The sequence below is a fragment of the Kitasatospora sp. NPDC002551 genome, assembly GCF_040296005.1.
Taxonomy (GTDB): Bacteria; Actinomycetota; Actinomycetes; order Streptomycetales; family Streptomycetaceae; genus Kitasatospora.
The window spans coordinates 19,186-74,110 of sequence record NZ_JBEOWI010000043.1; the positions used below are offsets into that span (position 1 = coordinate 19,186).

The 54,925-nt window shown below is 74.5% G+C and carries 60 protein-coding genes and 1 pseudogene; 33 read left to right on the plus strand and 28 right to left on the minus strand.

The annotated features are described in order from the left end of the window. Positions 1-194: 194 nt before the first annotated feature. The 3 genes from ABT093_RS29385 to ABT093_RS29395 all read left to right on the plus strand — a co-directional run bounded on the left by ABT093_RS29385 (position 195) and on the right by ABT093_RS29395 (position 2,143). The gene (locus tag ABT093_RS29385) at positions 195-743 is read left to right on the plus strand and encodes a hypothetical protein (RefSeq protein ID WP_350569588.1); all 549 of its coding nucleotides are present in this window, start codon (positions 195-197) and stop codon (positions 741-743) included. Next, a complete protein-coding gene (locus ABT093_RS29390; RefSeq protein WP_350569590.1) occupies positions 740-1,501 on the plus strand; it encodes an MOSC N-terminal beta barrel domain-containing protein in 762 nt (253 codons plus the stop codon). Before ABT093_RS29385 ends, ABT093_RS29390 begins: the two co-directional genes overlap by 4 nt. Positions 1,502-1,621: 120 nt before the next feature. After that, positions 1,622-2,143, plus strand: coding sequence for a hypothetical protein (locus ABT093_RS29395; RefSeq protein ID WP_350569591.1), 522 nt, complete (start codon positions 1,622-1,624; stop codon positions 2,141-2,143). Here the strand turns inward: ABT093_RS29395 and cobC are convergent. Together cobC and ABT093_RS29405 are read right to left on the minus strand one after the other, a co-directional pair. After that, positions 2,086-3,213 (minus strand): Rv2231c family histidinol phosphate aminotransferase CobC, encoded by a 1,128-nt coding sequence (cobC, locus tag ABT093_RS29400; RefSeq protein ID WP_350569593.1) that lies wholly within the window; start codon positions 3,211-3,213, stop codon positions 2,086-2,088. The genes ABT093_RS29395 and cobC overlap by 58 nt on opposite strands. Beyond that, a complete protein-coding gene (locus ABT093_RS29405) occupies positions 3,210-3,686 on the minus strand; it encodes a cobalamin biosynthesis protein (RefSeq protein ID WP_350569594.1) in 477 nt (158 codons plus the stop codon). Before ABT093_RS29405 ends, cobC begins: the two co-directional genes overlap by 4 nt. 500 nt (positions 3,687-4,186) lie before the next feature. On the opposite strand from ABT093_RS29405, the gene ABT093_RS29410 reads away from it, so the two are divergent. The 8 genes from ABT093_RS29410 (at position 4,187) to ABT093_RS29445 (ending at position 15,169) form a co-directional block, all read left to right on the plus strand. Then, a complete protein-coding gene (locus tag ABT093_RS29410) occupies positions 4,187-5,098 on the plus strand; it encodes an alkaline phosphatase family protein (protein WP_350569596.1) in 912 nt (303 codons plus the stop codon). A 5-nt stretch (positions 5,099-5,103) separates the two neighbouring features. After that, positions 5,104-6,459: an MFS transporter gene (locus ABT093_RS29415; RefSeq protein WP_350569597.1), complete on the plus strand. Its 1,356-nt coding sequence runs from the start codon at positions 5,104-5,106 to the stop codon at positions 6,457-6,459. Further along, a complete protein-coding gene (locus ABT093_RS29420) occupies positions 6,456-7,493 on the plus strand; it encodes a TolB family protein (RefSeq protein ID WP_350569600.1) in 1,038 nt (345 codons plus the stop codon). The genes ABT093_RS29415 and ABT093_RS29420 overlap by 4 nt, the downstream gene beginning before the upstream one ends. A 174-nt stretch (positions 7,494-7,667) precedes the next feature. Next, positions 7,668-8,516, plus strand: a complete 849-nt coding sequence (locus ABT093_RS29425) for a hypothetical protein (protein ID WP_350569602.1) — start codon at positions 7,668-7,670, stop codon at positions 8,514-8,516. A gap of 69 nt (positions 8,517-8,585) precedes the next feature. Next, a complete protein-coding gene (locus ABT093_RS29430; RefSeq protein ID WP_350569604.1) occupies positions 8,586-9,467 on the plus strand; it encodes a hypothetical protein in 882 nt (293 codons plus the stop codon). Between the two features lie 98 nt (positions 9,468-9,565). Continuing rightward, positions 9,566-10,084 (plus strand): hypothetical protein, encoded by a 519-nt coding sequence (locus ABT093_RS29435; protein ID WP_350569605.1) that lies wholly within the window; start codon positions 9,566-9,568, stop codon positions 10,082-10,084. A 148-nt stretch (positions 10,085-10,232) separates the two neighbouring features. Further along, complete coding sequence (locus tag ABT093_RS29440; protein WP_350569606.1) at positions 10,233-11,081, plus strand: hypothetical protein; 849 nt, start codon at positions 10,233-10,235, stop codon at positions 11,079-11,081. Beyond that, entirely contained in the window at positions 11,078-15,169 is a 4,092-nt protein-coding gene (locus ABT093_RS29445) for a WD40 repeat domain-containing protein (RefSeq protein ID WP_350569608.1), read from the plus strand. Before ABT093_RS29440 ends, ABT093_RS29445 begins: the two co-directional genes overlap by 4 nt. On the opposite strand, the gene ABT093_RS29450 is transcribed toward ABT093_RS29445, so the two are convergent. Both ABT093_RS29450 and ABT093_RS29455 read right to left on the minus strand, forming a co-directional pair. Next, positions 15,148-15,780 (minus strand): TOPRIM nucleotidyl transferase/hydrolase domain-containing protein, encoded by a 633-nt coding sequence (locus ABT093_RS29450; RefSeq protein WP_350569609.1) that lies wholly within the window; start codon positions 15,778-15,780, stop codon positions 15,148-15,150. The genes ABT093_RS29445 and ABT093_RS29450 overlap by 22 nt on opposite strands. 55 nt (positions 15,781-15,835) lie before the next feature. Next, positions 15,836-16,240 carry a hypothetical protein gene (locus ABT093_RS29455; protein ID WP_350569611.1) on the minus strand — a complete coding sequence of 135 codons (405 nt, stop codon included), beginning with the start codon at positions 16,238-16,240 and terminating at the stop codon, positions 15,836-15,838. A gap of 84 nt (positions 16,241-16,324) precedes the next feature. On the opposite strand from ABT093_RS29455, the gene ABT093_RS29460 reads away from it, so the two are divergent. Next, entirely contained in the window at positions 16,325-16,708 is a 384-nt protein-coding gene (locus ABT093_RS29460) for a hypothetical protein (RefSeq protein ID WP_350569612.1), read from the plus strand. On the opposite strand, the gene ABT093_RS29465 is transcribed toward ABT093_RS29460, so the two are convergent. Beyond that, complete coding sequence (locus ABT093_RS29465; RefSeq protein WP_350569614.1) at positions 16,709-18,130, minus strand: amidase; 1,422 nt, start codon at positions 18,128-18,130, stop codon at positions 16,709-16,711. It abuts the gene before it with no gap. 99 nt (positions 18,131-18,229) lie between these two features. Between ABT093_RS29465 and ABT093_RS29470 the strand changes: the two genes are divergently transcribed. Next, complete coding sequence (locus ABT093_RS29470; RefSeq protein ID WP_350569615.1) at positions 18,230-18,865, plus strand: TetR/AcrR family transcriptional regulator; 636 nt, start codon at positions 18,230-18,232, stop codon at positions 18,863-18,865. Positions 18,866-19,197: 332 nt separating this feature from the next. After that, positions 19,198-19,725 carry a hypothetical protein gene (locus ABT093_RS29475; protein ID WP_350569616.1) on the plus strand — a complete coding sequence of 176 codons (528 nt, stop codon included), beginning with the start codon at positions 19,198-19,200 and terminating at the stop codon, positions 19,723-19,725. Here the strand turns inward: ABT093_RS29475 and ABT093_RS29480 are convergent. Beyond that, on the minus strand, positions 19,719-20,627 hold the full coding sequence (locus ABT093_RS29480) for a LysR family transcriptional regulator (RefSeq protein WP_350569617.1): 909 nt from the start codon (positions 20,625-20,627) through the stop codon (positions 19,719-19,721). The genes ABT093_RS29475 and ABT093_RS29480 overlap by 7 nt on opposite strands. A gap of 137 nt (positions 20,628-20,764) precedes the next feature. On the opposite strand from ABT093_RS29480, the gene ABT093_RS29485 reads away from it, so the two are divergent. Continuing rightward, positions 20,765-21,502: a flavodoxin family protein gene (locus tag ABT093_RS29485; protein WP_350569618.1), complete on the plus strand. Its 738-nt coding sequence runs from the start codon at positions 20,765-20,767 to the stop codon at positions 21,500-21,502. 19 nt (positions 21,503-21,521) lie between these two features. Here the strand turns inward: ABT093_RS29485 and ABT093_RS29490 are convergent, their stop codons facing one another. The 4 genes from ABT093_RS29490 to ABT093_RS29505 are packed head-to-tail and all read right to left on the minus strand — an operon-like array spanning position 21,522 to position 24,684. Continuing rightward, on the minus strand, positions 21,522-22,646 hold the full coding sequence (locus ABT093_RS29490) for a hypothetical protein (protein ID WP_350569620.1): 1,125 nt from the start codon (positions 22,644-22,646) through the stop codon (positions 21,522-21,524). Positions 22,647-22,702: 56 nt separating this feature from the next. Then, entirely contained in the window at positions 22,703-23,749 is a 1,047-nt protein-coding gene (locus tag ABT093_RS29495) for a protein kinase family protein (protein WP_350569622.1), read from the minus strand. Continuing rightward, positions 23,742-24,302 carry a hypothetical protein gene (locus tag ABT093_RS29500; protein ID WP_350569624.1) on the minus strand — a complete coding sequence of 187 codons (561 nt, stop codon included), beginning with the start codon at positions 24,300-24,302 and terminating at the stop codon, positions 23,742-23,744. Before ABT093_RS29500 ends, ABT093_RS29495 begins: the two co-directional genes overlap by 8 nt. A gap of 13 nt (positions 24,303-24,315) precedes the next feature. Next, complete coding sequence (locus tag ABT093_RS29505) at positions 24,316-24,684, minus strand: hypothetical protein (RefSeq protein ID WP_350569625.1); 369 nt, start codon at positions 24,682-24,684, stop codon at positions 24,316-24,318. 81 nt (positions 24,685-24,765) lie between these two features. Between ABT093_RS29505 and ABT093_RS29510 the strand changes: the two genes are divergently transcribed. After that, positions 24,766-25,407 carry a DUF6461 domain-containing protein gene (locus tag ABT093_RS29510; protein WP_350569626.1) on the plus strand — a complete coding sequence of 214 codons (642 nt, stop codon included), beginning with the start codon at positions 24,766-24,768 and terminating at the stop codon, positions 25,405-25,407. Here ABT093_RS29510 and ABT093_RS29515 read toward each other — a convergent pair. The 5 genes from ABT093_RS29515 to ABT093_RS29535 all read right to left on the minus strand — a co-directional run bounded on the left by ABT093_RS29515 (position 25,404) and on the right by ABT093_RS29535 (position 28,004). Continuing rightward, entirely contained in the window at positions 25,404-26,153 is a 750-nt protein-coding gene (locus ABT093_RS29515) for an NUDIX domain-containing protein (RefSeq protein ID WP_350569628.1), read from the minus strand. The genes ABT093_RS29510 and ABT093_RS29515 overlap by 4 nt on opposite strands. A 32-nt stretch (positions 26,154-26,185) precedes the next feature. Next, complete coding sequence (locus ABT093_RS29520; protein ID WP_350569630.1) at positions 26,186-26,326, minus strand: hypothetical protein; 141 nt, start codon at positions 26,324-26,326, stop codon at positions 26,186-26,188. 193 nt (positions 26,327-26,519) lie between these two features. Next, positions 26,520-26,795 (minus strand): DUF397 domain-containing protein, encoded by a 276-nt coding sequence (locus ABT093_RS29525; RefSeq protein WP_350569631.1) that lies wholly within the window; start codon positions 26,793-26,795, stop codon positions 26,520-26,522. 140 nt (positions 26,796-26,935) lie between these two features. Then, positions 26,936-27,148 (minus strand): DUF397 domain-containing protein, encoded by a 213-nt coding sequence (locus ABT093_RS29530; protein ID WP_350569632.1) that lies wholly within the window; start codon positions 27,146-27,148, stop codon positions 26,936-26,938. A 10-nt stretch (positions 27,149-27,158) separates the two neighbouring features. Beyond that, a complete protein-coding gene (locus tag ABT093_RS29535; RefSeq protein ID WP_350569634.1) occupies positions 27,159-28,004 on the minus strand; it encodes a helix-turn-helix domain-containing protein in 846 nt (281 codons plus the stop codon). A 104-nt stretch (positions 28,005-28,108) separates the two neighbouring features. Between ABT093_RS29535 and ABT093_RS29540 the strand changes: the two genes are divergently transcribed. From ABT093_RS29540 to ABT093_RS29550, 3 genes are all read left to right on the plus strand, one after another. Then, the gene (locus ABT093_RS29540) at positions 28,109-28,363 is read left to right on the plus strand and encodes a hypothetical protein (RefSeq protein ID WP_350569636.1); all 255 of its coding nucleotides are present in this window, start codon (positions 28,109-28,111) and stop codon (positions 28,361-28,363) included. Continuing rightward, positions 28,360-29,049 (plus strand): NUDIX domain-containing protein, encoded by a 690-nt coding sequence (locus ABT093_RS29545; RefSeq protein WP_350569638.1) that lies wholly within the window; start codon positions 28,360-28,362, stop codon positions 29,047-29,049. Before ABT093_RS29540 ends, ABT093_RS29545 begins: the two co-directional genes overlap by 4 nt. Before the next feature lie 135 nt (positions 29,050-29,184). Further along, complete coding sequence (locus ABT093_RS29550; protein ID WP_350569639.1) at positions 29,185-29,439, plus strand: hypothetical protein; 255 nt, start codon at positions 29,185-29,187, stop codon at positions 29,437-29,439. Between the two features lie 146 nt (positions 29,440-29,585). Here ABT093_RS29550 and ABT093_RS29555 read toward each other — a convergent pair whose 3' ends face one another. The 4 genes and pseudogenes from ABT093_RS29555 to ABT093_RS29570 all read right to left on the minus strand — a co-directional run bounded on the left by ABT093_RS29555 (position 29,586) and on the right by ABT093_RS29570 (position 32,939). Beyond that, positions 29,586-30,251 (minus strand): nitroreductase, encoded by a 666-nt coding sequence (locus ABT093_RS29555; protein ID WP_350569641.1) that lies wholly within the window; start codon positions 30,249-30,251, stop codon positions 29,586-29,588. Between the two features lie 464 nt (positions 30,252-30,715). Beyond that, a complete protein-coding gene (locus ABT093_RS29560) occupies positions 30,716-31,207 on the minus strand; it encodes a serine hydrolase (protein WP_350569642.1) in 492 nt (163 codons plus the stop codon). Between the two features lie 25 nt (positions 31,208-31,232). Next, positions 31,233-31,853, minus strand: a pseudogene (locus tag ABT093_RS29565) (serine hydrolase domain-containing protein); the annotation flags it as partial. 72 nt (positions 31,854-31,925) lie between these two features. Then, on the minus strand, positions 31,926-32,939 hold the full coding sequence (locus ABT093_RS29570) for a S41 family peptidase (protein WP_350569643.1): 1,014 nt from the start codon (positions 32,937-32,939) through the stop codon (positions 31,926-31,928). A gap of 92 nt (positions 32,940-33,031) precedes the next feature. Between ABT093_RS29570 and ABT093_RS29575 the strand changes: the two genes are divergently transcribed. After that, the gene (locus tag ABT093_RS29575) at positions 33,032-33,604 is read left to right on the plus strand and encodes an ArsR/SmtB family transcription factor (RefSeq protein WP_350569645.1); all 573 of its coding nucleotides are present in this window, start codon (positions 33,032-33,034) and stop codon (positions 33,602-33,604) included. Positions 33,605-33,614: 10 nt separating this feature from the next. Here the strand turns inward: ABT093_RS29575 and sigJ are convergent, their stop codons facing one another. Continuing rightward, positions 33,615-34,559 (minus strand): RNA polymerase sigma factor SigJ, encoded by a 945-nt coding sequence (sigJ, locus tag ABT093_RS29580; protein ID WP_350569647.1) that lies wholly within the window; start codon positions 34,557-34,559, stop codon positions 33,615-33,617. 110 nt (positions 34,560-34,669) lie between these two features. Between sigJ and ABT093_RS29585 the strand changes: the two genes are divergently transcribed. Beyond that, positions 34,670-35,080, plus strand: coding sequence for a hypothetical protein (locus ABT093_RS29585; RefSeq protein WP_350569649.1), 411 nt, complete (start codon positions 34,670-34,672; stop codon positions 35,078-35,080). 33 nt (positions 35,081-35,113) lie between these two features. Here ABT093_RS29585 and ABT093_RS29590 read toward each other — a convergent pair whose 3' ends face one another. Further along, the gene (locus ABT093_RS29590) at positions 35,114-35,941 is read right to left on the minus strand and encodes an SDR family oxidoreductase (RefSeq protein WP_350569651.1); all 828 of its coding nucleotides are present in this window, start codon (positions 35,939-35,941) and stop codon (positions 35,114-35,116) included. Between the two features lie 83 nt (positions 35,942-36,024). On the opposite strand from ABT093_RS29590, the gene ABT093_RS29595 reads away from it, so the two are divergent. From ABT093_RS29595 to ABT093_RS29605, 3 genes are all read left to right on the plus strand, one after another. Next, complete coding sequence (locus ABT093_RS29595) at positions 36,025-36,699, plus strand: TetR/AcrR family transcriptional regulator (RefSeq protein ID WP_350569653.1); 675 nt, start codon at positions 36,025-36,027, stop codon at positions 36,697-36,699. Positions 36,700-36,786: 87 nt separating this feature from the next. After that, positions 36,787-38,364 carry a serine protease gene (locus ABT093_RS29600; RefSeq protein ID WP_350569655.1) on the plus strand — a complete coding sequence of 526 codons (1,578 nt, stop codon included), beginning with the start codon at positions 36,787-36,789 and terminating at the stop codon, positions 38,362-38,364. Between the two features lie 199 nt (positions 38,365-38,563). Continuing rightward, positions 38,564-38,971, plus strand: a complete 408-nt coding sequence (locus ABT093_RS29605) for a hypothetical protein (RefSeq protein WP_350569657.1) — start codon at positions 38,564-38,566, stop codon at positions 38,969-38,971. A gap of 22 nt (positions 38,972-38,993) precedes the next feature. Here ABT093_RS29605 and ABT093_RS29610 read toward each other — a convergent pair whose 3' ends face one another. Then, the gene (locus ABT093_RS29610) at positions 38,994-39,812 is read right to left on the minus strand and encodes an arylamine N-acetyltransferase family protein (RefSeq protein ID WP_350569659.1); all 819 of its coding nucleotides are present in this window, start codon (positions 39,810-39,812) and stop codon (positions 38,994-38,996) included. Positions 39,813-40,102: 290 nt separating this feature from the next. Between ABT093_RS29610 and ABT093_RS29615 the strand changes: the two genes are divergently transcribed. The 8 genes from ABT093_RS29615 to ABT093_RS29650 all read left to right on the plus strand — a co-directional run bounded on the left by ABT093_RS29615 (position 40,103) and on the right by ABT093_RS29650 (position 47,627). Next, positions 40,103-40,249 (plus strand): hypothetical protein, encoded by a 147-nt coding sequence (locus ABT093_RS29615; RefSeq protein WP_350569661.1) that lies wholly within the window; start codon positions 40,103-40,105, stop codon positions 40,247-40,249. Positions 40,250-40,433: 184 nt separating this feature from the next. Then, positions 40,434-40,970, plus strand: a complete 537-nt coding sequence (locus ABT093_RS29620; protein ID WP_350569663.1) for a hypothetical protein — start codon at positions 40,434-40,436, stop codon at positions 40,968-40,970. Positions 40,971-41,037: 67 nt separating this feature from the next. Continuing rightward, positions 41,038-41,718, plus strand: coding sequence for a class F sortase (locus tag ABT093_RS29625; protein WP_502884343.1), 681 nt, complete (start codon positions 41,038-41,040; stop codon positions 41,716-41,718). A 119-nt stretch (positions 41,719-41,837) separates the two neighbouring features. Further along, complete coding sequence (locus ABT093_RS29630) at positions 41,838-42,737, plus strand: hypothetical protein (RefSeq protein WP_350569666.1); 900 nt, start codon at positions 41,838-41,840, stop codon at positions 42,735-42,737. Then, the gene (gene cseB, locus ABT093_RS29635) at positions 42,734-43,507 is read left to right on the plus strand and encodes a two-component system response regulator CseB (RefSeq protein ID WP_350569668.1); all 774 of its coding nucleotides are present in this window, start codon (positions 42,734-42,736) and stop codon (positions 43,505-43,507) included. The genes ABT093_RS29630 and cseB overlap by 4 nt, the downstream gene beginning before the upstream one ends. Further along, positions 43,504-44,751, plus strand: coding sequence for a sensor histidine kinase (locus ABT093_RS29640; RefSeq protein WP_350569670.1), 1,248 nt, complete (start codon positions 43,504-43,506; stop codon positions 44,749-44,751). Before cseB ends, ABT093_RS29640 begins: the two co-directional genes overlap by 4 nt. 310 nt (positions 44,752-45,061) lie before the next feature. Further along, positions 45,062-46,411: a hypothetical protein gene (locus ABT093_RS29645; RefSeq protein ID WP_350569671.1), complete on the plus strand. Its 1,350-nt coding sequence runs from the start codon at positions 45,062-45,064 to the stop codon at positions 46,409-46,411. Positions 46,412-46,538: 127 nt separating this feature from the next. After that, the gene (locus ABT093_RS29650; RefSeq protein WP_350569672.1) at positions 46,539-47,627 is read left to right on the plus strand and encodes a hypothetical protein; all 1,089 of its coding nucleotides are present in this window, start codon (positions 46,539-46,541) and stop codon (positions 47,625-47,627) included. 79 nt (positions 47,628-47,706) lie between these two features. Here ABT093_RS29650 and ABT093_RS29655 read toward each other — a convergent pair whose 3' ends face one another. Continuing rightward, the gene (locus ABT093_RS29655) at positions 47,707-48,330 is read right to left on the minus strand and encodes an acyl-CoA-like ligand-binding transcription factor (RefSeq protein WP_350569673.1); all 624 of its coding nucleotides are present in this window, start codon (positions 48,328-48,330) and stop codon (positions 47,707-47,709) included. An 80-nt stretch (positions 48,331-48,410) separates the two neighbouring features. On the opposite strand from ABT093_RS29655, the gene ABT093_RS29660 reads away from it, so the two are divergent. Beyond that, on the plus strand, positions 48,411-49,391 hold the full coding sequence (locus ABT093_RS29660) for an oxidoreductase (protein WP_350569674.1): 981 nt from the start codon (positions 48,411-48,413) through the stop codon (positions 49,389-49,391). A 72-nt stretch (positions 49,392-49,463) separates the two neighbouring features. Here ABT093_RS29660 and ABT093_RS29665 read toward each other — a convergent pair whose 3' ends face one another. The 5 genes from ABT093_RS29665 to ABT093_RS29685 form a co-directional block, all read right to left on the minus strand. Next, the gene (locus ABT093_RS29665) at positions 49,464-50,132 is read right to left on the minus strand and encodes a chloramphenicol phosphotransferase CPT family protein (RefSeq protein ID WP_350569676.1); all 669 of its coding nucleotides are present in this window, start codon (positions 50,130-50,132) and stop codon (positions 49,464-49,466) included. A 40-nt stretch (positions 50,133-50,172) separates the two neighbouring features. Next, entirely contained in the window at positions 50,173-51,645 is a 1,473-nt protein-coding gene (locus ABT093_RS29670) for a M6 family metalloprotease domain-containing protein (protein ID WP_350569678.1), read from the minus strand. Positions 51,646-51,884: 239 nt separating this feature from the next. Continuing rightward, positions 51,885-53,264, minus strand: a complete 1,380-nt coding sequence (locus ABT093_RS29675) for a cobyrinic acid a,c-diamide synthase CobB (protein ID WP_350569680.1) — start codon at positions 53,262-53,264, stop codon at positions 51,885-51,887. Positions 53,265-53,268: 4 nt separating this feature from the next. Next, positions 53,269-53,874, minus strand: coding sequence for a cob(I)yrinic acid a,c-diamide adenosyltransferase (gene cobO, locus ABT093_RS29680; RefSeq protein ID WP_350569682.1), 606 nt, complete (start codon positions 53,872-53,874; stop codon positions 53,269-53,271). Between the two features lie 6 nt (positions 53,875-53,880). Further along, a partial coding sequence (locus tag ABT093_RS29685) for a vWA domain-containing protein (protein ID WP_350569683.1) occupies positions 53,881-54,925 on the minus strand: 1,045 nt, incomplete at its 5' end.

Sequence of the window (54,925 nt, forward strand, 5' to 3'; positions counted from 1 at the left end):
GTCCCGCCCTCGTGCGTGCTCTTTGTGACCGTCTTCAAATTCTTGTTCGGCGCCCCCTCGCCCCCCCCCCCCCCCCCCACGACCGTACGACGCGATCGTTCACGGCCCGGTGCGGGAAATATCCCGATCCTGTCGCAGACCGCGCCGCCGAGAAGGGATGGTCAACGCCCCTGCCGCGCGGGACGATCGGCCCCATGACTGCCCTCCCGTTGCTCCTTCTCGACGTCGACGGCCCGCTGAACCCGTTCGCCGCCGAGCCGCAGGAACAGCCCGCCGGCTACCGGACGCACCACGTCCGCCCCGACTCCTGGCTGGCCCGGTTCCCCGGCCGGCCGGTCGGGGAGATCGAGCCGATCCGGCTCTGGATCAACCCCGACCACGGACCCCGACTCCTCGACCTGCCCTTCGAACTGGTCTGGGCGACGGCCTGGAAGGGCGAGGCCAACACCTGGATAGCCCCGCTCGTCGGCCTGCCCGAACTCCCGTTCATCGCCTGGCCGCAGATGCACCAGGACGACCCGGACGGCCTGCACTGGAAGACCCGCGCGCTGCTCGACTGGGCGGACGGCCGCCCGTTCGTCTGGGTGGACGACGAGCTGGGGCCGCAGGACACCGAGTGGATCGCCGCCCACCACCCCGGCCCGGCGGCCACCTTCCGGATCAACCCCGGGATCGGCCTGCGGGACGAGGACTTCGCCACCCTGCGGGAATGGGCGCGCACCGAGCTGGGGACCGGGGCGTGAGGGTCGGCACGGTCGAGCGGCTGCGGCGCTATCCCGTGAAGTCGATGCTCGGGGAGGAGCTGCGGGCGGCCTCCGTGACGGAGCGGGGGATCGCCGGGGACCGGGCGTACGCGCTGCTGGACGCCGCGACCGGGCGGGTGGTGAGTGCCAAGCGCCCGCGCCTGTGGGCGGGTGTGCTCGGGTTCACCGCCGCGACCGGACCCGGGGGCGGGGTGGTGGTCACCGGGCCGGACGGTGCCGTCGTGGACGAGGGCGGGCTGTCGCGGCGGCTGGGGCGGGAGGTCCGGCTGGTGGACGAGCCGCCGCAGGGCGCGAGCGTCCAACGGTCCGTGCCGGAGGAGGTCCTGGCGCACGGACCGCACGCCGACGTCGGGTTCACCGTCGACGAGCTGGGGTGCGGCGCGCCGCCCGGCACCTTCGTCGACTTCGCGCCGCTCCACCTGCTCACCACGGCCGCCCTCGCCGCGACGGACGGCGCCGCGCCCGAGCGGTACCGCCCGAACGTGCTGGTCCGGACCCCGGACGGCGCCCCCGGCTTCGTCGAGAACGGCTGGGTCGAGGGTGAGCCGGCGATCGGGCCGGAGCTGCGCCCGCACGTCGTCACGGCGACGCCGCGCTGTGCCGTCCCCACCCTCGCGCACGGGCCGGGCTGCCGCGTTCGCCGGCGGCGCTGCGCACGCCCGCGCGGCGCAACCGGCTGGTCCCGCCGCCGGGCATGCCCGCGCTGCCCTGCGTCGGTGTGTACGCCCGGGTGCTGACGCCCGACCGGGTGGCGGTCGGGGACCCGGTGGTGCTGTCCTCCTGAGGTGCGGGGAACCGCCCGCCGGTCCGGACAGTCCCATCGCCACCAGGACGGGACTGGCGAGGAGGCGACCGGGATGGGCAGGGAGCAGGAGCGCGGCGCGGCGGCGGCCGGCGGGTGGCGGACGTGGGCGGCCCGCGTGGCCGTGGTGGCGTCGGCGGGAACGGCGCTGGCCGTGGTGCTGGTGACCTCGGGCGGCGGTGGCGGCCGGACGGACGTCGTCACCGTCCGGGTGACGGCGACGGCCACGGCCACGGCGGCGGGGAGCACCGCCGCCCCACCGCGCCGCGAGGTGACCCCGGACGTGCGGCCGGCCGACCCCGGCCCCGCCGCGGCCGTGGGCGTCGCCTACCCGCTCGACTGGAACACCCACTGCGAGACCAGCCACCTGAGCTTCGCCGGGCGCAGCTGGCGGACCGCGCGGCCGCCGGTCCTGCCGCCCGGCCCGCCCGGCCCGCAGGGCCCCGGCTCGGGACCCCGGGTGCTGCCGGGCTGGGCCACGCTGACCGCCGCGGACCGGCTCCGCTTCGACGCCCCCGGCTACCTCGCCGGTCCGGTGCTGCTCGAACCGGCCGCCCGGCCCGGGATCTGCGAGTAGCCGGCGTCCTGGAGAACCCCGAGCGCGGTCGCCAGGGCGGCCAGGAAGCGGTCCGTGGTGGCCTCGTCCCGGACGGCGACGCGCAGCCAGTCCGCGCCGAGACCGGGGAAGGTGTCGCCCCGCCGGACGGCGAAGCCCAGCTCGCGCAGCCGGGCGCGGACGGCGCCCGCGCCGGGCAGTTCGAGCAGCAGGAAGGACGCCGCCGGCTCGCCGTGCACCCGGACGGCCGGGAACGCGGCCAGACCCTTCAGCAGGTGCTCGCGCCACAGGGCCAGCTCCCGCGCCGCCTGCTCGGCCTCGGCGAGCGCGGCCGGGGCGGAGCAGGCCTCGGCGGCGACCAGCGCCGGGGTGGAGACCGGCCAGAGCGGCTGCGCGGCGGCCAGGGCGGCGATCAGCGGCGCCGGGCCGAGCGCGTAGCCGATCCGCAGGCCGGCCAGCCCCCAGGTCTTGGTGAGGCTGCGCAGCACGACCACCCGGCCGGGCAGGTCCCGGACGGAGGCGAGGGACTGGCTCTCGCCGGGCACGGTGTCCATGAACGCCTCGTCGATCACCAGGGTTCGGCCGGGCCGGGCCAGGGCGGCGACGGCGGCGGCCGGGTGGAGGACGGAGGTGGGGTTGGTGGGGTTGCCGAGCACGACCAGGTCGGCCTCCTCCGGCACCGCGCCCCCGGTCAGCCGGAAGCCCTCCCCGGGGGTGAGCAGGACCCGCCGCACCCGGTGCCCGGCGTCCCGCAGCGCGGCCTCGGGCTCGGTGAACTGCGGGTGCACGACCGCTATGTGACGAGGTGTCAGAGTTCGCGCGAGCAGCACGAAGGCCTCGGCGGCGCCCGAGGTGAGCAGCACCTCCGCGGCCGGCCGGCCGTGCCGTTCGGCGACCGAGGCCCGGGCGGTGGCGCCGTCGGGGTAGGCGGCGAGGTCGGCGAGGGTGGCGGCGAGGCGTTCGCGCAGCCACGGCGGGGGCGTGCCGGTGCGGACGTTGACGGCGAGGTCGACCAGGCCGGCGCCGTCGGCACGCACCTCGGCGTCCCCGTGGTGGCGCAGGTCGGGTTCGGCGGGGGAGTGGGGGGTCACGGCTGCTCTCCTGGGTTCTGCTGGACGTGCGGACGGCGCGGACGGTGCGGGGTGACGGGGACGCGGGCGACGGCCACCGTCGCGGCCGCCGACTTCCGCTTGGGGACGACCAGCTCGGCGCGCCCGCCGCCGACGGCGCCCGCCAGCGCGGCCGCCTCCGCCACGCTGACCGTGCCGACCGCCTCGCCGACGGCGCCGGACGGGTTCGGCACCGGGACGGCGGCCAGCGTCTCGGCCGGGTACTCGACCACCGGCACGCCGAGCGCCGCCGCGGCCGCGCGGACGGCGGGGTGCCCGGCCTTGCCGGCGAGGGTGGCGAGCGCGCCGACGGCGCCGGACGGCAGCCGGGCCGCGGCGAGCGTCCGCCGGATCAGCTCCAGCAGCTCCGCCCCGGTCGCCATGCCGCGCACGCCCACCCCGACGACGAGCCGGTCCGCGCCGGCGCCGCCCCCGCCGTCACCCGAACCGCCCAACGCGCCGGATTCTCCGCGTCGCGAACCGTTTCCGTCCGGTCCTCTCACGCCGCGCTCACGCCCTGCTCACGTCCCGTTCCTCCGCGCCACCCGCCCGACACCTGCGAGGGCCGCCCGCCGGCCGCCGCGGGCCGGAGCCCGTCCGCGGCGGCCGAAACCCGCCGTTCCGGCCGGCCGGAACGCCCAGGTCAGGCCGGTCCCGGGTGCCGGGGGCCGCCGAAATCCCACCACGCCCGTGACGGACGGGTCAATCGTGACGGTTGTGACGTACGTCCGGGGGCGATCCTCGGCCGGCGACCGCTGTTCGCCGTTTCTTCATGTCACCGCCGAGGTCCGCGCCACCGCGCCGCTCCTACTGTTTGCGGCGCTCCGAAACCGCCGGCCCACCGATCGGCGGTCCTCTCCCCACCCGGCAGTTCCCCACCCGGCCGGGCCCCTCCCCGACCCGGCCGCCCCGACGTACGGAGGACACCATGCCCGAAACCCCGGAGACTGTTGACATGAGCGCCACGACCCCCGTCGCCGGGGGCGCCGCCCCGCGCCGCCCCCGCCGCCGCACCCTCACCGCCTCCGCCGCCGGCCTGGCCCTGGTCGCCGGCTCGCTCGGCCTCTGGGCCGCCACCGGCACCACCGCGCAGGCCGCCGCGCTGCCGACCCCGGACCACGTGGTCGTCGTCGTCATGGAGAACCACGCCTACAGCCAGGTGATCGGCAGCTCCGGCGCGCCGTACATCAACAACACGCTGAAGGCCGGCGGCGCCACCCTCACCCAGTCGTTCGGGCTCACCCACCCCAGCGAGCCCAACTACTACCAGCTGTTCTCCGGCTCCAACCAGGGCCGCACCGACGACAGCTGCGTGCCGGTCGGCTCGATCAACAAGCCGAACCTCGCCTCCGAGCTGATCGCCGCCGGCAAGACCTGGGGCAGCTACAACGAGGGCCTGCCGAGCCAGGGTTCGACCGTCTGCTCCAGCGGCAAGTACGCGCAGAAGCACAACCCGTGGTTCGGCTTCGGCAACGTGCCGACCAACACCGCGTTCACCATGACGCAGTTCCCGACGAACTTCGCGAGCCTGCCGAAGGTCTCCTTCGTCGTCCCTGACCTCTGCAACGACATGCACGACTGCTCGGTCTCCACCGGCGACAGCTGGATCCAGAACAAGCTCGGCGCCTACGCCGCCTGGGCCAGGAACAACAACAGCATCCTGGTCGTGACCTTCGACGAGGACAACCGCCTCTCCGGCAACCGCATCCCCACCGTGTTCTACGGCGCCCACGTCACCCCGGGCTCCACCACCGCCACCACCTACAACCACTACAACGTGCTGCGCACGCTGGAGGACCTCGCGGGCCTGACCACCCACGCGGGCAACGCCGCCACCGCCGCCACCATCACCGGCATCTGGAACTGACGCCCGTGTACGTCGCGGACTCCCGCAGCTCCAAGGCCCCCGCCGCCCCGGCCGCCACCCGGCGGGGGCGGCGGGAGGCCGCCGACGGCGCCACCGCCGACCGGGCCGCACGGGCGGCCGTTCCCGGCACCGTGGTGGTCCTGGGCGTGGTCAGCCTGGTCACCGACGTCTCCTCCGAGATGGTCAGCGCCGTCCTGCCGCTCTACCTGCTCACCGGCCTCGGCCTGTCCCCGCTCGGCTTCGGCCTGCTCGACGGCATCCAGAACGGCTTCAGCGCCGTCGTCCGGCTGGCCGGCGGCCACCTCGCCGACCGGCGCGGGCGCGACGGCGCGCCCCGGCACAAGGCCGTCGCCGCCGTCGGCTACGGCCTGTCGGCGCTCTGCAAACCGCTGCTGCTGCTCGTCCACACCGTGCCGCTGATCGGCGCGGTGCTGGCCGCCGACCGCACCGGCAAGGGGCTGCGCACCGCCCCGCGCGACGCGATGATCTCGCTCGCCACCGAACCCGCCCACCGCGGAAGGGCGTTCGGCGTGCACCGGGCGATGGACACGGCCGGCGCGCTGCTCGGACCGCTCACCGCCTTCCTGGTGCTGCGGATGGCCGGCGGGCCGCTGCTCGCCGACGGCGGCCAACAGCAGGGCTACCGCGCGGTGTTCGCGGTCAGCGCGTGCGTCGCGGTGCTCGGCGTGCTCGTCCTGCTGCTGTTCGTGCCGAACCGCCTCCCGGCCGGCGAACCGCCGGAAGGGCAGCCCCGCCCGCGTGACGGGCTCGCCCTGCTGCGCGTCCCCGGGCTGCGCCGGCTCACCGTCTGCGCCGTGCTGCTCGGCCTCACCACCGTCAGCGACTCCTTCCTCTACCTGCTCGTGCAGCGCCGGCTCGGCCTCGCCACCGAGTACTTCCCGCTGCTCCCGCTCGGCACCGCCGGCGCCTTCCTGCTGCTCGCCGTCCCGCTCGGCGCGCTCGCCGACCGGATCGGCCGCCGCCGGCTGTTCCTGGCCGGCCACGGCCTCCTGCTGCTCGCCTACGGGCTGCTGCTCTCCCCGCTGGACGGCCTGCCGGTGGTGGTCTGCGTGCTGGTGCTGCACGGCGCCTTCTACGCCTCCACCGACGGCGTGCTCGCCGCCGCCGCGGCCGACACCGTCCCCGCCGCGCGGCGCGGCGCCGGGCTCGCCCTGGTCGGCACCGGGCAGGCGCTCGCCCGGTTCGCCTGCTCGCTCGCGTTCGGCGCGCTGTGGAGCGCCGTCGGCGCCACCACCGCGCTGACCTGGTCGGCGCTGGCGCTGGCCGGCTGCGTCACCGGGGCGGCGTTCGTGCTGCGCGAGCCCACGTCCCCGACCGCCGACCCCGAGGTGTCCCCGTGACCACCGTCCCCCTCCGCAACCGCACCCGGGTGCTGATCCTGCTGGTCGCCGTCGTGCTGCTCGGCGCGGTCGGCACCGGCGCCGTGCTGTGGGCCGCCGACCGCTCCGCCGAACGCGACCGCGTCCAGGCCGGCGGCCCCGTCGTCACCCCCGGCGAGGTCACCCTCAAGGCCCCCGCCGCCCGGCAGCTGCTCTTCCGCAACATGGCCTGGGGCCCGCACCGCGACGAGGTCGTCACCGTCCCCGTCGGCCACCCCGACGGCCCGCGCACCTCCTCCGGCGTTCAGTGCCTGCGCTTCCACGCCGCCGCCGCCACCGGCATCTGCCTGCAGGCCGACCGGGGCCCGCTCCAGGACACCTACCGGGCCGTCGTCCTCGACGAGCACCTGCGCGAGCTGCGCTCCTTCCCGGCCGCCGGCATCCCCACCCGCTCCCGGGTCTCGCCCTCCGGCCACCTCGCCGCCTGGACCGTCTTCGTCAGCGGCGACTCCTACGCGGGCACCGCCTTCTCCACCCGCACCTCGATCGTCGACGTCCGGGACTGGAACCTCCGGGAGAACCTGGAGGAGTTCGACGTGATCAAGGACGGCAGGCCGTACCGCTCGCCCGACGTCAACATCTGGGGCGTGACCTTCGTCGACGACAACGCCTTCTACGCCACCCTCGCCACCGGCGGCCAGACCCACCTGGTCCGCGGCGACCTCGCCGCCCGCACCCTCACCACGCTCCACCAGAACGTCGAGTGCCCCTCGCTCTCCCCGGACGGCACCCGGGTCGCCTACAAGAAGCGCGTCCCCGGCGCCTCCGAGGACGCCCCCTGGCGGCTGTACGTCCTGGACCTCGCCACCCTGGCCGAGACCGCCACCGCCGAACAGCGCAGCATCGACGACCAGGCCGTCTGGTCCGACGACCGCACCCTGCTGTACGCCATGCCCGGCGACTTCGGCGCCGACCTGTGGACCGTCCCCGCCGACGGCTCCGGCTCCGCGCGGCGGCTGCTCGACGCGGCGGTCGCCCCGGCGTTCCTGGGCTGAGGCCCCGGCGTTCCCTGGCCACTCGGGCCGGGTGGTCCCGGGCGGAACTTCGCGCGTAGGGTCCACGTCGAGCACTATGAGTGGCCGCCCGGCGCCGGGCCGCCACGAGAACTGACCGGGGGAGCAGGAACAGTGAGTCAACGAGGGCCCGACCGCGGGCTGTCGCCGGAACGCGTGCCCGACGACTCGTGGCCGGCGCTGCACGGCAGGCCCGTGCTGCGCCGCACGGTCGCGATCGGCCTGGTGATCTTCGTGTCGGTGCTGGCCGCCCTGGCCGTCCGGGGCGTCAACGCGCTCACGGTCGGCCGCGGCGCCATCGAGACCGACCGCGACCGCGCCGAGCTGCTGGCGGGCCTCCACCCGTCCCAGCACCCGGGGGCCGGCCGCTACTACGTCCCGGTCGGCGCCGTCTACACGCACACCTCGGACGGCCTGGCCGTCGCCTACCTGCACTACCGGCTGGCCGGCGGCCGCGAGGTCGGCATCGGGGACTTCCTGCGCACCTACGACCTGGCCGCCCCCGGGGCCCTCGCCCCGCTGCCGGCCGACCTCGCGGAGGCCCTGGGCGGCGACGAGCCGGCCCAGGCGCGGGAGGTCGGCGTGCCCGACCCCGCGGCCTCGCCGTCGCCGTCGCTTTCGCCGTCGCCGAGCCTGCCGTCGACCCCGTCGACCCCGTCGACCCCGTCACCGACCGCGTCCCCCTCCGCCACCCCCGACGACACGCCCACCGCCACCGTGGAACCCGAGCCGGAGGCCGAGGCGGTCGACGAGGAGCCCACCGAGCACCTCACCCCGGCCACCGAAGCCGACCCCGACCCCACGTCCGACCCCGCGCCCCCGCCGGAGGAAACCCCCTCGCCCTCACCCTCGCCCACCCCGAGCCCCACCCCGACCCCCATCCCCGCCCCCACCGCCGAGCCCACCGTCACCCCCACCCCGCCCCGCGCCCGCCGCATCTACGTCGCCCCCGACCCCGGCGGCCTCCCCGGCGCCGCCGACATCTACGTCCGCGCCACCGGCTGACCGGATCCCCCTGCCCGGCGGGCCAACCCAGGGGCGGGGGTTGTCGGTTGGGCGTGCTGTACTCCCGGCATGACGCTTGACGACAGCACGCCCGCCGTCCGGTCCGGGGCGTGGGAGGCGGTTCTCGCCCAGGGCTTCGGGGAGGTGCTCGGCCGGCCGCTCGCCGAGTACGACGGGAAGGCCCGCTACGGGGCCTACTACAGCGGCAACTTCCTCGCCGAGAGCGAGCTGGAGCGGGACCCGGTGTGGGTGGGCCGGGCCGCGCTCGCGGGGGAGGAGAGGGTCACCACCGCCCACCTGCTGCTCACCCCGCCCGGTGACCTCGACGAGACGGAGCTGGTCTTCGACGCGAGCCGCTCGCTGTTCCACGTCGACCCGCGGGGACTGTCCGGGGAACTCGCGCCCTTCGCCGCCGATCTCGCCACCGCCGTGGAGGAGTCCGAGGGCGGGCCGTGGGACGGGGCGCTGCCGGGGGCGGACCTCGGGCGGATCGCCGGGCGCCACGGCGTCGACCTCGCCTCGCCCGAACTGCCCGGGGGCCTGTGGACCCTCTGGCGGGCCCGGTTGGCCTCCGGGGGCGAGACCCTGCTCGACGCCCTGCTCGCCGCCACCGGCCTGACCGCCGTCACCTCGCCCGAGCTGCTGCCGGCCGGTGTCGGCGACGCCGGGGACGAGCTGGACGAGGAGGCCCACGAGCTGGCCGCCGGCGTGGCCGACCCGGCGCTGCGGGACTTCCTGGTGGCCTTCTGCGACCAGGAGTCGCACGACCTCGCCCTCGTCCCGGTCACCCCGGTCACCCCGGCCGGCGAGGCCGGCGAGGACGGCGAGGACGGCGAGGAGGAGGACGAGGAGGAGTACACCGACGACCCGTCCGAGGGCGGCACCGTGGTCGTCCGCTGGGACGGCGCGGTCGACCAGTACGAGATCGTCGTCCGCCGCCTGGAGGCCTGAGACCCCGGGCCCTCCCGCCCGGGAGGGCCCGGCCGCCACCGGATAGGGTCACTGCGCGAACCGATTCGCGGTGCGCGCGTGGACCCGAAGGAGCTGACGTGGGCGAGGCCGTCTCCCCCGAGACCGGTGCCGACACCGTGGATCCCCGCCGGGGCGCGCAGCTCGCGGCACGCTGGTGGAAGTGGGCGCTGTCCGCCCCGATGGAGCGCAGCCCGGTCGCCGACACCACCGGCGAGTTCGCCGGCTGGCGCCAGCCCTCCGACGTCTGGTTCCTCGCCGGCACCTACGGCGGACGCGTCGTGCGCCGCTGCCCGATCGCCGCCGGGAAGCCGGTCTTCTTCCCGGTCTTCAACACCCAGCGCATCGCCCTCGGCCTCTCCTCCGCCCCCTGGCGCGTCGAGCACTCCCAGGCCGAGGCGACGCTCAACGGCGTCCCGCTCAGGGTGCACGAGTTCGCCTCCCGGCGCTTCCTCGCCACCGGCATCCCGCGCGTCGCCTGGGGCCTGTGGTGCGCCCTCGACCCGCTGACGCCCGGCCAGTACGTGCTCTCCGTCAAGGCCGAGGCCGGCGGCTTCCTGGTCGACACCACCTACCACCTGGACGCCGTCGAGTTCTGACCCGCGCGCCCCTGACGCACCCCGCCCGGTGTCGGGATTCCGCCCCCGGGAGCCGCCGCGGGCTGGTAGGTGTGGAGCCCTCAGGGCCGGTTCCGGCCCTTCACGGCTGGGGGTGGGGGCAGTGGCCCGGGTGGTGTGCGTGCACGGGATGGGACAGCAGGTCCAGGGTGAGGACCGGCTGCGCTCCGTGTGGTGGCCCGCGCTGAGCGACGGACTGCGCCGGGCCGGCGCCCCCGAGGGACTGCTGGCGGAACCGGACGTCGCGATCGGCTTCTACGGCGACCTCTTCCGCCCGCCCGGGCAGTTGCTCGCCGCCGGCGACCCGCCGTACACCGCCCGCGACGTCGACGGCGGCTTCGAACAGGAACTGCTCGCCGCCTGGTGGCGGGAGGCCGCGCAGCGCGACCCCGAGGTGGCGCCGCCCGACGCGGACGACACACTGGTGGCGACGCCCCGGTCCGTGCAGGCCGCGCTGCGGGCGCTGTCCGGCTCCCGCTTCTTCGCGGACGTCGCGCTGCGCCTGGTCGTGGCGGACCTCAAGCAGGTCCGCGCCTACCTGACCGACGAGCCCACCCGCGAGCGGGTGCGCGCCCGGGTCATGGCGCGGATCGGCCCGGACACCCGCGTGGTGGTGGCGCACTCGCTCGGCTCCGTGGTCGCCTACGAGGCGCTCTGCGCCCTGCCCGGCCACGGCGTCCGGGCGCTGGTGACGATCGGCTCGCCGCTGGGCATCCGCAACCTGGTCTTCGACCGCCTCCGCCCCGACCCGGTCTGGACGTGCGGGAAGCCGCTCGGGGAGTGGCCGGGCGGGGACGCCCTGACCTGGACCAACCTGGCCGGCACCGGCGACGTGGTGGCCCTCGTGAAGGACCTGCGCCCGGTCTTCGGCACCCGGGTCCGCTCGGCCCTGCTGTCCAACGGCACGCACGCCCACGACGCCACCTCGTACCTGACCGACGAACTGTGCGGCCGCGCGATCGCCGAGGGCCTGGCGTGAACGACGGGCCGGGCCCGCGCCGGTACCTGATCGCCGCCGTCGTCGCCGACTACCCGAAGAACCGCGACTGGAACCGCCCCGGCCTCGTCCGGGCCCGCGAGAGCGTCGTCGAGCTCTTCACCGGCACGCTCGGCTACCACCACCACGACTCCGTCCCGCTCAACCCCACCAAACTCCAACTGGCCGCCGCCCTGCGCGCGTTCTGCACCTCGCCCGAGCGCCGCGAGGACGACCTGCTGACCGTCTACCTCTCCTGCCACGGCGAGATCCTCGACGACGGCGAGGAACACGTCCTGCTCACCGCCGACACCGACCCCGACGACCTCACCTTCACCGCCCTGCCGACCGCCGAACTCACCCGGGCCATGCTGCGCGGCACCCGGACCCGGCGGGTGATGCTGCTGCTGGACGCCTGCTACGTCGGCCAGGGCGGCAACCAGCTGGCCGCCGCCGCCCTGGAACGCCTCGGCGTCACCTGGGGCCGCAGCACCGGCTCCGGCCTGATCGTCCTCTCCTCCGCCCAGCCGCACCAGCCGGCCGTGGCGGGCCGGTTCCCGCAGCTGCTCACCGACGCCGTCACCGACCTGTCGGTCGCCGGGCACGGCCCCGGCACGCTGTCCGTGAACGCGGTGGTGCAGCACATGAACAACTCCGCGGACCGCCCCGGCCACCAGCGCATCGGGCTCGCCATGGTGGGCCTGGACGGCGAACCGCCCGCGTTCTTCCCCAACCCCCGCCACGACACCCGCCTCAACGAGGTCGACCTCGCCCAGCAGCAGGTCGCCGCCTTCGCCGAACAGGACCGGCGCCGCGAGACCGAGTTCACCTCCCGGCTGCTGGTCCGCGCCATGGGCTACCACAGCCGGGCGGACGCCGCCGCGTGGTGGTTCAGCGGCCGGCACACCGCCCTCGGCGACCTCGCCGCCTGGCTGAAGACCCCGGCCGGCGACGATCCGTCCGCCTGCCGGGTGGTCACCGCCGCCCCCGGCTCCGGCAAGACCGCCGTCCTCGGCCTGGTCGCCGCCCTCGCCCACCCCGAACGCCGCCGCACCGTCCCCTTCGACGCCCTCGGCCTGCCGCCGGACCTCGTGGCCGTCGGCGCCGTCGACGCCGCCGTCTACGCCCAACGCCTCACCGACGCCGACGTGCTGGACGCGCTGTGCGCCGCGGCGCGGATCCGGGCCGACTCCGTCGGCAAGCTCCTCGAAGCCCTGGAAGGCCGCCCCCGCCCGCTCACCGTCCTCGTCGACGCCCTCGACGAGGCCGCCACGCCCGACACCCTCTGCGGCACCGTCCTGCGGCCGCTGATCGAGCACGCCCGCGGCCGCCTGCGCCTGCTGCTGGGCACCCGACCGTACCTGTTGCCCCGCCTCGGCACGGCCGCCGACCAGGTCCTCGACCTCGACAGCCCCCGCTACGCCGACCCCGAGGCGCTCGCCGTCTACGCCGCCCGCAACCTGCTCGAAGCCCACCCCGGCTCGCCCTACCTCCACGACCTCGGCTACCTGCGCCCGGTCGCCGAGGCCGTCGCCGAGGCGGCGGGCCACTCCTTCCTCATCGCCCGCATCACCGCCGGCACCCTCGCCGCCGCCCCCGACATCCCGAACCCCTGGAGCCAGGGCTGGCGCGCCTCGCTGCCCCGCCACGCGGGCGACGCCATGCGCGAGGACCTCCACCGCCGCCTCGGCGACGACGCCCGGCGCGCCACCGACCTGCTGCGCCCCCTGGCGTACGCCCAGGGCCAGGGCCTGCCGTGGGAGGACGTCTGGGCCCCGCTCGCCTCGGCGGTCTCCGGGCGGCGGTACACCGACGAGGACCTGCTGTGGCTGCGCCGCGAGGCGGGGTCGTACGTCGTCGAGGCGACCGAGCACGGCCGCTCCGCGTACCGGCTGTACCACGAGGCGATGGCCGAGCACCTGCGCGACGGCACCGCCCCGGAGGCCGTCCACGCCGCCTACGCCCGCGTCCTGACCGCCCGCGTCCCCTACCGCACCGACGGCACCCGCGACTGGTCCCGCGCCCATCCGTACGCCCTCCACCACCTCGCCCACCACGCCGCCCGGGCGGGCCTGTTGGACGAGGCCCTCGCCGACACCGACTACCTCGTCCACGCCACCCCGGCAGGCCTCGCCCCCCACCTCCACCACGCCCGCGCCGACCCGGCCCGGCTGACGGCGGCGGTCTACCGGACCGGCATCCACCTCCATCGGGAGGCAGCACCGGACGAACGCCGCCGGATCCTGGCCCTCGACGCCGCCAGAGCCGGCGCCGGGGATCTGCACGGAGAACTCGTCAGCCGCATCCCGCCCGGCGAGTGGGCTCCGGTCTGGGCCACCGGCAGCGGATTCGACCCCTCCCTCCGCGGCACCTTCTCCGGCCACGAGGACAGCGTGTTCGCGGTGGCGTGTGCGGTGGTCGACGGGCGTCCGGTGGTGGCCAGCGGCGGCGGGGACGCTTTGGTCCGCCTGTGGGATCTGGCGACCGGCCAGCCGGTGGGCCGTCCTCTCGCCGGTCACGACGGGGCGGTGACCGCGTTGTCCTGCGCACTGATGGACGGCCATCAGGTGGCGGTGAGTGGCGGTATGGACAAGACCGTGCGGGTGTGGGACTTGGCTACCGGTGTGGCGGTTGGGGGTCCTTTCACCGGCTATTCGGGCAGGGTGGGCGCGTTGGCATGCGCCGTGCTCGGTGGCAGGGCGGTGGTGGTCTGCGGCGGTACAGACGGGTCGGTGGTGGCGCTTGATCTGGCTACCGGTGTGGCGGTTGGGGGTCCTTTCACCGGCTGTTCGGGCGAGGTGGGCGCGTTGGCATGCGCCGTGCTCGGTGGCAGGGCGGTGGTGGTCCGCGGTGGCATGGACGGGTCGATCGTGGTTCTTGACCTGGCTACCGGCCAGCTGGTTGGCGGACCTTTCGGCTGCCATGACAATGCGGTGACTGCGCTGTATTGCACAGTAGTTGACGGTATCTCGGTGGTGGTCAGTGGTAGCGCGGACAAGACGGTTCGGATGTGGAACCTGGCTACCGGTCAGCTGATCGGCGGACCGTTCACCGGTCATGACGAGATGGTCGACACGGTGGTGTATGCGGAGCTGGACGGTGGCGCGGTGGTCGTGAGTGGTGGATCGGGAGGTACGGTTCAGGTGTGGGATCCGGCTACCGGCCAGGAGATCGTCCGGCCTCTCATGGGCCACAACAGTCGCGTGACCGCAGTCGTGTGCGTCGAACTTGACGGCGAAGCGATGTTGGTCAGCAGCAGCTGGGACGGGACGGTCAGGGTTTGGGATCTGACCGAGCGCCGGAATCTGGGCCAACCTTTGACCGGTCACACTCACGACGTCGTAGCGGTGGGGTGTGCGGAGGCCGGAGGTCGTCCGGTGGTGATCAGTGGTAGCCGGGGTGGATCGATCAGAGTGCGGGACCTGGCCACGGGGCGACAGCTCGGTCCGCCACGCGCCGGTTCCGGTCGCGATATCAAGTTGGCGTTTGGGGTGGTTGAGGGGCGCCCGGTGGTGGTGGTGAGTGGCGACGACACCGGCATGGTTCGGATGCGGGACCTGGAGACTGGCCGAGAGCTTGGCGAGCCCCTCGTCAGTCATATTGACTCCGCGTCTGCGGTGGCGTGTGGGATGGTCGAGGACCGTCTATCGATGGTGATCGGTGACCTTTCCGGACTTGTGCGGGTGAATGACCTGATCACTGGCCGCAGAATCGGCAAGCCTCTCACGGGTTCCCTCGGTGACGCCGTGGCGGTGGCGCTCGGGGTGGTTGAGGGGCGTCCGGCGGTGGCAAGTGGCGACTACACCGGCATGGTTCGGCTGCGGGACCTGGACACTGGCCGGGCGCTGGGCGAGCCGATCTTCGTTCACGCGGCTGCTGTGATGGGGATGAACTGTGCTCTGGTCGACGGGCGTTCGGTGATGGTGACCGGTGGCCTCGACCACCGGGTGCGGCTGTGGGACCTGGACCGCCGGTCACTCCTCGCCGAGATCGTCATCGAGGGGCCATGCGCCGTATGCTTCACCGCCGACGGCGACCTCGTCGTCAGCTCGAACAACGACGTCGCCCTCTACCGCCGCAGGCCTTCCTGAGCCAGCGCCGCCAGCAGATCGCGCAGCGGCGCCGGCTCGTGCTCCAGCGCCTCCACCAGCAGCTGCCCGTAGCGGATCTTCCGCCCCGACTTCGTCCCCATGAACCGCCGCAGCTGCCGTTCCGCCAGCCCGCCCTGGTGCGCGGGCTGGCGGACGAAGGTCTGCCAGGCCGGGAGCTCCCCCTCCGCCCGGACGATCTCCTCCACCCGTGCCACGCCCAGTGCGCGGATCAGCTCCTCCTCCAGGTCCGCCACGCACACGAAGAAGCCGTCCTCCGGCGCCCCGGCCCGTGCCAACCCGCGCTCGTAGAAGCCGCGTTCGTTCTCGTCGCAGAGCCCGGTCAGCCGCAGCCCCAGCCCGGGCGGTCCGAGCAGGCTCGCGTACCGGGCGACGTTCATCGCCCCGCCCATGGAGACCACGCACACCCCCTCGGCGGCCAGGTCCCGGCCCCGCCGGGCGGCCAGCGCCTCGACGGCGGCGAGGTCGCTCGGCCCCTCCACCAGCACCGCCGTCCGCACTCCGACCTGCCCGGCCGCCTCGCCCGCCGGCCCACCGGGCCCGCCCGCCGCCCACGCGGTGACCGCATCCCGGAACGCTTCCATGTCCGCCATGGGGCCGATTCTGCCCCTGACCGGCCCGGTGGGCCCGCCATTTTCCGCAGACGCGCTACCGCCCGACGGCGAGGGACGCCCGCAGCTCCTCGAACAGCTCGCACAGGTCCGCGTTGCCCACGGGGTCCACCTCCAGCTGCAACTGGCACACGGCGTCGTCCCCGTGGGGAGTGAGGCGCACGGCGAAGGCGTAGCCGTCCTCGACGGGCTCGCCCCGCAGCGTCAGCGGATTGTTGCGACCGGGCGTCACCCGCTCCGCGAAGTCCTCACCCGAAGGCGTGCGCAGCAGAGCGAGCATCCGCGCCGCGAAGTCCGCGACCTCCTCGGTGGTGAGGTACGCGGTGAAGTCGGCCGTCAGGCGGGAGGACCAGTCCGCGGTGACGCGCCAGCTCTCCTCCTCGACCTCGGCCAGTTCGACCCACGCGACATCGTCGCCGAGACGTATTCGCGGTCTTCCCATCGCATCCTCCACAACCCCGACGCCGGAACCGGAAGATCGAACTGTAGCGTCCTCCCTGCAACCGAACGATCATGGGGGGAAACCGTGTTCGAGTACATCCGTGGGCGCAGCCTCGCCGTCAGAGTCGGCCTGGCGGCCGCCGTCGTGGCGATCGCGCCCGTGCTGCTGGACTTCAAGAGCGAGAGCCTGGTCCGCGAGAACGGCCGGATCGTCGCCTACGACTACTTCAGCTTCTCCGCCCTCGTCGCCGCCCTCGCCGGCCTCGCGTACGCCTACCGCCGGTTCCACGCCGCGAAGTTCACCGGCGCGCTGACCGGCACCGTCAAGGCGGCGCTGGCCGCCGTCGTCCTGGTCAGCCTCTTCCAGGGCGTCCGCGGCACGGGCGTCGTCCCGGCGCAGACGGAGTGCCGGGCCGCCTACAGCCTCAACCTCTGCCGCCCGGCCGACGACACCCCGACGGGTCGGTGATCAGGAGCCGGGGCGGGGGTCGATCGGGGTGAACACGCCGAGGCGGTCCTCGACCTCCTGGGCGGCGTCCAGGCACAGGTCCTCCCGGAACGCGCGCCCGACGATCTGCACGCCGGCCGGCAGGCCGTCGGTCACTCCGGTGGGTACGGCGACCCCGGGTACGCCCACGAAGCTGGTCACCGTGCACAGGCGCATGCCCGAGCCGACCCGCTCCCGTCCTGCCCGGTCGCGCGACTCCAGCCCCGGCTCGACGGGCGGCTCGGTGAACGACGGCCCGAGCAGCAGCGGGTACTCGTCGAGGAACTCCGCCCAGGAGCGGCGGATGCCCAGCCACACCCCCATCAGCTTCATGAACTCCGCCGCGGTCACGGGCGGGGTCTTCTCCATCGTCATCTCGATGAAGCGGTCCCCGCCCTCGCCGAGCAGGGTCCGCACCACCGGCCAGGTCGGGGCGAACTCGGTCGCCACGATCCGGTGGTACGCCTCCAGCGCGTCGTCCAGCCGCGGCACGTCCGCCACCTCCCGCACGTCGTACCCGGCGTCCCGCAGTGCTTCGGCCGCGGTCGCGACGGCACCGCGGACCGTGGGGTGGACGCCGTGGCCGCCGGGGTCGGTGACGACCGCGACCTTCACCGGTCCCGGCAGCGGCTCACCCCGGACGGGCACCGGCACGGCCCGCGGGTCCCGCGGGTCGGTCCCGGCCAGGGCCTCGTAGGCCAGCCGCAGGTCGGCGATGCCGCGGGCCAGGGGCCCGTCCTTGACCAGCATCTGCGTGGCCGGTCCCGGGTCGTCCGCGCCGGGAATGCGGTGGTCGGCGGGGAACCGCCCGGTGGTGGGGTTCAGGGCCGCCACGCCGCAGAACGAGGCCGGGACGCGGACGGACCCGCCGGAGTCGTTGCCGAGCCCGAGCGCGGCCATGCCGGTGGCGACGGCCACCGCGTCGCCGCCGCTGGAGCCTCCCGGGGTCCGGCTCCGGTCCCACGGGTTGACGGTGTCGCCGAAGAGCTCGCTGCGGGTGTGCATCCCGGCCAGGATCAGGGTGGGCATGTTGCTGTGCCCGATCGGTATGGCTCCGGCGGCGCGCAGCCGGGCCACCGGGGGCGCGTCGGCCGTCGCCACCAGCTCGCGGAAGCGCGGGAGTCCCATCGTGGTCGGCACGCCTTCGGCGGCGGTGGTCTCCTTGACGGTGAACGTCACCCCGGCCAGCGGCCCCAGCTCCTCGCCTGCGGCCCGGCGCGCATCCGTCCGCGCCGCGGCTTCGCGGGCGCGCTCGGCCATCAGCTGGGTGACCGCGTTGACCCGCGGGTTGACGTCGGCGATGCGGTCCAGGTGGCTGTCGACCAGCTCGACGGCCGAGACGTCTCCGTTCCGGACCGCCTCCGCCTGGGCTGCGGCGGTCATCGTCCATAGGGTGTCGCGCACGATCGTGTCCTCCCCGTTCCTGTCCTGCGCCGGAGTGCTCGTGTCGGAACCATAGCCCAGAACCGATACGCTTGTATCGGAATAAGGAGGAGCCCGACCATGCCCAAGCAGGTGGACTACGAGAGCCGACGCCGGCGGATCGCCGAGGCCGTCTGCCTCCTCGTCGACGACCACGGACCCGAGGGGGTGACCATGCGCGACGTCGCCACCCGCGCGGAGGTCTCCCTGGGCGCCGTCCAGCGGTGCTTCCGCACCAAGGAGGAGATGCTGCTGTTCGCCGTCGAGCACGTCGGCGAGCGCATCACCGAACGGGTCCGGGCCCGCCTGGGCGGCAGCCCGGCCCAGTCGGCCGCGTCCGCCCTGGGGCACGCGGCCACCGAGATCGCCCTGCTCCGCGAAGAGCACCGCGCCGAGGCGCGGGTGTGGCTCGCGTTCGTCGCGCAGGCCGCCGTCAGCGAGCCGCTCGCCGCCCAGCTCAGGACCAGTTACGCGGCTCTCCAGGACCTCCTCGGCCGCCTCATCGCGGAGGCCTGCGAGAGCGGCCGCGCCGGCGGTGACGCCGCGCCGCCCGATCCGCGGCGCGAGGCCCGGGCCCTGCTCGCCCTCACCGACGGCCTGACCAGCCACGTGCTCATCGGACACCTGACCGCCGAGGAGGCCGAGGACGCCCTGCACACGCATCTGGTCCGCCTCTGGGAACGCCTCCGCGCCGCCCCTCCCGGGACGTCCGTCTGACGCCCGTTGCCCCGGTGCCCCGCCCGGAGCCCGGGCGTGACCGCGGGCAATCACGAGCCGGACCCGGACCCGCCGGCGCGGCTGTGGGAGGAACACCTGCGAGCGCCGTTCCCGCGGCACCTGCGCGGCCGCGAGATCGACGGCGAGGGCATGGCGCTGCCGGACGCTTCCCTCGTGGGCTGCGTCCGCGCACCTGTCGGGGCAGGGGGCCCGGTGACGGGCGCCTTCGGGACATCACCGCCATGGTGGCGCGCGTGCTCCGGACCGGTCGCGCGGATCAGGAAGTCGGACCGGCCGACTTCCTGATCCGTCGTTTGGGGAGAATCAGGTCCATGACCATGGGGATCTCCGGTTTCGAGCCACTGTTCCTGGTCGGGCTCGACGCGGTGCGGCAGGCGCACGGGGCACGGCTGGCGGCGCTCGCCGGCAGGCGGCTGACGGGGTTCGCCGTGGTGCGCTTCGCCGAGGACGGGGAGTGGTTCGCCGACTGCCCGGTGGTCCTGGACTTCGACGGCGTCCAGGTGGAGCTCTGCCACAGGAGTCTCGACGAACTCTCGACAGGCTGGGACACGATCGACACCGAGGCCGGCATCGCCGGCTGGGAGTGGGCCGGCTTCACACCGGAGTGGTCCCACGGCGACGACCGCCTCGCGCCCTTCGTCGGCCAGGAACTGCGCGAGGCCGCGCTGCTCGAATGGCGCCCGGCGGGACTCGACCTGGCCGCCGGGACCGTGGCGGTGGAGTTCGTCTTCGAGGGAGGGTGCCTGCGCATCGCCAACGGCCTGGACGAGAACCGCGTCGAGACCGGGTCGGCCCGGCCGGCCTACGTCCGCCACACGGCCGTGCGCGGCGCTCAGTAGCCGCTGACGACCGCGTCCGCCGCCGAGGCGTCCAGCAGCAGGTCGTGCAGGGCCGCGGCGGTCTCCGACGGGCGGGCGGGGGTCAGGACGACCTGGTCCACGGTGGTGGACGGGCCGGTGAGGGGGATGACGTGCAGGCCGGGGGGCTGGTGGTCGAGGGCGGACTCGACGGTGATGCCGATGCCCGTCCCGGCGGCGACGTGGGCGGCGATGGCGTGCACGCTGTCGGCGGTCCTGATGATGCGCAGGTCCGCCCCGCCGAGCTGGAAGGCGGACAGCAGCCGGTCGCAGAGCCCGCTGTTGATCTGGTGCGGCCAGGTGAGCAGGTCGGTGGTGGACAGTTCCGGCGCGCTCAGCTCGCTGCGGTCGGCGAGCGGATGGGCGGCGGGGACGAGCGCCACGAACCGCTCGGTGGACAGCACCCGCGCGCGCACGCCCGCGACGTCGCCGGTCGCCCAGCCGATGCCCAGTCCGATCGTCTCGGCGCGCAGGGCGGTGAGCTGCGCCGTGGTGGGCATGCACTCCGGCACGATGGTGACGTCCGGGAACCGCTCGCGCAGCCGGGGCAGGCAGCGCAGCAGCACCTGCTGGCCGGTGTACTCGGCGTGGCCGACGACGAGGGTGCTGCGGGCCCGCTCCCCGGCGGCGAGGGCACGGCCGCGCTGCTGGAAGTGGCGCAGCTGCGCCAGCGTGGCGTGCGCGTCGGGCAGCAGCGCCTGGCCGAGGTCGGTCAGCGACACCCGCCGGCTGGTGCGGTGGAACAGCCGCCCGCCGAGCGTGCTCTCCAGCCGCCGCACCGCCTCGCTCACCGTCGGCTGCCCCCGGTGCAGCCGCGCGGCGGCCCGGCCGAAGTGGAGTTCCTCCGCGACGGCGACGAACGCCTCGAGTTCGATCCTGTCCACGGGAGCAGGCTAGCGCGATCGATCGGTGTGGCCGATCGCTGCGGGGCGAAGTCCGTCGTTGATGCCCGGCCGTGCACGGGGTGTGATGAACGGGCGGGCAGGAATGCCCGTTCATCGACGGAAAGTAGTGAAGCGACATGGCAGTCAAGGACGTCGACCGCGAGCACGGAGCGCCGGCGGTCACCGTGACGGTGGTCTACCACTCGGTGCACGGGCACACCCGGGTGCTGGCCGAGCACCTCGCCGACGGGGCGCGGGCGGTGCCGGGGGCCGAGGTGCACCTCGTCGAGGTACGGGCGGAGGACGTCAACGCGGGCCGGTGGCGGGACGCGGAGGTGCTGGCGCTGCTGGAGCGCTCGGACGCGATCGTGTTCGGCTGTCCGACGCTGATGGGCAGCGTGTCGGCGGCGTTCAAGGCGTTCATGGAGTCGGCGTTCACGGCGTTCACCACGCAGGCGTGGAAGGACAAGCTGGCCGGCGGGTTCACCATGGCCGCCTCGCAGAGCGGGGACAAGCTGATGGTGCTGCAGCAGCTGGCGGTGTTCGCCGCGCAACTGGGCATGCAGTGGATCGGCGTGGGGGACCTGCCGGGCAACAACTGGAGCGGCGGCTCCCGTGACGACCTGAACCGGCTGGGCTCGTGGCTCGGGCTGATGAGCCAGAGCCACGCTGACCTCGGCCCCGAGCAGGCCGGCTCGCGCGGTGACCTGATCACCGCCCAGCGGTACGGCGAGCGGATCGCCCGGCTGACCCAGCGCTGGGTCAACGGCGTGCCGTACGCCACCTCCCGGATGACCGAGCACGAGGCCCGCGCCCTCTCGGCCTCGCTCCGGGAGGCGGACGGCGCGGACGCCGCCGTGCCGGCCGGGGTCTGAGCTCGGCCCGGGCGGTCTCCTACCCCGCCCGCACGGCCCCCGCCACCGCGACCATCCGGCGCATGACGTGGACCGGGAGCGCCGGGTTCATGGCGGCGTCCTCGGCGGTGAACGGGTCCTGGAGCAGCTCCGCCAGGAGCGGCAGCGGCAGGGCCGGGTGCCGGTGGGCGTGCGGGGCGACGTCCTCGTCCGCGGCCAGGGTGGCGGCGGCGGTGGGGGAGAGCCGGGGGTGCTGGGCGGCGTGCCGGCGGACGGTCCGGTCCGGGTCGTGGGCCAGGCGTTCGACGAGATCGGCGGTGGAGGCCGGGTCGTGGAGGGCGAGCAGGCGCATCCGCGGGCGGGGGTCGTCGGCGAAGCGGAGCAGGCCGTCGAGGGGGAAGTTGGGGTGGTTCAGCGGGCGGCCGGGGAAGGAGAAGCTGCCGTTCCAGCCCTCCTCCCACACGCGGAGCAGCAGTTCGGCGGGGGCGTCGTCGCAGGACTCGGTGAGGAACAGCCGGACGGCGAAGTCCTCGTCGCGGGCGAGCCGTTCGACGACGTCCGGGGGCAGCCGGCGCGCGCGGGCGACGCTGCGGCGGATCCAGAGCCTGGGGGAGGCCGCCAACTGCCGCATGGCGTCGGCGTCGTCGTGCAGGGCGGCGACCCACCACAGGGCGTAGGTCCGGGCGCCCGGCTCGATGTCCGGAACGGTCCCGGCCAGCGCGGCGATCTCCTCCGGCGTCGAGGGCGGCTGCGTCCCGGCGTCGGGAACGCGGTCGACGGCGATGCGCCGTGACCAGCTCGGGCGGCTTGCCAGGGCGGCCGCGTCGGCCGCGAGTTCCTTCGCGAGGACATGGCCGGGCCGTCCGGCGGTGGCGGTGAGCAACCGGTCCCACTGGGCTGGTGTGAGCTGTCCGGACTCGGCGGCCCGGCCCCAGACCTGGCGGTCCGGGTGCACCACGGCCGCGTCCAGGACGGCGGGCGGGATGTCGCCGCCACAGAGGGGGGTGGTGCTTCCGGCGTCGAGGATGGCGAGCAGCAGGTCCACCGGGGCGGCCTCGTTGCAGCAGAGGCTGTCCAGCCACACCTCGGCGAGTTCCTCGCTCGGGCCCGGCGGCGCGAACAACCCGGCCCACACGGCGTCGTCCTGGTGATCGTTCGTCTGCACCGGGGCAGCGTAGCGGCACGCCACCCGTCGGCGGTACGCCACCCGTCGACCGCCCGCTACCCGGTGGCTGCGTCCACCGCCGCGACGCGGTCGAGTGCGGCGGCCGGGTACGGCGTCCGCTTGCTCCCGTGGAGGAGCCGGCGGTGGAAGCCGTCCAGGACGACGGCGGTCCGGGCGTGCCGGTCGACGAGCGCCGCCACCTCCGCCGGGACGCCGTCGGGCCGCCGGCCCGCGAGCCACCGCTCCAGGAAGACGGTCGCCTCCGTCTCGCCCCGGTAGCGGCCCAGGAGGTGGCGGAGCAGGTGGGCGGCCGTGTAGTCGCGGTCGTAGGCGCGGTGCTCGGCGAGGAACCGCCGTTCCTCCGCCGAGAGTTCGAAGTCCGCGCCGAGCGCGAGCCCGAAGTCCGCGAAGTAGACCCGCCGGCCGTCGGTGAGCAGGTTGCGGAAGTGGGCGTCGAAGTGCACGAGCCCCCGGGAGCGCAGGAACGCGGCGCCGCGCGCCACGGACTGCTCCGCCCACCCGTACGGAGCCGCGTCCCGGTGCTCGTGCAGCCAGTCGGCGAGCGTCCGCGGCACGTGCTCCAGGAAGAGCACCACGCTGTGCGCGGACCGGCCGATGGCCTCCAGCCGCTCGCGCACGGCCGGGGAGCCGTCCCAGTGGGCGACGGCGCCCCCGACGCCGCCGAACTCGTCCATGAAGCCCTCGGGCGCGGCGTCGGGCAGGACGCGCCAGTGGTACATCAGCGGGAAGCCCTCGTACGCCCCGCCCAGCACCCAGTGGGTGGTCATGGTGTGGGCGGCCAGCTCCCGCCAGGCGCCGAACCCGGCCGAGCCGATGCCGTACTGGTAGAAGAGCGGCAGGCCGAAGAGGTTCGCGGTGGAGCGGACGTTCTCGGCCCGGGTCTCCAACTCCGTGAGCGGCACCTTCTTGACGAAGACCCGCGTCCCGTCGACGTCCAGTTCGGCGGACGTGCCGCCGACGCCGGTGCCGAGCGGAGCGGCGGTGGCCACGAGCCGCCCGAGCCGCCGGTCGCTGAGCAGGGAGAGGCGGGTGGCCATGGCCCCGTGGGCGGCCAGGCGCGCCGGGTGGTCGGGGTCAGGCATGGAGGGTGACGCCGGGCAGCGGGCTGCCCTCGGCGTCGAACAGCGCGGTGCCGCAGTCGCATTTCTCGTCGGCGAGGGTCTCGGTGGGCGGCAGCTCCCAGACCAGCATGTCCTCGCAGCCCGGGCAGGTCAGGCTGACCAGGTTCTCCTCGGCCCGCGCGCCCCAGGCCCGCACCGGCAGGTCCTCGTGCGTCAGCCCGCTCGGCTCGCCCTCGCCGGCCGGCGCGACCAGCACCTCGTAGGCGTCGGTGCCGCTGTGCCACAGCAGGAGGGTGAAGCCGAGCGGCGCCAGCACGCCGGACAGGTGGTCGAGTTGGCGGACCGGGAGATCACCGCGGCCCGGCGCCGGATCCGCCTCGGCCGCCTGCCGGACGGCGTCGGTGCCGACGCCCGCCGGCTCCGCCCCGAAGGCCCGCACCCGGCCGGCCACGAACGCCGCCAGCTCGCCCGGCTCCTCCTCGCCGGTCCAGTCCATGGTGAACACCACGTCCTCGACCCGGGCGCCCCCGTTCCGCTCGCCGGGGGTCAGGACCAGCTCTTCCAGCTCCGTCATGACGATCACGCTATCAACCGCCGCGACGCAGGGCGGCGTACTCGTCGGTCAGAGCGGCACAGGTGCACCAGTCGCCCGTGCACGGGGTGCCGGCCTCGGAGCCGTACGGACCGAGGCCGACCATCAGCCGGATCACCTCCGCGCGTTCCGGCTCGCCGAGGACCGGGCGCGTTCCGCGGCCCCCGGCGAGGCGCCAGGTGACCGGAAGGGTCTCCAGGTCCAGGCTGACCCGTGCGTCGATGAACAGGGTGTGGAGCGGGTGGTCGGGAAAGCCGTTGAGGCGCAGCACCCACCACTGGCCGTCGACCCGGGCGGCGTGCGGGAAGACGTTCGAGTCCGTGTCGTGCCACGGGACTTCGGCGGGCAGCTCGGGCCGCGTCATGACCGGGGAGGCGCTGCCGGTGTCGACATGGCCCCATTCTGCGCGCTTCCGGTGTCGGCGCGGTAGGGCAGGATCACCGGCATGACGGACGGAATCGCCTGGCTCGCGGAGCCACAGAGCATCGCCTTCGGCGGCTACAGCGTGACGCTGGCCCGAGGGCTCGGGACCGAGGCGCTGGCGGCGCGGATCGCGGCCTCGGTCCAGTGGTCGAAGCGGACCGTGGAGCCGGCCGGGGAACTCACCGGTGAGGGGCTGGTCGAGGCCTTGGAGTCGGAGTTCGGGGACGCCTGGGACGGGATCGGGCTGCGGCTGGGGGTGAGCGGTGGGTGGACCTTCGCGGTGGCGTACGGGGGCTGGTTCGGGGAGTTCCGGAACGATCCGGCGATCTCCGAGGGCGGGGCCGAGGTCTTCCGGCTGGAGTACGAGGAGGAGAACGGCAAGCCGGTGCCGCCGACCTTCCACTACCACCGGGACGGCCGGACGGTGTGCTCGTTCAACCTGCACCTGGACGACTCCTGGGGCAACGGCCGGGTCGAGGGTGACCCGCAAGTCGCGGACGAGGTCAGGGAATCGCTCGGCGCGGAAGGCCTTCCGGACGACGAGCGGGAGCACCGCGAGGTGCACCGGACCACCCTGGGGGTGCTGGAGCGGCACTTCGGTCTGGCACTCCCCAGGGCCCTGGTCCTGGAGGCCCCGCTGCCGGCCGTCCTGCTCGCCGACTAACCGGGCGGCCGCTGCCGGGCGTAGCGGTGGACGACCGGGTCCAGGTAGTCGGCGTGCGGGCCGGGGAGGCCGGGCAGGTCACCGGGGGAGCGGACGAAGGCCAGCTCGACCAGCTCCCGCTCGGGCGGCGCGAGCGCTCCGAAGCGTTCGCGCAGCTCCGGCTCGGGCCGCGGTGGGGCGAGGAAGAGCACGCCGACGCTGCCGTACTGGCCCCGGGTGACCGCCCAGAGCGCCAACTCGCCCGGACCGGCGGCCACTCCGGTCTCCTCGGCGAGCTCCCGGACGGCGTTGCGGCGCAGCGCGGCGAGGTCGAGGCGCTCGCCGTCCGGCGGGGGTTCGACGCCGCCGCCGGGCGGCTGCCACCGGCCGGGGGCGGCGGTGGACGGCGACATCCGGCCGACGAGCACCCGGCCGTCGTCGGTGGGCTGGAGCACGCTCACCGACAGGGAGGCGGTCGGGGCGGTGGAGCTCGTGACACGGCGCAGCGCGTAGTGCCGGTACGTCACGCGGGACCAGTACACGTGGAGCTCCCCGGGGCGCGGCCACGACGTGCCCGCGCACGCCACCACCGGGCCGTCGAAGAGCTTGGGATTGGCCGCGACGGCGTCCTCCCAGGCACGGTCACGGGCCTGTCGCTCCTGCGCCGTGAGGCGCGGGGCGGGTACTTCGACGAGCCGGATCCGGCGGACGCCCAGCACTTCGGCGCGCGGCGGTGGCGGGGGTGTGACGGCGGCTGCTTCGGGCATCCGCCCATGGAAGCAGGTACCGGCCGTCCGGGTCAGCTCGGCGCGACGGGGAACGGGGAAGAGCCGTAGGCCCGTTCGGCGGCCGTCACCACCCGGAGCGGGAACGCGTCGAGCGCGATCGGCGGGGAGGCCGGGAAGCCGGGGCGCAGCGCGGTGTCGGGGAAGAAGACCACCTGGCAGCGGCGGCAGAACCAGGCGGCCTGCCGGACGTGCTGGCGGTGCTGCCAGCAGGCGTTCAGCAGGCCGCGGTTGTCGGCGAAGGCGCGTTCGTGGCGGCGGCCACGCTGAGATCTCGGCCTCCATGGGCATGGTGGCCGATGAGGAAGGCACCTGCTGCTGAGCCGCGCTCCGGTGCGCCGGTCAGGGCTACAGGAGGTCGAACTCGTCGGCCTTGACGGCGGTGAGGAAGGCACGCCAGGCGTCGGTGGGGAAGAGGAGGGCGGGCCCGGCGGGGTCCTTGGAGTCACGGACGGGAACAAGACCGGTGAAGTCGGGGGCGACCTCGATGCAGTTCCCGCCGTTCTGGCTGTGGGTGCTCTTGCGCCACTGGGCGGTGGTGAGGGCCACTTCGACGCAGGAGCCCCCGTTGTTGCTGTAGCTGGACTTCACCCAGTGGGCGCCGCTGAGGTCGGTGGTTGCCATGGGAGACCTTCCCGAGTCGGGGTGGATCCGGATGGTCCTCACGGTAGGTGCGGTCGACAGCCCGGGCGTATCCCAGAACCGGCCGTTCAGCGAGGAGGGCCCTGACCGGTACAGCGGTCAGGGCCCTCGGAAGTCGGCGGTCAGATGGCGCCGAACTCGCCGGCCTGGACGGCGGAGAGGAAGGCACGCCAGGCGTCGGTGGGGAAGACGAGGGCGGGCCCGGCGGGGTCCTTGGAGTCACGGACGGGGACGATGCCGGGGAAGTCGGGGGCGACCTCGACGCAGGTCCCCCCATTGTTGCTGTAGGAGGACTTGAACCAGGCAGCGGTGGACAGGTCTACGGGGCCGTTCATGACGTTCCTTTCACGCCTGACGGATCATCTCCAGTGAGGCGGCTTTCGGCAGCGCTTCCACTGTGAGCTGATGGTAGTCCCTTTCCAAGGATCGGGCGGTTTCGCTCTGCCGAACGAGGAAGCCGCGCATCTGGCACTCGGAGTATGAGAGCACCGAGCGGTCCGCCAAGGTCAGCAACGTGACCACCATGGTGAACGGAAGTTCCTCGGCCAGGCTGTACGGCGCGATCTGGATGGTGACATTGGGCCGGGCCGCCAGCTCCGCCAGGTGTCGGAGCTGGCGGCGCATCACCTCTCGGCCGCCGACCGGACGGTGGAGGCAGCCCTCGTCGAGGACGAAGTGGAGCCACGGAGCCGGGGTCCGGTCCATCAACTTCTGGCGAGTCAGCAGGAAATTGACTCGGTCGTCAGCCTGCTCGGTGGTGATCTTTCCGCGTCGTACAGCGGCGGCGGCGAACGCCGCCGCGTACTCCGGGGTCTGCAGGAGCCCAGGGACGATGCCGAGTTCGAAGTGCCGAATCTCGACGGCCTTGGCCTCCTGGGAGGCGTATTCGGGGAACCCTTCGAGGAGTGAGGTGTTGCTGATGTTCCAGAACATCAGCTCCAGGGTGCCGCCGGTATCAAGCGCATCATCGGACTGGATGGCGAACGGAAGAGTGGGATTCCGCGTCCCTCTTTCGATGCAGGACACCAGGGTGTCGCTGTAGCCGATGATCTTCCCCAGGCCGACCTGGGTGAGCCCCTTCGCCTCGCGTGATCTGCGGAGTTGGACCCCGAAGGCCGCTGCGGGAGATGACGTTGGGTCAAGTGACGTTCGCCGCATGTTCGATCGCCTCTCGTGGGGTGAATCCCACATGGCTGAAGTGTCCAGTACGAACGCTTCCGATCGTAGCTCAGATCCCCCCACCATGGATACGGGTCGTAGTGATCCCAATGCACAGCGCAATCAATGGAGCCCCCATGCCCAGTCGCCCCCGCATGCCCGTTTACGCCCCCACCGTCGGCGAGATCGTCCTCGACCTCGGGCACCGTGACTTCTCCGGAAAGCCGGTCGAGGCCGTCTACATGGACACCCTCGCCGGGCTCGTCTACCTCCGGCCCGAGGGCGGCGGGTGCGAGTGGACCACCAAGCCCGACCACATCCAGGCCCTCGCCGAACCCCGCTTCACCGCCGTCCAGCACCCCGGCCGGCCCCGCGTCGCCGACGTGGCGTGAGCCGCCCCCTCAAGCCGGCCACCGCCCTCCTCGGCGTCCCCATCCTCAGCGCCCTCCCCGCCACCGCCGCCTGCCGGCCCATCCACGACGGGCCTCCCGCACCGCAGTTGCTGATATTCGGGCTGATCCTCACCACCGGCATCTCAGCCGGACTGCCCGCCTGCTTCACCTGGCTCTCGCACAAACAGGAGCACCACGTGCCACGCACCCTCCCCGCCATCCTCACCCACCCGCCCCGCCGCCGCCTCGGCCACCAGACCCTCATCCTCAACCGCGACGGCGCCGTCCTCCTCGTCGCCACCACCTACAGAACCGGCCTCATCCTCCCCGGCGGCAGCGCCGAGGCCAACGAACTCCCCCACCTCGCCGCCCGCCGCCACACCGAGACCGAAACCGGCCTCGCCCTCCCCCTGCGCCACATCCTCGCCACCGACTACGTCGACGCCCGACACCTCCCCGAAGGCATCAACTTCGTCTACTGGGGCGGCCACCTCACCCCCGCCCAGGAAGACATCGTCACCCACCACCAGCCCCCCGCCACCATCACCGCCCTCCACTGGCTCCACCCCCACCAACTCCCCGACGCCATGGCCCCCGACCAGCACCGCCGCACCACCCACGCCCTCACCGCCCTCACCCGCGGCATCCACCTCCCCTTCCTCCTCCGCGGCACCCCCGCCGAATAGTCGGAGGCGGGTGCTCCGGGGCCAGTGTCCTTTCCCCGCCCGGGGCGTTGAGCCGGGCGGGGCGTCGCAAGGGCGCCGTTTCCGACAGCAGCCACCGGGCCGCTCACCGGTCCGGTGGCCGGGAAGGGGAAGACCATGGCCACGTACAACACGGAGATCCACACGGGCGGCGGGGGCTGGCAGGAGGACAAGCCCCTCACGCTCAACATCGCCAGCCGCGGGTCCGTCGTCGGCGACGGCGCCCCCGCCACGGGGACGTCCGTCACCTGGAGCAGCGACGACGCCGGTTCGGCCAGCGTCACCTTCTTCGACGACGGTTCCCGCTTCGAGGGCACGGCCCGCTTCCCGGGCGAGGGCCCCGTCGAGTACCGGGGCACCCTGGCCGATTGATCGGCCGTCCCGACGAGTAGGCCCGAATGAAACGGCCCCTCGCGCACCCGCGCGAGGGGCCGCAGACGCCTCAGGCGTCCCGCCGAGCCCGCCCTGCGGGCGAATTGGCGTGTGGGCCCGGCCTGTCGGTCTCGGCCGTCCGACGGTCACACGCCGATGAAGCTCACCGTCTCCGTCATGTCCGCCCGCCCGGTGCGCAGGCGCGGCACGCCGTCCTTCTCGAAGCCCACGGAGACGCCGCAGAACAGCACGAGTCCGTCATCGGCTCCGACTGCCCGGCCGACCGTCTCCCGGTACACCGTCCACATCACCTGGGGGCAGCTGTGCAGCCCCTCGGCCCGCAACAACAGCATGACCGTCTGCAGGTACATCCCCGCGTCAGCCCACTGGCCGGGCCCCATCGTCCGGTCGAGATAGCAGAACAGGACGGCCGGCGCCCCGAACGCCTCCGCGTTCAGGGCGGCGATCTTTCTGGGCCGGTCCGGGTCGTCGCGCTGGATCCCCAGCGATGCGTACCGCTGGGCGGCGGCAGCGGCAAAGCGGTCCAGATACGGCGAGTCCAGCCCGTCCGGGTACATCGGGTACTCACGCTCGTCGCCCGGGTCCCCCGCCAGGGCCCTGGCTGTCGCGGTCCGCTTGAGCGCCGCCAGGGGTTCACCGGTCACGACGTACAGATGCCACGGCTGGAGGTTCCCGCTGGACGGTGCCCGCGTCGCAGCGGTCAGCACGCGTTCGAGCACCTCCCTGGGCACGGGCTCATCGCTGAACGCCCGCACGGCCCGGCGACTGTCCACGGCCTCGTACACGTCCACGTCTTCTTCGTGTCCTCTCGGTCGATCGGGCCCGTCCACCGTACGCAGCCGTCGGTACCGGGCACCGGGGCCCCGTATCCACGGCACTGACCACCCTGGACGTGGACGAGCCGCGAGCGCAGCAGTCCGGACGCCGACCCGCAGGTCGGCCAACCCCCTTGGAATCAACCATCAAGGCCCCGGGAACGTGACACCCGCCGTCGGGCGACGGCCGTTGACGCCGTCGGCTCCGGAAGCGCGGGGGCGTGCGCGAGAAGTCGGACCCGCCGACTTCTCGCGCACCCTTCGCCGCCGCCGGGGAGTTACTGCTCAACCCCTCGCGCGGCGCTTCGGCCCGGAGGCCGGGCGCCCCGGAAGCTTCACACGGAATTCGATCGCCCACCACCGAAGACCGGCGGGGACGGCCGAACGGCCTGGTCGAGGTGCCCCGATGGGCGCCCGGTCCTGCCCCGCATGCGCGTCGCTCAGCGGCAGAACTCGGCCTCGGCGAGGGGGCGTTCGCCCTCGGCCCAGTCGGCGTTGGTGTTGAACACCGCGGCGTGGCGGCCGTCGCGGGTGGTCAGCGCCGCCGTCTCCGAGCCGTGGATGCCGCCGGTGTGGCCCCAGACGGTGACGCCGCAGCTGAGCTTGACGCTGCCGATGCCCAGGCCGGGGCCGCCGGCGGCGGGGACCATCTCGTCCATCTCGTCCATCTCGTCCATCTCGGCCTGCGGCAGCAGCTTTCCGCGCATCAGGGCGGAGTAGAAGCGGGTCAGGTCGGCGGTGGTGGAGATCATCTCCCCGGCCGCCCCGCCCCAGGACGGGTTGAGCTCGGTGGTCTCCACCGGAGTGGGGGAGCCGCCGAACAGCATGGAGTAGCCGAGCGCGTGCGGCCGGGGGATGCCGGCGGCGGTGCCGGGCAGGCTGGTCGCGGAGAGGCCGAGGGGGGCGGATGATCCGCCGTTCGATCTCCGCACCGTACGGGCGGCCGGTCACCTTGGCGATGACCATCCCGGCCAGGATGTAGTTGGTGTTGGAGTACGCGCGGGACGTCCCCGGCGGGAACACCGGCGGGTGGGAGAGCGCCGTCCGCACCAGGTCCTCGGGCCGGTAGGTGTCGTGGCGGTGGGTCAGGAAGTCGGGGCCGGCCAGCCGCTGGATCATCAACGGGTCGGCGTCGTAGGAGAACAGCCCGCTGGTGTGCGCCAGCAACTGCCGGAGCGTGATCGCCGACCCGTCGTTGCCGTTCCCCCGCACCACGCCGGGCAGCCACTTCTCCACCGTGTCGTCCAGATCGAGCCGCCCCTCGGCCTGGAGTTGGAGCACCACGGTGGCGGTGAAGGTCTTCGTCAGGCTCCCGATCCGGAACTTCTCCCGGGGCGAGCGGGGCTGCCCCGAGGTGTCGGCCACTCCGACCGCCGCCGACCAGGTGCCGCCGCCCTCCAGGACGCCGACTATCGTGCCTGGCAGCTTCTCGGTCCGGACGTACTCCTCCATCGCCGCCCGGGTCGCTCCGTGTCCGCCGCCACCGGCGGCGGCGGCCGATGTCACCGTGCCCACCGTCAGCGCGGCGGCCACCGCCACCGCGCCGAATCCGCGCCGAAGCGCCCCCTGCCGAGCCATGCCGACCTCCGAGGTCCGAATCGCCCGCCTCCCGCAGAGGGATCAACGCCCGGGCCAACCGGGCGAGTTCCGTCAGAGACGACCCTCCGGCGAGGGGGAGCGGTCCTCCGTCGGGCCGTCCAGCACCCGCCGGGCCTCCTCGACCGAGGCCGAAGCCGACGGGGTGTCGCCGCCGAGGCGGGCCACCTCGACCAGCGCGGCGCGGTGGGCCACCTCGTGCGCGACGGCCGGGTCCGTCTCCGTGTCCGGGACCACGCCGGTGCCCTCCCAGTTGCCGCCCGACACCGGGTTGATCGCGCGGGCCGTCGGGATGGTGGCCTCCAGGTGGGGGTGGACGGTGAAGCCCCGGCGGGGGTTGGCGCCGCCGCCGGACGTCTCGCCGATCACCACGGCGCGGCCGCGCTGCTGGAGGTTGTACGCCAGCTCCTCGCCGCCCGAGAAGGTGGCCCTGCCGATCAGCACGTAGAGCGGCTTGCTGCCGCCGAAGCGAGGGCCGGGCGGCAGCGCGGGGCTCCAGAACTGCTGCTCGGAGTCCTCCTCGCGGTCGTAGAGGGTGTTCAGGTGCGTCGGCTCGTCGAAGAGGTGGCCGCAGATGTGGGCGGTCGTGTACGGGTGGCCGCCGACGCACTCGCGCAGATCCAGGAGCAGCGCCTCGGCCGGCGCGACCAGGGTGAGCGCGGCGTCCAGCGAGGCGCCGGTCATGTCGAGCGGGAAGAGGATCGGGGCGAGCTTCAGCAGGGCGACGCCGCCCTCCAGGCGCTCGATCCGGGGGACGCCGCCGAGCGAGAGGTCGGCGGCCCGGGTCAGCTCGGCGAGGAGGGCGCCGTCCTCCTTCTCGGCCGGGATCGCCCTCGGGTGGAACTTCAGCCGCAGGTGGCCGTCGCCGTTGACCGCCTGGAGGTCCTCGGTGACCAGCCGGCCGAGCGTCTCGGCGTCCCCCGCCCGGTGGTAGCGGCCCCGGGCCAGCGCCTCGCCGAGGCCGCCGGCGATCCGCTCGGCGACTTCGGGGAAGACGTAGAGCTCCGTCGTGAGCCGGCTCACCTCGGTGACGATCCCGGTGATCTCGGCCGGCTGCAGCTGTGTCATGTGCCGTCCCCTGCTGGTGGTGATCGGATCAGGTTGGCGACGAGTAGAGCACGCGGCTTGCGAAAGCGTCAAGAAAAGTGGACGCTTTCGGCATGGCGGACGAGACGCAGCACGAGACGCGGGGCCGGACGGAGAACCAGGCCCAGGATCAGGCCCAGGCCCAGACCCAGGACGACGAGCTCACCATCGAGAGTCCACAGCAGTACAAGGCGCTCTCCCACCCGCTGCGCCAACGGCTGCTGCTGGCCCTCGGTGGCCAGGCCGCGTCGGTCAGCCGGCTGGCGGCGGTGCTGGACTGCGGCAAGGGCACGGTGGCCCACCACCTCAAGGTGTTGCAGGACGCCGGCGTCGTCCGCATCGCCGAGACCCGCAAGGTGCGCGGCGGCAGCGAGCACCTCTACCGGCGCACCGCCCGGCGGATCACCGTGGCCGGCGGGGACACCGGGCCGACCGCCGCGCTGCTCGGCGCGGTGGCCGAGGAGTGCGCCAAGGCGCCGCAGGAGCCGCTGATGGTGCTGCGGCACCTGCGGCTGACCGCCGACCAGGCCGCCCGCCTCGGCGAGGCCCTCCAGGCCCTGGTGGTCGAGGCCACCGAGGCCCCGGAGGGCGAGCCGGTGCACGGCGTGCTGGTCGCGCTCTACGAACAGGGCACCGGTCGCGCCTGACCGGCCTCGCCTAACCGGCCGCGCCGCCCGACGCCGTCCAGCGGCCCAGCTTCTCCGGGTTGCGGACGGCCCAGATCCGGGTGATCCGGCCGTCCACGAGGTCCAGGGCCGCCACCGTCGCGGTGACGCCGTCGCGCTGGGCGACCAGGCCGGGCAGGCCGTTGACCGTGCGCTCCAGGAGGGTGAGCCCGGGGGCCTTCTCGGCCATCAGCACCAGGTACCGGGCGATCCGCGCGCCGCCCTCGACCGGGCGGACCGCGGCGCCGACCAGGCCGCCGCCGTCGGCCACCATGGTCGCCGCCGGGTCGAGCAGGCCGACCAGGGCCTCGATGTCCCCGGCCTCCCAGGCCCGCCGGAAGCTCCGCACCACGGCGGCCTGCTCCGCCCGTCCGGCCTGCTGTGCCCGCCCGCCCTGCGGGGCCCGGGCGGCGCGGATCCGCCGCCGGCCGGAGGAGGCCAGCTGGCGGCAGGCCGCGGCCGTCCGGTCGACGATCACGGCGATCTCGGGGAACGGGTAGCGGAAGACGTCGTGCAGGACGAACACCACCCGCTCGGCCGGCGTCATCGACTCCAGGACGACGAGGAAGGCCATGCTCACCGACTCGTCCAGGGTGATCCGGTCGGCCGGGTCGCCGGACCCGGCCGGGCCGCCGCCGGGCCACTCGGCGCGGTCGGGCAGCGGCTCGGGCAGCCACTCGCCGACGTAGCGCTCGCGCCGGACCCGTGCCGAGCCGAGCACGTCCAGGCAGACGCGGCTGACCACCGTCGTCAGCCAGGCGCCGGGGGAGGCGACGGCCTCCCGTCGCGCGGGCGGCATCGCGTACCAGCGGGCGTAGGCCTCCTGCACGGCGTCCTCGGCCTCGGCCGGTGAACCGAGCATCCGGTAGGCGAGGTCGGTCAGGTGGCGCCGCTCGCCGAGGACGCCGTCCGTGCGCCGCTCGTTCCCGGTGTCCATGCCGGCCGCCCCCTGCTCGTCCCACCCGCCTCACACTTCGCGGGCCTGCGTCGTCGAATCAGCGGGACACTACCGATCCACCGCCGCGAGGCAGGAAGAGGGACCGCACCATGGCCATCCCGACGAGTACCGCACCGACCGCCGCCGCCCGCCGCGGCTTCACGTTCTCGCAGGTCGCGGTCGCCCTGCAGACCCTGGCGATCTTCTTCCAGGCGGCCACCGCCGGCCTGCTGCTCTCCACCGCCTACGGGGAGACGCTGCACGGCGTCGGCGCCCGGGTGATGTACGGCGCCTCGATGCTCTACCTGCTCGCCGCCGTCCTGGCCTGGCGTCCGGGCGGCGGCCCGGCCCGCCCGATCCTGTACGCCACCGGGTTCCTCGTGCTCGCCTCGGCCCAGGTGGTCCTGGGCGTCACCCACCACCCCGCGCCGCACGTGCCCCTCGGCGTGCTGATGTTCGGCCTGAGCCTGCTCGACCTCGGCCGCGCGGTCACGGCCGCGCCGGGCCGCGCCGCCCGGTAGGCCCGGGCGGCGCAGCTCCCAGCGCGCCGCGTGTCAGAGCGTCAGCGCGGTGGGCTGGGCGTCCGGCCGCACCGCGGCGTCCGTGCCGCCGTCGACGAACAGGGTGACCCCGGTGGTGAAGCGGGCCTCGGGCCGCAGGAACTGGTGCACCCAGAAGGCGATGTCCTCGGGCCGGCCGAAGACGCCCAGCGGCATGGGGGTGGGGAAGGCGTCGGCGTCCAGGTCCTCGCCCGCGCCGGTGGACCCGAGCATCAGCGGGGTGACCACCGCGCCGGGCGCGATGACGTTGAGCAGCACGCCCTCGCGGGCCCACGCCGGCGTGACGGCCGTCCGGCGCACCCAGCGGGCCAGCGCGAACTTGGAGGTCGCGTAGGCGGAGATGCTCGGCGCCTCCCGCACCGCCCCGGCGGGCAGCGCCGCCTGGGCCGCCCGGGCGTGCTCGCGGGCCGCGTCCTCGTCGCCCGCGAGCAGCAGGCCGACCAGCCGCTCGTCGATCATCGGGACGGTGGTCGAGGAGTTGGAGCCGATCACGACCGCGCGCCCCGCCGCCGAGCGGGCGAGCGCCGGGCGCAGCCCCTCCAGCAGGGCGACCGGGCCGAAGTAGTTGATGGAGGCCACCGCGGCGGCGTCCTTCATCGCGGGGCCGACGCCGGCCACCGCGGCCACGCCGTCCAGGGCCCCGCCGGAGGCGTCCAGGACCCCCTGGACGGCGGCCCGGCGGCCTTCGGCGGTGCCGAGGTCGGCGGTGATGTCGGCGTCGCGGAGGTCGACGCCGATGACGGTGTGGCCGGCCTCCCGGAGGACGGCGGCGCTGGCGGCGCCCATGCCCGAAGCGGAGCCGGTGACGGCGTAGGTACCCATGGTGGAAGCCTCTCGTTCATTCGCCAATCGCGATTCAATCACTGATTGGATGGTAACTCGGTCGCGTGTGGTGCAATGGCGGCATGCCGGATGGAACAGCTCAGGACCAGAACCCGACCCCGGACCCCGCCCCGACCCCGGACCCCGCCTCGACCCGGGACCGGCTGCTCGCGGCCGCCGAGCGGCTCTTCCTCCAGCGCGGCGTGGGCCAGGTCTCGGTCCGGGCGATCAACGCGGAGGCGGGCCTCAACCCCGGCGCGGTGCACTACCACTTCGGCTCCCGGGAGGGCCTGGTCACCGCGCTGCTCGGGCGCGAGCTGTTCCCGCTGTGGCGGGAGCGGCTGGAGGCGGCCACCCACCTGCCCGCGACCGCGGGGCCGGCCCAGGTGCGCGCGCTCGTCACGGCCGTCGCCGGACCGTTCGACGAACTGGTGCGCACCGAGCGCGGCCGGATGCTCTGCCGGCTGCTCGCCCAGACCATGCTCACCGCCGACCGGCCGCTCAGCGGCTCCCCCTGGGCGGGCACCGCCCCGTTCGAGGTCGTGCTCGGCCGGGCGCTGCCCGACCTGACCGTCCGCGAGATCACCGACCGCTGGCGGCTCGCCTTCACCGCGCTGCTGGAGACCTACGGGCGGCCGCTCGCCGCCGAGGTGGACGCCTCCGCCGAACCGTCCTTCCCCGCGTTCTCCACCGTGGTCGCCTTCCTCACCGCCGGCCTGACCGCCGAGCCCGCGGACGCCGGGACCCCGGCCGGCTGACCGGGGAGAGCGCCCCCGGCGTCGCCGTTCCGTCCGGACGTGGCCCGGATCACAGGAACTCCGGGCGCCGAACGGGCAGGTCAGAGCATGACCGCTACTTCCGTACCCCGCCGCACCGCCCTGCGGGCCCTGGCCGTCGCCGTCGCGCTGGTGGCCGGCGTGACGCCCGCCTGGGGCGGCACGGCCCTCGCCGCCGAGCCCGAGACGTACACGCTGACGATCCGGCACCTGGACCGCTCCGGCCAGGCGCCCGCGCACTACCGCACCTCCGTCACCGGCATCTCCGGCGCCGGTGCCGATCTGTCGGTGCAGCCGCACGACCCCTCCGGCGTCACCACCGTGCGGCTGCCCAAGGGCCGGTACCTGCTGGAGAGCGATCTCTACACCGACGACGCGGCGGACGGCGAGGACTGGATCGTCCAGCCGCGCCTGGACCTCGACCACGACACGACCGTCACCGTCGACGCGCGGACCACCGCCCCCTTCGACCTCCGGCCCCCGGACGGCTCCGCGGTCTTCGTGACCAGCGGGATGTTCCTGGAGGTCACGCACCAGGGGGCCACCCGGATGGCCAGCATCGTCAAGGCGACGCCGACCCTGCGGGTGGCCCACCTCGGGCCCGAGTCCGAGGCGGGATCGGTGCGGCAGTGGTTCGACTCCTACTGGAGCACCGCCACCGGCGGCTACGCCCTCGGCCGGACCCACACCGGCTCGCGCGCGCTGAGCGGGCTCACCCACCGCTACACCGCGCAGGAGCTGGGCGCCGTGCGGATCCGCGGCGCGGTCCGCCCGGGCGCCGGGGGGAGCGCGGCCTTCGACATCGCCCCCACCCCCGGACCGTCCGCCGGCTCGACCGTCGGCGGCTCCTTCTCCATGCCGGACCCCGCCACCGCGACCGTCTACGTGACGCCCGAGCGCGGCCCCTGGGACGTCACCTTCGCCGCGTCCGACAACTGGACGAACCGCTACTTCGCCGACGGCATCGCCGTCCCGGCCGGGGCCACCACCACGCACACCTTCGGCAACGCCGTCTTCGCCCCCGCCCTGCCGCCGGGCCGGGGCGTCGAACGCGACGGCGACACGATCACCGCGAGGATCCCGCTGCTCGCCGACGGCGACGGCCACATGTCGGCGGCGCCGTCCTTCGACACCGCCTACACCTCGCTGTACCGCGACGGCGTGCTGGTCGGCGCCCGGTCCGGCGAGGACGCCGCGGCCGGACGCGCCGCCTTCACCGTGCCCCCGGGGCAGGCCTCCTACCGGCTGGCCGCCACGGTGACCCGCAAGGCCGCGAGCGGCGCGACCACCCGGCTGAACGCGTCGTGGACCTTCGCCTCGGCCACGACCACCGGGCCGGCCGCGGTGCCGGTCAGCGTCGTGCGGTTCTCGCCCGAGCTGAGCCCGACCGGCACCGCGCCGGCCGGGAGCGCGATCCGGGTGCCGGTCACCGTGCAGGGCGCCGCCGCCGACGGCCGCGTCCGCTCGCTGACGGTCTCGGCGTCCACCGACGGCGGCGTCTCCTGGGCCGGCCTGCCGGTCGAGGCCGGCGCCGTGACGGTCCGCAACCCGGCGGCGGGGGCAGGCGTCTCGCTGCGGGCGGAGCTGACCGACGCCGACGGCAACACCCTCGACCAGACCGTCCTGGACGCCTACCGCACCGAGTGACCCCCGGGTTCCGCCCCGCCGGAGGCGATCCGGCGGGGCGGGGCGCGGAATCGCGCCACGGAGGGGTCAAATCCAGTACTCCTGACGGGATTTGGGGCCGTCCGGGAGTGGGTGGCGGGCCGGGTGGAAGCATCTGCCATGTGAAGCGTGACATGGCACATCCTCAAAGCCCCTCCTGTCCTCGAAGGAGAGAACTCCGATGAAGCGTTTCGTTGCGGTCCTCGCGGTCGGCGCCGCGCTGTCCGGGCTCGGCGTCGCGGGCGCCACCCAGGCCACCGCCCGGCCCACGGACACGACCACCTGCGGCTACGGCGTCGGCACGTCGGTCTGCCTGACGATCGACGGCCGCCTCGCCTCCGCCACCGGCTGGGTGGGATCGGCCGGCGGGGCCCCGCAGATGGCCGGCTTCGAGCTGGAGCTGCGCACCACCGCCGGCTCCGTCCTGGAGCGCGAGGACCTCGGCGCCGTCGTGGGGGGCGGTGGGATCACGGTCGGTCCGGTGGCGGCCACCGTCCCGTGCGGCGTCGGCATCACCGCCAAGTTCACCACCACCCGGACGGGCCGGCCGACGGTGAGCGCCACGGTCACGGTGCCGGCCGTCTGCTGAGCCCGCGCCCTGGCTCCGGCGGTCAGTCCTCGCGCTGGGCGCGCAGGCCGGGCGGCGGGGTGATGCCGAACTCGGACTCCAGGACCGCCCGGATCCCCGGCGCGCCGTCGAGCTCCTCCACCGTCACGGTGCCGTCGTGCGCGGTGCGGGTGAGCGTGGTGCCGTCGAGCGACAGGTGGCCGGCGGCGAGCGTGCGCTGCGCGAAGAGGCGGCGGAACGGCGAGCGCGGGTGGGTGGCCACGTACCAGTTGGCGACGGCGATGTCGGGCGGCGGCGCCGGGTCGAGGGTGAACGACACCAGCTCCCGCCATCCGTCGCCGGTCCGTGCCCGGAGCACCCACACCGGCACGGGCCCGTCCGCCTCCTCCAGGGCCAGCAGGTGCCGGCGGCCCCGGCCCTCCCGGATCACGCCGGGGATCATCGGCAGCGGCTCCAGCAGGGCGTCCGCCGACCCGAACCCGACGTCCACCAGGTAGCGCGTCGCGCCCGCCCCGGGCACCCGGACGGCCAGCACCAGGTGGGTGCGCGGCCGGACCTCCCCGGGCCGGGCGCGCACCCGCACCCGGCCGGTGTGGCGGGCCACGCCGTAGCCCAACTGCTCCAGTACGGCGGCGAACAGGGTGTTGTGCTCGAAGCAGTAGCCGCCGCGCGCGCCCGCGACGATCTTGGCTTCGAGGTCGGCGACGTCCAGCGACGGGACGGTGCCCATCACGACGTCGATGTTCTCGAACGGCACGGCCAGCAGGTGCGCGTGCTGCAGTGACCGGAGCGTGTCCAGGGTGGGCGAGCGCTCGCCGTCCCACCCGATCCGTGCGAAGTACTTGTCGAGGTCGACGCTCATACCGCCACCGTACGGACCGGACGGCGTCCCGGCCTCCGGCCGCGGTCCGGCCCGCGCTCGATCCTGCGACATCGCCGTGGCCGCCGTCGCGGTCGTCGTCAGGCGGTCGATCGGTGAACCGGTCAACGTCCGCGACCTCTTCGGCCCGCCGGTGGTGCTCACCGCCCTCGGTGTCTGGGCCGTCCTGGAGGTCGACGGGCTGGACGGCGCCGACGTGGCCTGGGTGGCCGGCGGCTGCCTCCTCGGGGTCGGCCTCGGCGCTCTACGGCCTGGTCGCCCGCAGGCTCGGCATGCACGAGGACGCCCGCCCGCTCAACCTCGCCATCGGCACCGGCTTCCTCGGCGAGGCGCTCGTCATCGGCTACCGGGGGCTGCGCAGCGGCGCGGCCTTCGCCCCGGAGAGGCCCGGCCCGCTGGACCGGCTCACCCGCCGCTGAGCACGCGGGCGCCGTGACCCCGGGCGCCGTGACCGCGGACGTCGTGACGGCGGGCCGTTACGCAGTCGATGAGCCGTCGTGACACGACCGGCCGGGGACCGCGACACGGGCTTCCTACCGTCTCTCCCGACGCACCGGCCACACCCGGCCGGGTTCCGCGTCACGAGGATGAAGGAGAGTCCGTATGGCTACGCGTACGACCAGGAACCGGGCCGTCGTGCGGCTGACCGCCGTCTGCGCCCTGACCGGTGCCGCGCTGCTGACCGTCGTCACCGGCGGGCAGGCCTGGGCCGACGGCGGCTCGGGTGCCGCCCCGGCCCCGGCCACGCCGACGGCGGCCCCGGTCACGCCGACCGCGGCCCCGGCCACGCCGGCCGTGCCCGTGATCACGCCGACCGCGCCCCCGGCGGCCCGGCCGACCGTCAGCCCGGTGCCCAAGGACGCGACCCGGCCGACCGTCAGCCCGATGCCCAAGGAGGCGTCGGCCCGGCCCGTCGTCACCCCCGTACCCAAGGAGGCGGCGGGCAACGGCACCGGCGGCGCCCCGGCCGGGCAGCCGCAGGTCCGCGAGGTGCCCAAGGGCGCCGCCCAGGCCGGTGACGGGTCCGCCGCGGGCGACTCGTCCGGTCTGAAGCTCGTCGGCGGTGGCGCGGTCGCCGCCATCGGGGCAGGGGCGCTCGGCTTCGCCGTGCTGCGCCGCCGCTCCGGTGCGCGCGGCTGACGACGGCCACCGGGGCGGGCGCCGCCGTGCGGGGCGCGCCCGGCACGGTGGACCGGGAACGGGCGGGCTGAACCGGAGCGTCTTCGGTGCGGCCGGGCTGCTCTGCGTGGCGCTCGGCGCGACCGTGGCGCTCTCGGGCCAGGGGGAGCCCCCGGTGGTCCGGGTGGAGACCTCGGCCCGGCAGGGCACCACGCCACCGACGGGCACCCCCGTGCCGCCGGTGGCGGCGCCGGCGGCCGCCGGCACCGCAACCGCCGGCACCACCGCGCCGCGCCCGTTCGCGGCCTCGCCGCCGACCCGCCTGCTCGTCCCGGCGGCCGGCGTCGACGCCCCGGTGACCGGGCTCGGCCTGAACGCCGACGGCACGGTCGAGGTACCCGCCGCCGACCGGGCCGACGAGGTCGGCTGGTACCGCAACGGCCCGACCCCGGGCGAGACCGGACCGGCCGTCCTGATCGGGCACTACGACACCGCACACGGCCCGGCGGTCTTCCGGGGACTGCCGAAGCTGCGGCCGGGGGACCGGATCCAGGTGCGGCGCGAGGACGGCGGCACCGTGGACTTCCGGGTCCGCTCGCTGCTCCAGGCCGCGAAGGACGAGTTCCCGACCGCCGCGGTGTACGGCGACACGACGGCGCCCGAGCTGCGCCTGATCACCTGCGGCGGCCGGATCGGCGCCGACGGGCACTGGACGGACAACATCATTGTCCTGGCGGACCTGGTCGACCCGGCCGCCTCCGCCCACTGATCGGGCTGCGGCTACTCTGCCGGACGGCACCCACCGGGGAACCGGCGGGTGCCGTCCGGACGACCTACCCACCGGACACGAACCGGCACGTCACCGCGGACCAGGAGGGCCACCGGAGGATGAGCACCACCGTCCGTCGCCTGCCCGCGCTCCTCCTGGGCCTGCTCGCCGCCGCACCCCTGGCCCTCGCCACCGGCTGCGGCGCCCCCGGCGGGCTGCGCGACCACGGCACGGCCGAGCCCGTCGCGCCCCCGCTCGCCAGCGTCCCGCTCTGGCCGGGCCAGGCCACCGCCCCGCCGCCGGACCCGGCGGCGGGCCGCACCCCGGAACCGGCGCCGCAGCCGGTCCCGGACGTCACCGTCCCCGGGCAGGACGTCACGGCCGTCGACGTGCGCGCGCTGCTGGCCAAGGACCCCGGCGTGAGCCAGGACGAGCGGCGCGCCCTCGACCCGTGCGCGGGCTGCGAGATCCGCGACGCCGAGTACCGCGACCTCACCGGCGACGGCCGGCCCGAACTGCTGGTCGTCGTCGGCCTCGCCGACATGGACGTGCTGCACGTCTACGCCGCGTCCGGCGACCGGCTGATGCCCGTGCTGAGGGTGCAGCTGCTGAAACGGTTCGGCGCCGTGACGATCGGCACCGACCTGCTGCTGTACGAGCCCACCACCATCCAGTCCCGGACCAGCCGCCGCTACGGCTGGGACGGCGCGCGGCTCGTCCTGACCGACCAGAAGGTCGAGGGCACCGGGCCGACCCCGGAGCCCGAGCCGACGCCGACCGCCTCCCCCCTGGAGAGGCCCAACAGCCTGCGCCCGACGGGTTCCGGCGTGGGCGTCGTGCCCTTCCCCCTGCCGACCCCGCCCGCCGTCCGGCGGCCCGACGCCGCCGACCCGGGGACGGGCTCCGGCGCGGGCGCCGGCTCACCCGTCGCGAAGCCGCCGCAGCCCGGCCAGCCCCGCACGGCCACGCCCACGCCCGCACCCGTCGTGCCCTCCTCCCGTCCGGAGACCGCGCCATGAACCCCACGCCACCGAGCCACCCCCGCATCCTGATCGTCGAGGACGACGAGGTGATCCGGGAGGCCACCCGGATGGCCCTGGAACGCTACGGCTTCCCGGTGTCCACGGCCGCCGACGGCCTGGAGGGGCTGGAGATGTTCCACGCCGAGCGGCCCGACCTGGTGCTGCTCGACGTGATGCTGCCGCTGCTCGACGGGGTCGGCCTGTGCCGGCGGATCCGCGAGGAGAGCCAGCTGCCGATCCTGATGATGTCGGCGCGCACCGACCCGGTCGACGTGGTGTCCGGCCTGGAGGCGGGCGCGGACGACTACGTGGTCAAGCCGTTCGAGAGCGCGGTGCTGGTCGCCCGGATCCGCACCGTGCTGCGCCGCATCCGGGTCGTCCCGGCCGTGCCCGAGCCGGAGCCCGCGCCCGTCCGGGCTCCCGTGCCCGTGCCCGGACCCGCCGCCCCCGAACCGGCGGCCCCCGAACCGCGCACCCCCGTCCGCAGCTTCGACGGCCTGGAGGTGGACACCGACTCCATGGAGGTCCGGGTGCACGGCCGGCTCGTCCCGCTCACCCCCACCGAACTGCGCCTGCTCCTGGAGTTCACCGCCGCGCCCGGCATCGTGCTGGAGCGCGCCGTCCTGCTGGAGCGGGTCTGGGACTACGAGTGGGGCGCCGACACCCGCGTGGTCGACGTCCACGTGCAGCGGCTGCGCGCCAAGATCGGCGGCGGGCGGATCGAGACCGTCCGCGGCTTCGGCTACAAGCTGAGGCGCTCCGAATGACCCTGCGCCGCCAGATCGCCACCGCCGTCGCCGCCATCTCCGTCCTGGTCGCGGTGGCCGTCGGCCTGCTCGTCCACCAGGCGATGGTCCGCCAGCACGTCGACCAGGCGCGCGGCTCCGCGCTCACCGCGCTGGACACGGCGCTCGGGGCGTACCAGCGCGGCGATGACGTCACGGGAGGCGACCGCCGGCACGCGGCGCTGGACGACCCGGCGCTGCCCGCGCGGCTGCGCATCCTCGCCGCGGAGGGGCGGCGCGGCTCGCTGCTCGCCCGGGGGCCCGAGGGGGAGTCGGTCTGGGCGGCGGGCCCGGTCCGCGGCGGGGTGCTCTCCGTGCGGCTCGACTTCGCCCAGGACCGCCAGGCCATCGCCGACCTCGACCGGATCATCCTGATCACCGTCGTCGCGTCGGTCTTCATCACCGTGCTGGTCGGCGTGCTGGTCGCGGACCGGATCAGCCGGCGGCTGCGGACGGCGGCCACGGCGGCCCGCGGCATCGCCGCCGGGCGCACCGACGCCCGGATCGGCGAACTCGTCGACGGCCGGGACGAGGTGGCCGACCTCGCGGCCGCGGTCGACCTGATGTCCCGGGAACTGCACCGGCGGCTGGAGGACGAGCAGCGGTTCACCGCCGACGTCGCCCACGAGCTGCGCACCCCCCTGACCGGGCTGGTCACCGCCGCCGAACTGCTGCCCCCGGGGCGCCCCACCCAGCTGGTGCAGAACCGGGTGCAGGCGCTGCGCGGGCTGGTCGAGGACCTCCTGGAGGTCTCCCGGCTGGACGCCGACGCCGAACTGCCCGACCTCTCGGCGGTGCCGCTGGAACGCGCGGTGCGGCGCACGGTCGCGCTGACCGGCCTGGACGTGGCGGTCGAGGTGGCGGCCGACGCGTCCGTGCGCACCGACCTGCGCCGCCTCGACCGGATCCTCGGCAACCTCCTCCTCAACGCCGACCGCCACGGCGGCGGCACCATCCACCTGAGCGTCGACGGCCACCGCATCACCGTCCGCGACCACGGCCCCGGCTTCCCCGACGAGCTCCTGCGGGACGGCCCGCAGCGCTTCCGCACCAGCGTCCGCGAACGCGGCAAGGGCCACGGCCTCGGCCTCACCATCGCCCGCGGCCACACCCGCGTCATCGGCGCCACCCTCGTCTTCGCCAACCACCCCGACGGCGGCGCCCTCGCCACCCTCACCCTCCCCCCGGCCGGCGCGGACTCCGACGACCCGGCGTCCACGCGCTGACCCTTCCCTCCGCGCAGAGTTCGGTGACGAATCACCCGATTCGTCACGCCCTTCCGGGGGCGGTCCGGCATTCCCGGTGAGACCCGGAAAAATTCCTTCCGTGGGTGTGCAACCGTTCCGCCCCGAGCGATGTCTGACTGACCACAAGGCACGAACAAGCCTTGAGCGCACGGGCCGGGGAGGGGTTCACGGCACGGCGCGCCGTCACTCCCGGGCCGGTCGGAACGATGTCCGTCCGCCCGTGGGAATTCATTCGACTGACCATCTGCTGCCCGCTCCTGCCCGCAACAGAAATGGGGGGTAAGTTCTTATGCGCACGACCATTTCCGGCCGTCGGAACCGCTCGCGCCGCGCCGCCGCCACCGTCCTCGCGACCGTGCTCGCGGGCGGGACCGTCCTGCTCGCGGCGCCCGCCGCCCTCGCGCAGGACGACGTGCCGACGGCGGAGCTCAAGGTCGACGCCCCGGCCGTGATCGGACTCGCCGGCCAGCCGGTCGAGTTCACCGAGACCGTCACCAACACCAGCTCCATGGATTCCGGGTTCCAGCTCTTCCTGAAGGCCGTCACCGGCGCCGGCCTGCCGCAGACGGACGGCATCGCCATCGACTACCGCGACCCGGCCGACGGCGCGTGGAAGTCCGTTCCGCTGTGGATCGACGGCCAGTGGAGCGACACCGCCTACCGGGGTCAGCTGCCCTTCTCCCTGCAGATCCCGGCGCACCGGAGTGCGACGGTGAAGCTGCGGATCGGGCTGCCGATGGGCCAGCCGCACAACGGCGCCGGCAACGGGGGGATCCCCTCCCTGGCCCTGGAGTCCTCCGTGGCCATCGGTGCCCACGGGGCGCCGGCGGTGGAGGTGACCGACACGATCACGGTCGACGGCCTCAGGACCGGGGTGTCCGGCGTCCCGGGCACCGCGGTCGCGGGCGGCGCGCCCATCGAGTTCGACGCCGTGCTGAAGAACCCCACGGCCTCGAACTACGTCAACGTCGCCAACGTCCTGGGCATCGACCCGCACGCCCACGTCGAGGTCCGCAAGGCGAACGGCGCCTGGAGCGCGCTGACGCCGGTCCAGGGCGGCGGTGTCGACGACGGCCTCGGGGTCTACCTGGAGGGCCGTGACTCCTCGATCGGCGCCAACTCGACGACCACCCTGCGGGTCCGGATGTCGTTCGACGCGACCACTCCGCTCGGTCCGGTGACGGTGAACCCGTGCGTCTTCGTCAACGAGAACCCGGCGCGGCCTTTCTCGGGGACGACGATGTGCGCCGAGCGGGCGACCGTGAAGATCGTCGCGCCGGGCGCCTCGGCGTCCAAGGAGCAGCCGCCCGTGAAGGAGGCGTCCGTGAAGGAGGCGTCCGTCGGCAAGGGCGCGCCCGTGAAGGAGGCGCCCGCGGTGAAGCAGCCGCCCGCCGTGAAGGAGGCGCCCGCCGTCAAGGACGCGCCCACGGGCAAGGACGCCGCGCCTGTGGCCGCCCCCGTCGCCCCCGCCCCGTCCGCGTCGGCCACCACCGCCCCCGTGGCGGCGGCCCCGGGCGCGGTCGAGCTGGCCTCGACCGGCTCGTCCGAGCGGACCCCGTCGTACGCGGCGGCCGGCGTCGCCCTGCTCGCCGTCGGCGCCGGCGCCGCCTCCTGGGTCGTCCGCCGCCGCCGCGCCTGACGGCAGCGACCAGGGGGGGCTCCGGTGGTCGCCGCCGGAGTCGCCCCAGGGCATGAAGCAAGACCGTTCGACACGTCACCGATCGCTGCCGGCAGGTGCCGGCAGCGCAAACTGGGGGGGACTTCCCATGCGTTCAACTGTTACCGGCCACCAGGGCCGCGCGCGCCACACGGCCGTTCGTGCCGCCGCCGCCACCGTCCTCGCGACCGCCCTGGCGGGCGGGACCGTCCTGATGTCGGCGCCCACCGCCTCCGCGAACCCCATACCGACGGGGAAGCTCAAGGTGAACGCCCCGGCTGCGGTCGGAGGCGCCGGGCAGCCGGTCGAGTTCACCGAGACCATCACCAACACCGGTTCCCAGAAGGCCGACTACCACCTTCACCTGAGGGTCACCAGCGACGGACAGGTGGCGAGCGACCACGCCATCGTCATTGACTACCGCGACCCGGCCAAGGGCACGTGGAAGTCCGTTCCGCTGACGGTCGACAGCACGGGGGGCCTCGCCTATGACGGTGAGGTTCCCCGGGCGTTCGAGATCCCGGCGCACAGCAGTGTGACGCTGCGTCTGCGGATCGGCGTTCCGATGGGTTTGCCGCACAACGGTGCCAGCAACGGCTGGGTCCAGTCGGTGGCCCTCGAGTCCCGCTTGGGTATCGGTGCCCGCGGGGCCGCGGCGGACATCGTGACCAAGGGGATCAAGGTCCGGAACATCTCGCCCTCGCTGTCCCGCGTCCCGGCCACCGCGGTCGCGGGCGGCGCACCGATCGAGTTCGACGCCGTGGTGAAGAACTCCACGCCGTCGAACTACATCAACGTCGCCAACACCCTGTTCGTCGACCCGCACGCCACCGTCCAGGTCCGCAGGCCGAACGGCACCTGGACCACCCTGAAGAAGGTCTACAAGGGCATTCCCGACGACAACCCCGGGGTCTACCTCCAGGGCCGGGACTCCAGCCTCCGCGCCAACTCGACGACTACCGTCCGGGTCCGGGTGTCGTACGACGCCACCACCCCGCTCGGGCCGACGGACATCGGGCGGTGCGTCTACGTCAACGAGAGTCCGACCACGCCGTTCCGGGGGACGACGACCTGCACCAAGGGTGCCACCGTGCAGATCGTCGCGCCGGGCACCAAGGGCTCCACGGGCACCAAGAACACCACCGGCTCCAAGGGGCAGGCGCCCGTGAAGCCGGCGCCCGCCACCAAGGGCAAGTAGGCCCGACTGCGGTCGTGGGGGCGGCTCCGGCACCTGCCGGGGCCGCCCCGCTGCCGTCCTGCCTCGCGACGCTGCCGGACTACGAAGGGGCCGCGGCGTCCAGGGCCGGGGCGAGGACGGCGAAGGCCTCGGCCGTCAGGGCGGCCGGGTCGGCGGCGCCGTCGCTGTCGCTCCACCGCTCCAGGACGGCGCCGAAGGCGGTGAGCGCCATCCCGGCCGCGAGCCGGGGGTAGAGGTCGGTGGCCGGGTCGCGCCCCAGGCGGGCGGCCAGCTCCGCCGACAGCCCCTCGCGCCACTCGGCCTGCCGCTCCAGGAAGCGTGCGTGCAGGGCCGGGGTGCGCAGGATCAGCTGGACGGCCCGCAGTGGCCGCTCGCCGTGTTCGCCGTGCGTGCCGCAGACGGTCAGCGGCACCGAGACGGCCTGCCGCAGTGCCGCCGAGGGGGGTTCGCCGGCGGGGCGGGCGGCCAGTTCGGCGCGGATGCCGCTGCCCAGGTCGGCCAGGAACCGGACGATCACGTCCTCCTTGGACGCGAAGTAGCGGAAGAACGTCCGCTTGGACACCCCGGCCTCGGCCGCGATCGTGTCCACGGTGACCGCGTCGAACCCCTGGGCGGTGAGCAGCCGGAAGGCGGCCTCGGTCAGTTCGTCCTCGACGAGTTGACGCTTGCGCTGGGCCAGGCTGACGGCGGGTCCGGGAGTCACCCGACGATCGTAACGCCATGCCGGGGATGTCATCCAGTAGCGCCTTGACACCGAGTGACACTCGCGGCAGCATCTGCCACATGAAGCCTTTGGAACCAACGGACGGCAGTGCGGGCTGGAACGCCGGGCGGATCCCGGACCAGAGCGGGCGGGTGTTCGTCGTCACCGGCGCGAGCAGCGGGCTGGGACTGGCCACCGTCCGGGCGCTGGCCGAACGCGGCGGGCGTGTGGTCCTGGCGGTCCGCGACGAGGAACGGGGCCGCCGCGCCGTCGCCGGCCTCACCTCCGCCGCCGGGGACGCCCGCCTCGCCGAGCGCCTCGCCGAGCGACTGGAGGTCCGCCACCTCGACCTGGCCGATCTCGACACCGTCTGGACCTTCGCCGACCGGCTGCGCACCGATCACCCCCGGCTGGACGTCCTCGTCAACAACGCGGGCGTGTTCGCCCCGCCCCGCGCGCTCAGCCCGCAGGGCCACGAGCTGCAGTTCGCCGTCAACCACCTCGGCCACTTCGCCCTCACCGGCCTGCTGCTCGACGCCCTCGCCGCCGGCCGCGACCCGCGCGTGGTGACCGTCAGCTCGCTCAACCACCGCAAGGGGCGGATCCGCTTCGACGACCTCACCGGCGTGCGCGGCTATTCGCCGATGGCCTTCTACGACCAGTCGAAGCTCGCCAACGCGCTCTTCGGCCGCGAGCTCCACCGCCGGCTGACCGCGTCCGGCAGCCCGGTGCGCAGCCTGCTCGCCCACCCCGGCTACACCGCCACCAACCTGCAGACCAGCGGGCCCACCGGCCTCACCCGGCTGCTCTTCGGACGGCTGCTCAGGCCGCTCGCCCAGCGCCCGGCGGACGGCGCGCTGCCGCAGCTCTACGCGGCGACCGAACCGGCCGCCCGGGGCGGGGAGTTCATCGGGCCGGACGGCCGGGGCGAACTGCGCGGCGCGCCGACCCCGGTCCGGCTCGGCCCCCCGGCGGCCGACCCCGGGGCGGCCCGCCGGCTCTGGGCGCTCTCGGAGGAGCTGACCGGCGTGCGGTTCGGCCTGGCCGAGGCCGCGGCCTGAGGCGGTGTCCTGATGCCGGCGTCCTGAGGCCGGCGGCCTGATGCCGGTTCACGCGGGCTCCGCGGCCGTGCTTCAGCGGCCGAGCGCCCGGTCGGCGATCAGCCGGGCGCAGGCCGCCGCGTCCAGCACGGCGGTGTCCACCTCCAGGTCGTAGCGCACGCCCCGGTGCACCGCCTCGGCCTGGGCCGCGGCCATCCCGGGGACGCGGTCGCCGCGGGCCCGTTCACGGGCGGCGGCCACCTCGGGCGCGCAGCGCACGCCGACCCAGAGCACGTTCAGGCCGTCCAGTGCCCCGCGCCAGCGCCGCTGGGAGGCGGTGGCGCCGAGGAACACCTCGTCGACCACGATCCGCGCGCCGGCCCGGACCATCGCCGCGACGCCGAGCGTCCAGGCGGCGTCCAGCGCGGCGAACGCCGGCCCGACGGTCACCGTTCCGTCGCCGTGCTCCAGCCCGCCGATGCCCGCCCCGCCGATGCCCGCCCCCTGCGACGAGGGGACCGCCTCCCGAGCGGACACGCCGCGATCGCCGCCGCTGCCCGGTCCGGCCTCACCAACCGCGCCGGGCGCGGCTCCGCCGGAGCCACCGCCGGAGCCGCGCAACGCGGCGGGCAGGGCGGCGATCAGCGTGTCCACCCCGAGGGTCAGCCAGGGGACCGGCAGCACCTCCTGCAAGTGGCGGGCGATGCTGGACTTCCCGGAGCTGGAGCCCCCGTTGAGGACGATCACCTGACAATCGGTCATCCGATCACTCTAGAGGGGCGGTCCAGGTAGGACCGGGTGGTCACTCGATGGTCACGCTCACTTCCATCCGGTCCGCACCGGGCGTGCCCGCGACGTCGAGGGTGACGCCGCTCCAGGTGCCGCCGGGCTCGTTCAGCGCCGGGAGGGTGTGCTCGCCGATGCTGGTGTTGCCGAGCGACGGGTAGAGGTCGGTGTCGTCGCCACGGTTGCCCTGGCCGAAGATCTTCGCCAGGTCGCGCCGGCCGTCGGCCTGCATCAGCTCGATGGCGAGGTGCTTCTCGTCGTTGACGTTGTCGATGCTCTCGTCGACGACGTACGCGGCGATGCCCTGGTCCGGCAGGAACTCGTCCTGCCCGCTCTGGCGCCGGTACTCGACGATGATGTACTGCGTTCGGGTCATCCGCGGGCTGCGGACGAACAGGATGTCGCCGCCCTCGGAGACCGGGTGCAGGGTGAGGTCCTTGGTGGTGCTCTCGATCAGCTTCGGGGTGGTCCAGCCCTGGAACATCCGCAGCATGCCGTTCGGGTACACCGGGGTGATGCCCTTGTTGCCCCAGGAGCCGGCCGCCATCAGGCAGTAGTTGCCGAGGCCGTTGGACTTGGTGAACTCGATGTCGCCGGTGTCGTAGTAGTCGGCGTAGCCGCAGGCGAGGTGGCCCCACTCGTGGCAGCAGACGCCGACCTTGCAGTCCTCGGGGACGGTCAGGAAGGTCTGCACGGCCAGGCCGGGCGCGACGGGGGTGGGGTCGTCGTTGAGCCACTTGGCGCTCCACAGGGCGTCCGGCACCTTGGCCGGGTCCTCGACCGCCTCGGCACCGGTGCCGGCGTGGACGACGAACAGGGCGGTGACGTCGCCCGTGCCGAGGGCGTCGAAGTCCTTGGTGAACTGCACGCCGCCCTTCTTGATCGCGATCTCCAGGGCGTCGGCGGCCATGCCCTGCTCGTTCCTGGGCGGGTTGCCCTGGCCGGACTGGTTGTCGGCGTAGAAGGAGATCGGGTGCGGCAGCTGGAACCAGCCGTGCACCTCGCCCTGGACGTCGATGCCGCCGGCGCTCGGGTCGGTCGCGTCGAAGCCGCTGATCAGGCGGTAGTAGTCGCGCATCGAGCCGGTGGCGAAGGTACCGGAGCTGAACAGCAGCTCCTTGAAGTGTTCGGGGGTGTTCGCGGGGTCGTGGGGCTGGTCGGGGAACTCCACCAGCAGCACCATGGTCCGCACGACGCCCTTGAGCTGCTTGCTCGGACGGGTGATCAGCTGGGCGTCGGTGCTGGGACCGGGGCGGGTGGCCCCGTCGTCGAGCCCGATGACGTTCTCGCCGCGCACCCGGGATCGCCAGACGTAGTAGTACTGGCCGAAGGTGATGAACTTGGGCAGCCGGCGGGTCTCGATCAGGTTCAGGTACTCGTCGTGGAGCGCCTGGAGCGCGTCCGGTGACAGCGGGACCGGACAGGAGCGCGGACGGGACAGGTCGTCGGGGAGGGAACGGGGACGCAACGGGGTTAATGTGTGACGCATGGTGACGGCTCCTTCGAGCCTGCTCACCCCGCCGGGGCGTGTGCGGCGCCGCTGGGGCGTGGTCGGCGCTCCGCCGGGTGGGGAGGTCGCCGGCAATCGGGCCGGCTCGCCGACAGGCGGTCGGGTCCGGCCGGTACCGATTGCGAAACGGGTGATATGCGGTTTTCTGTCCCTATTTTGACGCTCCGCATGCCCGCAGCACCAGACCCGAAGCCCTGTCGGTTTCCGCCGGGTGCCGCTCAGCCCGCCCGGTACGCCGCCGCGGCCGCCGTGAAGGAGGCGGCGAGCTGCGGGTATCCCGCCCAGTGCAGGTGCAGATACGAAGCGTGAATATTCTCCGCCCCGGCCGCGCCCGCGAATCCCTCGGTGCGCGGACCGGTCGGCAATCGCCAGCCCCAGGCGGGCCGTTCGCCCTGACCCGGCTCGCAGACCGTCCGGTGGAACTCGTGCCCCCGCAGCCTGGCCCCGGCCGGCGCCAGCGGCGAGTCGTGCAGCGCGACGGCCTCCCGGTACCCGAGGGTCAGCCGCTCGGTCATCCGGGCCGAGGTGTCCAGTACCCCGCACATCGGCAGCCCGTCCAACTCGCGCCCGAGGTAGAGCAGTCCGGCGCACTCGGCCGAGACCGGTCCGCCCGAGGCCGCGAACGCCGCGATCGCGGAGCGCAGTTGATCGTTCGCACTGAGTTCCCGGACGTACAGCTCGGGGAACCCGCCGCCGATCACCAGGCCCGCCGTGCCCGCCGGCAGGCCGTCGGCGTGCAGCGGGTCGAACGGCACCACCTCGGCGCCGGCCGCGCTCAGCAGCTCGGCGTTCTCCGCGTACGAGAAGGAGAACGCCGCGCCCCCGGCCACCGCGATCCGCGGCGCGCCCTCGACGTGGGACACCTCGCCCGAGGGGTCCCACGGCTCGGCGTCCAGTGGCGGGGCGGTCCGCGCCAGCGCCAGCACCGCGTCGAGGTCCACCGAGCCGGCGACCAGCGCGCCCATGTCCGCCACCGCCCGCAGCGCCTCCGCCGAGCGCTCCACGGCCGGGATCAGCCCCAGGTGCCGGGACGGCGTGGCGACCGCCGCCGAGCGCCGCACCGCGCCCAGCACCGGCACCCCCGAGCCCTCCTCCAGGGCCTCCCGCAGCAACTGCTCGTGGCGGTCGGAGGCGACCCGGTTGAGGATCACCCCGGCCAGCCGCACCTGCGGGTCCCAGGAGGCGAAGCCGTGCACCAGCGCCGCCACCGAGCGGGACTGCGAGGAGGCGTCCACCACCAGCACCACCGGGGCCCGCAGCAGCTTGGCCACGTGCGCGGTGGACGCCAGCTCGCCGCGCCCGGAGGCGCCGTCGAACAGGCCCATCACGCCCTCGACCACCGCCACGTCCGCCCCGGCGGCGCCGTGCAGGAAGAGCGGGGCGATCCGCTCCGGCCCGCACATGAACGCGTCCAGGTTGCGGCCCGGCCGCCCGGCGGCCAGCCCGTGGTAGCCGGGGTCGATGTAGTCCGGGCCGACCTTGTGCGGCGAGACGGCCAGCCCGCGCGCGCCGAGCGCGGCGATCAGACCGGTGGCGATGGTGGTCTTGCCGGCGCCCGAGGAGGGCGCCGCGACGACGAGACGGGGGATGTTGTTCAACGAACTACCACTCGATACCGCGCTGGCCCTTGCGGCCGGCGTCCATGGGGTGCTTGACCTTCGTCATCTCGGTGACCAGGTCGGCGGCGTCGGTGAGCGCCTGCGGCGCGTACCGGCCGGTGATCACCACGTGCTGGCTGCCCGGGCGGTCCTTCAGCACGGCCACCACCTCGTCCGGGTCGATCCAGCCCCAGTGCATCGGGTAGGTGAACTCGTCCAGCACGTAGAAGCGGTAGGTCTCGGCGGCCAGGTCGCGCTTGACCTGCTCCCAGCCCTCCTTGGCCGCCGCCTCGCTGTCCAGCTCCATCGCGTCGGTGCGCTGGATCCAGGACCAGCCGGAGCCCATCTTGTGCCAGTCGACGGTCCCGCCCTCGCCGGAGGCGCCGAGCACGCGCAGCGCGTTCTCCTCGCCGACCTTCCACTTGGCGGACTTCACGAACTGGAACACCCCGACCGGCCAGCCCTGGTTCCAGGCGCGCAGCGCCATGCCGAACGCGGCGGTGGACTTGCCCTTGCCGGGGCCGGTGTGCACGGCGGTGATCGGCAGGGTACGGCGCTGACGGGTCGTCAGGCCGTCGTCGGGAACGCTCTCGGGGACACCCTTGGGCATGTCGGCTCAGGCCGCCTTTCGCATCGCGGGGGAGGTCGGACGGTTCTCGCGGACGAGCGAGGCGACGCCGTCGGCGCGCAGCTCGTCCAGGGTCACGGAGGCGGCCCGCAGCCGGGCCGCCAGGGCGCCGGCCAGGCCGAGGCGGACCGGACCGGACTCGCAGTCCAGCACCACGCTCGCCACGCCCTGCGCGGCCAGCAGTCCGGCCGCCCGGTGGGACTGCGCGACGGCGTCCCGCCCGCCCCCGGTGGCCCGGCCGTCGGTCACCACGACCAGCAGCGGACGGCGGTCCGGGTCGCGCAGCCGCTCGACCCGCAGCACCTCGTGGGCCCGCAGCAGCCCGGCCGCCAGCGGGGTGCGCCCGCCGGTGGGCAGCGACTCCAGCCGGGCCGCGCCGACCTCCACCGAGGAGGTGGGCGGCAGCGCCAGCTCGGCCGAGGCGCCGCGGAAGGTGATCATGCCGATCTTGTCGCGGCGCTGGTAGGCGTCCATCAGCAGCGACAGCACCGCGCCCTTGACGGCGGTCATCCGCTGCCGGGCCGCCATCGAACCGGAGGCGTCCACGACGAACAGCACCAGGTTGGACTCCCGCCCCTGACGCACCTGCTCGCGGAAGTCGTCCTTGTGCAGCACCAGCGCGCGCGAGGACCGGCCGCGCGCCACCTGGTGCGGGGCGGCGGCGCGCAGCGTGGCGCTCAGGTGCAGCCGGGCGAGCCGGCCCCGGGGGCGGCGGGCCCGGATGGTGTGGCCGCCGTCGGTCTCGGCGGGGGAGCGGCGGCCCTGGGCGCCGCGTCCGGTGCCGTCCACCGCGAACAGCCGGGTGCGGTACGGGTCGCCGGCCGCGACCGGCGCCGACTCCCGGGCGGGGGAGGGGTGCTGGGCTGGGACGGGCTGCGGGTCCGCCGGCTGCGCCGCCTCGGCGCCCTCGGCCGCCTCGACGGGCGAGGGCGCCGGCTGCGCCGCCCGCCACGGCCGTCCAGGTGGCGCCGTCGGCGGACTCCTCCAGAGCGACGTCGAGGGTGGGAGTGGTGCCGGTGGCGGCGGTGCAGTG

Coding starts and splice junctions, on each gene's coding strand:
- ABT093_RS29385 (WP_350569588.1), top strand. CDS start 195: ATGACTGCCCTCCCGTTGCTCCTTCTCGACGTCGACGGCCCGCTGAAC.
- ABT093_RS29395 (WP_350569591.1), top strand. CDS start 1,622: ATGGGCAGGGAGCAGGAGCGCGGCGCGGCGGCGGCCGGCGGGTGGCGG.
- ABT093_RS29410 (WP_350569596.1), top strand. CDS start 4,187: ATGAGCGCCACGACCCCCGTCGCCGGGGGCGCCGCCCCGCGCCGCCCC.
- ABT093_RS29430 (WP_350569604.1), top strand. CDS start 8,586: ATGACGCTTGACGACAGCACGCCCGCCGTCCGGTCCGGGGCGTGGGAG.
- ABT093_RS29440 (WP_350569606.1), top strand. CDS start 10,233: ATGGGACAGCAGGTCCAGGGTGAGGACCGGCTGCGCTCCGTGTGGTGG.
- ABT093_RS29450 (WP_350569609.1), bottom strand. CDS start 15,780: ATGGCGGACATGGAAGCGTTCCGGGATGCGGTCACCGCGTGGGCGGCG.
- ABT093_RS29455 (WP_350569611.1), bottom strand. CDS start 16,240: ATGGGAAGACCGCGAATACGTCTCGGCGACGATGTCGCGTGGGTCGAA.
- ABT093_RS29470 (WP_350569615.1), top strand. CDS start 18,230: ATGCCCAAGCAGGTGGACTACGAGAGCCGACGCCGGCGGATCGCCGAG.
- ABT093_RS29475 (WP_350569616.1), top strand. CDS start 19,198: ATGACCATGGGGATCTCCGGTTTCGAGCCACTGTTCCTGGTCGGGCTC.
- ABT093_RS29485 (WP_350569618.1), top strand. CDS start 20,765: ATGGCAGTCAAGGACGTCGACCGCGAGCACGGAGCGCCGGCGGTCACC.
- ABT093_RS29495 (WP_350569622.1), bottom strand. CDS start 23,749: ATGCCTGACCCCGACCACCCGGCGCGCCTGGCCGCCCACGGGGCCATG.
- ABT093_RS29500 (WP_350569624.1), bottom strand. CDS start 24,302: ATGACGGAGCTGGAAGAGCTGGTCCTGACCCCCGGCGAGCGGAACGGG.
- ABT093_RS29505 (WP_350569625.1), bottom strand. CDS start 24,684: ATGACGCGGCCCGAGCTGCCCGCCGAAGTCCCGTGGCACGACACGGAC.
- ABT093_RS29510 (WP_350569626.1), top strand. CDS start 24,766: ATGACGGACGGAATCGCCTGGCTCGCGGAGCCACAGAGCATCGCCTTC.
- ABT093_RS29515 (WP_350569628.1), bottom strand. CDS start 26,153: ATGCCCGAAGCAGCCGCCGTCACACCCCCGCCACCGCCGCGCGCCGAA.
- ABT093_RS29525 (WP_350569631.1), bottom strand. CDS start 26,795: ATGGCAACCACCGACCTCAGCGGCGCCCACTGGGTGAAGTCCAGCTAC.
- ABT093_RS29530 (WP_350569632.1), bottom strand. CDS start 27,148: ATGAACGGCCCCGTAGACCTGTCCACCGCTGCCTGGTTCAAGTCCTCC.
- ABT093_RS29535 (WP_350569634.1), bottom strand. CDS start 28,004: ATGTGGGATTCACCCCACGAGAGGCGATCGAACATGCGGCGAACGTCA.
- ABT093_RS29540 (WP_350569636.1), top strand. CDS start 28,109: ATGCCCAGTCGCCCCCGCATGCCCGTTTACGCCCCCACCGTCGGCGAG.
- ABT093_RS29550 (WP_350569639.1), top strand. CDS start 29,185: ATGGCCACGTACAACACGGAGATCCACACGGGCGGCGGGGGCTGGCAG.
- ABT093_RS29570 (WP_350569643.1), bottom strand. CDS start 32,939: ATGACACAGCTGCAGCCGGCCGAGATCACCGGGATCGTCACCGAGGTG.
- ABT093_RS29575 (WP_350569645.1), top strand. CDS start 33,032: ATGGCGGACGAGACGCAGCACGAGACGCGGGGCCGGACGGAGAACCAG.
- sigJ (WP_350569647.1), bottom strand. CDS start 34,559: ATGGACACCGGGAACGAGCGGCGCACGGACGGCGTCCTCGGCGAGCGG.
- ABT093_RS29585 (WP_350569649.1), top strand. CDS start 34,670: ATGGCCATCCCGACGAGTACCGCACCGACCGCCGCCGCCCGCCGCGGC.
- ABT093_RS29590 (WP_350569651.1), bottom strand. CDS start 35,941: ATGGGTACCTACGCCGTCACCGGCTCCGCTTCGGGCATGGGCGCCGCC.
- ABT093_RS29595 (WP_350569653.1), top strand. CDS start 36,025: ATGCCGGATGGAACAGCTCAGGACCAGAACCCGACCCCGGACCCCGCC.
- ABT093_RS29600 (WP_350569655.1), top strand. CDS start 36,787: ATGACCGCTACTTCCGTACCCCGCCGCACCGCCCTGCGGGCCCTGGCC.
- ABT093_RS29605 (WP_350569657.1), top strand. CDS start 38,564: ATGAAGCGTTTCGTTGCGGTCCTCGCGGTCGGCGCCGCGCTGTCCGGG.
- ABT093_RS29610 (WP_350569659.1), bottom strand. CDS start 39,812: ATGAGCGTCGACCTCGACAAGTACTTCGCACGGATCGGGTGGGACGGC.
- ABT093_RS29615 (WP_350569661.1), top strand. CDS start 40,103: ATGCACGAGGACGCCCGCCCGCTCAACCTCGCCATCGGCACCGGCTTC.
- ABT093_RS29620 (WP_350569663.1), top strand. CDS start 40,434: ATGGCTACGCGTACGACCAGGAACCGGGCCGTCGTGCGGCTGACCGCC.
- ABT093_RS29630 (WP_350569666.1), top strand. CDS start 41,838: ATGAGCACCACCGTCCGTCGCCTGCCCGCGCTCCTCCTGGGCCTGCTC.
- cseB (WP_350569668.1), top strand. CDS start 42,734: ATGAACCCCACGCCACCGAGCCACCCCCGCATCCTGATCGTCGAGGAC.
- ABT093_RS29640 (WP_350569670.1), top strand. CDS start 43,504: ATGACCCTGCGCCGCCAGATCGCCACCGCCGTCGCCGCCATCTCCGTC.
- ABT093_RS29645 (WP_350569671.1), top strand. CDS start 45,062: ATGCGCACGACCATTTCCGGCCGTCGGAACCGCTCGCGCCGCGCCGCC.
- ABT093_RS29650 (WP_350569672.1), top strand. CDS start 46,539: ATGCGTTCAACTGTTACCGGCCACCAGGGCCGCGCGCGCCACACGGCC.
- ABT093_RS29660 (WP_350569674.1), top strand. CDS start 48,411: ATGAAGCCTTTGGAACCAACGGACGGCAGTGCGGGCTGGAACGCCGGG.
- ABT093_RS29665 (WP_350569676.1), bottom strand. CDS start 50,132: ATGACCGATTGTCAGGTGATCGTCCTCAACGGGGGCTCCAGCTCCGGG.
- ABT093_RS29670 (WP_350569678.1), bottom strand. CDS start 51,645: ATGCGTCACACATTAACCCCGTTGCGTCCCCGTTCCCTCCCCGACGAC.
- cobO (WP_350569682.1), bottom strand. CDS start 53,874: ATGCCCAAGGGTGTCCCCGAGAGCGTTCCCGACGACGGCCTGACGACC.